The sequence below is a fragment of the Phenylobacterium sp. genome (assembly GCF_035475775.1).
Lineage (GTDB): Bacteria > Pseudomonadota > Alphaproteobacteria > Caulobacterales > Caulobacteraceae > Phenylobacterium.
In genome coordinates this window covers 1-50,575 of the sequence record NZ_DATIMC010000073.1, presented here as the reverse complement: position 1 = coordinate 50,575, position 50,575 = coordinate 1, and the positions used below count along the sequence as shown (strand labels likewise).

The window sequence follows — 50,575 nt, the reverse complement described above, 5'->3', positions numbered from 1 at the left end:
CCTTCTCCCGCAACGGGAGAAGGGTTGGTCGGGAGGGGAGCTAGCGGCGCCCGGCGCCCCCAGGCCCGCGCTCGAAGTATTTGAAGAAGTCGCTGTCGGGGGCGATCACCAGGGTGGTGTCGCCGTTGGCGAGCGAGGCGTCATAGGCCTGCATCGAGCGATAGAAGGCGGCGAAGGCCGGGTCGCGGCCATAGGCCTGGGCGAAGATCCGGGTACGCTGGGCGTCGCCCTGACCGCGGGTGGTCTCGGCCTCCTCGGTCGCCGTGGCCAGCGTGATGGTGACGGTCTTGTCGGCGGTGGCCATGATCTGCCGCTTCTGCTGCTCGCCCATCGCGCGGGTCTGGGCGGCGATCTGCTCGCGGGCGGTGCGCATGCGGCGGAACACCGAGGCCTGGATCTGCGCCGGCAGGTCGGCGCGCTTGATGCGCACGTCGATCACCTGGACGCCGAACCGCGCCGCCTTGGCGCGGCGCTGCATCTCGATGCGGGAGGCCTGCATCAACTCGGCGCGACGGGTGGAGATGATCTCGGTCTGGGTCGTCGAGCCCAGGATGTCGCGCAGGGTGGAGTTGAGCAGCCGGTCGATCCGGTCGGTCGCCGTCCGCTCGTCCCGAAGCGTGCGGTAGAACTGCAGCGGATCGCCGATCCGGTAACGGATGAAGGCGTCCACCACCAGCCGCTGCTGGTCGGAGGAAATGATCTCCTCCTGGTCGACTTCCTGGCCGAGGTTGCGCCGGTCGAGCCGCACCACGTCCTCGACGAACGGTTGCTTCATGTGCAGCCCGGCCTCCGACCGGCCGGGCGCGTTGATCACCCGCTCCGGGTCGCCGAAGCGCACGACGATGGCGCTTTCGCGCTGGTCGACGATGAAGAAGGTGTTGAACACCACGATCAGCAGCCCGACGGCCAGCACGATCCATCCGAGCCAGCGGCGGTTCATTGGCTGGCTCCCGCGCCCGGTTGCGCGCCCGACGAGGACGGTTGGGCCTGGCTCTGCTGGTCCGGGGCGGCCGGGGCGGCCTGGGCCGGGGGCGACCCCGAGGCCGCCGCCGGCGCCCTCGGCTTGAAGACGTCGGGCGGCAGGACGATCGGGGCGTTGGTCCCCTTGCCCGAAACCACGACCTTGTTGGAGTGGTCGAGCACCCGCTCCATGGTCTCGAGGTAGAGCCGCTCCCGGGTGACGCCGGGCGCGCGGCGATATTCGGTCTCGATGGAGTTGAATCGGGCCGCGTCGCCCAGCGCCTCGCGGACCGCCTGCTCACGGTAGGCCTGGGCGCCCTGGACGATGCGCGAGGCGTCGCCCTTGGCCTCGTTCACCACCCGGTTCGAATAGGTGTTGGCCTCGTTGACCGCGGAATCCGCATCCTGCTGGGCGTTGCTCACGTCACGGAAGGCGGCGACCACGTCCGGGGGCGGTCCGGCGGCGCGGATCTGCACGCCCACGACGCTGACGCCGGCGCCCCAGGTGTCCAGCGTGCGCTGCATCAGGTCGGTGGTCTGGGTCTCCACCTTGCCGCGCCCGGTGGTCATGATCTGGTCGAGCGGCGTGGTGCCGATCACCTCGCGCATGGCGCTCTCGGCCACGGCCTTCACCGCTTCTTCCGGGTTGCGCGTGGAGAACAGGTAGCGGGCCGCGTCGTTGATCCGCCAGGTGACGCTGAAGGTCAGGTTGACGATGTTCTCGTCGGCCGTGAGCATCAGGCTTTCCTGCGGCGCCTCGGCGTCGGGCGCGCCGCCGATGTCGATGCGGTTCAGGTTGGTGACCGGCACCTTCTCCGCCCGCTCGATGGGGCCGGGGAGGTGGTAGCGCAGCCCGGGCCCGGCGGAGCGCGAGTAGGCGCCGAAGGTGGTGACCACCGCCTCCTCGTTGGGCTGGACGATGTAGAGCCCCGAAAGCGCCCACAACGCGAAGACGCCGCCGGCGATCGCCGCCACGGCACCCGGCCGCACGCCCTGCCCCGGGCCGCCGCCGAACAGGCCGCCGAGACGCCGCCGAAGCCGCTCGAACAAGGCCTCGAGCTCCGGCCCCTCCGGCCGCCTCGGCCCGCGCGGACCGCCCTGATCCCCGCGGCGCGCGGGCTCGCGCCTATTGTCGTCGGGCGGGGGCGATCCCCATGGGCCCGGATTGGCGTTGTCGTTCCAGGGCATCAGGCGCGAGGCGTCTTGGTCAAACGGGACTCCCGTCGCGGCCGCCCGCGGATGGGCTTGTAAAGCGGCTCCGTCAGCCGGATATGAAACCCCTTCTCGGCCAAAGCAAGACATTGGCGTCCTCGAGGCTTCCATGGGCGATCCCGCCGTTCCCGACCGCGCGCAGGTGCTCGAGGCGCTGGACGCCGTGAAGGACCCGATTTCCGGCCGCGGCCTGGCGGCCGCCGGGCTGGTGCGCGGCCTGATCCTGCGCGCCGGCCGGGCCGCCTTCATGCTGGAGGTGCCGCCGGAGCTGGTCGAGCGCTACCAGCCGGTGCGCGAGGCCGCCGAGCAGGCCCTGGCGCAGGCGCCGAACGTGCACGCCGCCCAGGTGGTGCTGACCGCCGAGGCGCCGGCCGCCGCCAGCTTCAAGACCGCCCCGCGGCGGGCCCGGGTCGCCGAGGACCCGCAGGCCCGGCTCGGCCGCATGCCCGAGGCCGAGAAGCCGGAGCACGTGAAGAAGGTCATCGCCATCGCCAGCGGCAAGGGGGGCGTGGGCAAGTCCACCGTGGCGGTGAACCTGGCGGCGGCGTTCGCCACGCTCGGCCTGCGCGCGGGCCTGCTGGACGCCGACATCTACGGCCCCTCGGCCCCGCTGATGTTCGGCGTCGACGAGGAACCCGGCTTCAGCGCCGACAAGCGGCTGATCCCGCTCGAAGCCTGGGGCGTCAAGGTGATGTCCATCGGCTTCATCGTCGAGCCGGGCTCGGCGGCGATCTGGCGGGGGCCGATGGCCACCTCGGCGCTCCGCACCATGATGGCCAGCGTCTGGGGGACCGAGGCCGAGCCGCTGGACGTGCTGGTGGTCGACCTGCCGCCGGGCACCGGCGACGTGCAGCTCACGCTCGTGCAGCGCATGAAGCTGGACGGCGCGGTGATCGTCTCGACGCCGCAGGAGATCGCGCTGATCGACGCCCGGCGCGCCGGCGCCATGTTCCGCAAGCTGGAGGTTCCGATCCTCGGCGTCGTCGAGAACATGGCCTGGTTCGAGGGCCCGGACGGGGCGCGCATCCCGATCTTCGGCCAGGGCGGGGCGGCGAAGGAGGCGCAGGCGTTGGGCGTGCCGTTGCTGGCGGAGGTGCCGATCGAGGTCGCCCTGCGGGAAGCCTGCGACGCCGGCCGGCCGTTGGTGGCGACCGCGCCGGACAGCGCCGCCGGCCGCGCGTTCCTGCAGATGGCGCGGACGCTCGCCTGACTACTGCGCCGCCGCGATCGTCTCGTTGGGCCCGACCAGGCTTTCCTCGGCTGCCGCCACGTCGGCGGCCGCCAGGCCCTCGAGCTTGGCGCGGATCTCGCTCTGCCGCTGCCTGGTGAGGTTGTAGCCGAAGAACATCGAGCCGCCGACCATCACCAGGATGATGGGCGCGAAGAGGTAGCACATCTCCAGCCCCCAGATGGCGTGCGGCGTGTTGTGCGCCGTCTCCTTGGGGTCGTAGCCCACCGCCTGCAGGATCGGATAGACGATCGAGACGGTGATCGAGGAGCCGAACTTCTGGGTCATGGTGACCAGCGCGAAGAGCACGCCGGCGCGCTCCTGGCCGGTCTCCAGCCGGAGCTGGTCGGCGACGTCGGCCACCATGGCGCGGATCAGGAGCACGAAGGAAGACGCGGTGAAGCCCACGGCGAACATGCCGGCGAAGGTCGGCCAGAACAGCTTTGCCGGGATGACCATCAGCATCGTCTGCATGATGGCGTAGGCGACGCAGCCGATCTGCACCGTGCGGTGCTTGCCGAACTTCTGCGCCACACGGCCCCAGAACGGCGCGCCGATCAGGCCCGCGCCGATATAGGGGATCAGCAGGATCGGCACCTGGGTCTTCAGCGAGAAGCCCTTGGCGTCGTGGAAGAAGAACACGTAGAGCGGCGCCGTCGTGCCAGGCCCGAGCGTCAGGAACAGGTCGGCGAGCACCAGCCGCAGCATCGAGGGCGTGGTGATCACCGCGAGGTAGTCCTTCAGCGTCAGCTTCTCCTTCTTGACCACCGGCGCGATGCGCTCGGGCGCGAGCAGCACGGCGAGCGGGACTGTGATCGCGGTGATCGCGATGATCATCCAGCCGATCAGCGGCAGGCTCTCGGCGCTGGCGGGACTGATCCGGCCGCGGGTCACGACCGGCAGGAGGTTCACCGCCACGCTGCCGAGCACGGCCAGCCCCAGCATCCATCCGAAGATCCGCGAGCGCTCGTTGTAGTCGCCGGTGAGCGTGCCCGCCCAGGCGGCGTGCGAGAGGGCCAGCATCGAATAGGAGGCGTAGAGCACGAAGTACCAGGTCGCCAGATAGCCCACGCCCGCGGCATCGGGCGGATTGAACGCCTTGAAGATCGCGAACGCCATGACCGGCAGGCCCGCGAGGTACCAGGGCCGGAAGCGGCCGAGCGGGGTCTTGGTCTTGTCCATCAGCCAGCCGAGGCCAAGGTCGACGCCCAGGTCGGTCAGGCGGATCACGGCGATGGCGCCGCCGATCACCAGCAGGCTGATGCCCATCTTGGCGGCGTAGAAGCGGGGCAGGTAGACGCCCATCACGCCGAGCAGCATGGCCGAGCCGATGCTTCCGCCGGCGAAGGCGAGAAGGCGCGGGAACGGCAGGCGGCCGCTCGTCGCGGCGCTGGTGGAACTCACGGGCGTCTCCTCAAATCAATGGGTCGCCCTCTGGCGGGGCGCTAATCCTGAAATGAGAGCGCGGCCCCTGGCGGCGCGCAAGCTCTATTCCGCTGCGGTAGGCCACGGGCGCGTGATCGTCCGGGCCTATTCCGCCGCCATCGGGGACTTCTCCGCCGGCTCGCCGGTCAGGCTGACCTCGGCGTCGGCCAGGGAGGCCGCCTCCAGCGCCGCCAGGTCGGCGCGGATCTCGGCGTGGCGCTGCGGCGTCAGCTTGTAGCCGATGAGCAGGAGCCCGCCGACCGCGACCAGGATGATCGGGGCGAACAGATAGCACATCTCGAGGCCATGGATCGCCGCGGGCGTGTTGACCGCCGTCTCCTTGGCGTTGTAGCCGACCACCGCCAGGATCGGGAAGATCACCGACACGGTGATCGACGAGCCGAACTTCTGCATCATGCTCAGGAAGGCGTAGATCACGCCCGACCGCTCCTTGCCGGTCCGCAGGCGCAGCTCGTCGCCGACGTCGGCCGCCATCGCCTGGAGCAGGAACAGGAAGGCCGACGCGCAGAAGCCCACCGCGAACATGCCGACGAAGGTCGGCCAGAACAGCTTGGCCGGGATGGCCATCAGGATCGTCTGGGTGATCGCGTAGCAGACGCAGGCGAGCTGGATCGTGCGCGGCTTGCCGAGCTTCTGGGCGACGCGCGCCCAGACCGGCGCGCCGAGCAGGCCCGCGCTCATGTAGGGGATCAGGAGCAGGTTCACGATCGTGAAGGCGAAGCCCTTCGCGTCATGGAAGAAGAACAGGTAGATCGGCCCGGTCACGCCTGGACCCAGCACCAGGCACAGCTCGGCGATCACCAGACGGTACATGGATGGCGTGGTGATGACCGCCAGGTAGTCCTGGAACGTCGTGCGGTCCTTCTTGATCTCACTGGCCACCGGCTCGTGCGCCGAGATCAGGGCGAGCGGCACGACCACGCAGGCCACGCCGATCAGCACCCAGCCCACCGCGCCCATGGTCGAGGAGACCGCCGGGTTGATCCGCCCGCCGGTGATCAGCGGCAGGGCCAGGATGGAGGAGGTGCCGAGCACCGCCATGCACTGCATCCAGCCGAACAGCCGCGACCGCTCGTGATAGGCGCCCGCGATCCGGGCGGCCCAGGCCGAGTGCGCCAGCGCCAGCATCGAATAGCCGACGTAGACCACGATCAGCCAGGTGAAGAGATAGCCCGTGCCCGCGCCGGGCGGCGGATTGAACAGCTGATAGGCGGCGATGGCGAAGATCGGCAGGCCCGCGGCGTACCAGGGCCGGTAGCGGCCGAAGCGCGTATGGGTCTTGTCCATCATCCAGCCGAGGACGAGGTCGAAGCCGAGGTCGGTCAGGCGTACCGTCGCCATGACGCCGCCCAGCGCCAGCAGGGTCAGCCCGATGTGGCCGGCGTAGAACTTCGGCAGGTAGACGCCCACCAGGATCGCCATGATGTAGACCGGCGTGCTGCCGGTGGAGAAGGCGAGCAGCCGCGGGAACGGCAGGGAACGGCCCCCGGATGCGGCGGAAGTGGCGGTCAAAGGCGTCTCCTCAAAATGTCGATGGTCGCCCTCTTTCGGGGCGCTAATCGGGCGAAGGGAATGCGGACCGCCTCTGGGCGCAAGGCATTTCGCCGCTGCAATGTGGGCTAAGCGCTCGGGGCCGCGATCTCGCCGGGCTCTCCGGTCAGCGATTGCACTCCGGGCGCTTCGGCATAGAGCGCGTCGCGCGCGTCGAGCTGGCGGCGGATGTCGGCGTGCCGGTCGGCGGTCAGCCGGTAGCCCAGGAAGCAGGCCCCGCCGGCCATCACGAAGAAGATCGGCCCCACGATGAAGGCCAGCTCCAGCCCGTGGATCTGGGCCGCGCCGTTGGCCGGCCCCAGCTTGGGGTCGTAGCCGATCATCTGCAGCACCTTGAAGGTGAAGGTGATCGAAAACGCGCCCGCCACCTTGGAGGTGGCGCTGGTCAGGGCATAGAGCAGGCCCATCTGGTGGCTGCCCTTCTCCAGGCGGATCTCGTCGCCCACGTCGGCGGTGATGGCGCGGATCGTGACCACGAAGCCGGCCGCGAACGCGCCCAGGCAGAACATGATCGGCACCGAGGGGATCCACGCTCCCTTGGGGGTCAGCGGGATGATGATCAGGAACAGCGAGTAGAGGGTCGTCGAGACGATCAGCGCCCGGTGCTTGCCGATGCGGTTGGCGAGCCAGGCGGTGGTCGGCGCGCCCACAAGGCCGGCCAGGATGTAGATCACCAGCAGCAGGTTCGCCATGCCGAAGCTGACCCGCCGGGAGGCCTCCCAGTAGAAGATGTAGAGCGCGGCCATCCAGCCCGGCCCGAGGGTGACCGCGAGGTCGGCCGCCAGGATGCGCAGCACGTTCGGCCGCGTCACCAGCCCCACGTAGTCGCGCAGGGTGAAGCGCGGGCCGTGCGCGCCGCCGACGATCTTTTCCGGCGTGCACAGCACCGCGAAGCCGATGGCGAGGGGCGCCAGCCCGGTGAGGAACCAGCCCACGGCGCGGACGCTCTCGGACTCGCCGCCGCCGCTGATCCGGCCGACCATCACCGGGATCAGCATCACCGTGGCCGAGCCGGCCACGCCCAGCGCCGACATGATCCCGAAGATCCGCGAGCGGTCCTGGTAGGTGCTGGCCAGCGAGGAGGCCCAGGAGTTGACGCCCAGCACCAGGATCGAGGTGCCGAGGTACATCACCAGCAGCCAGATCGTCAGAGTCCCGCGGGTCACGCCCACCGGCGCCTGGTAGAGCATGTAGAGCGCCAGCATCAGGATCGGGATGCCGACGACGATCCAGGGCCGATAGCGGCCGAGCGGCGTGCGCGTGCGGTCCATCATCAGCCCCAGGGCGGGATCGATGGGGATGTCGATCAGCCGCACCAGCCCGAACAGGCCGCCGACCGCCAGGCCCACGCCCAGGTCCTTGGAGAAGAACGGCGGCAGCTGCACCGCGATCGAGGTGTTCAGCGCGGCGAACGGCAGGTAGGCGCAGGCGAACGCCAGGGCCGAGAAGACGGACAGACGACCGGCGTCGGTGCGGGGGGCCTTGGGCAAGCAGCGTCTCCTGGGTCTGTCGGGTCTCTGGCGGACCCGATCGGGCCTCAGGTTACGCGCGATCACCTCGGCTCAGGCAAGTGGATTCCGTGTAATCCCGCTATGCGAAATGGACGCCAGGCGGCTCCCAGCGCCGCGTGCAAGCTTTGCTCTATTGGCGCGACGTATCAGGCGCCCTGCATCTTGCGGAAGAACTTCTGGGTCTGCTCGCCGCCCGCGACGTAAGCCTTCTGACCCGCCGCATCGGTGATCTTGGTCAGGCTGTCGCGCACCTCTTCCGCCGACAGGCCGCCTTCGCCCAGGTAGACGCCCTCGGTCTCGACGATGCGGGCGCAGGCGAAGGCGCCGGCGCCGGCGGTCAGGATGGTTCCGGTGGGCGCCTCGTCCGAGCACAGGAACACCACGGCCGGGGTGACGAACTCCGGCTTCAGCCGCGCCAGGATCTCCGGCGGCATCAGGTTCTCGGTCATCCGCGTGGCGGCCACCGGCGAGATGGCGTTGACGTGGATGTTGTTCTTCTGGCCCTCCAGCTTGAGCGTGTTCATCAGGCCGATGACGCCCATCTTGGCCGCGCCGTAGTTCGACTGGCCGAAGTTGCCGTAGAGCCCGGACGAGGAGGTGGTCACCACGATGCGGCCGTAGTTCTGCTCGCGCATGATCTCCCAGACGGCCTTGGCGGGCTTCACGGTGCCCATCAGGTGGACGCCCAGCACGAACTCGAAGTCGGCGATCTCCATCTTGGCGAAGGTCTTGTCGCGCAGCACCCCGGCGTTGGCGACCAGGATGTCGATCCGGCCCCAGGCGTCCATCGCGTCCTTGACCATCCGCTGCACGCCGGCGTCGTCGGTCACCGAGGAGCCGTTGGCGAGCGCCTCGCCGCCCAGCGCCTCGATCTCCTCGACCACCCGGTGGGAGGCCTCCGAGCCGCCGCCCGAGCCGTCGACCGATCCGCCCAGATCGTTGACCACCACCTTCGCGCCGCGGCGGGCGAGCTCCAGGGCATGCTGACGGCCGAGCCCGCCGCCCGCCCCGGTGACGATGGCCACTTTGCCGTCGAAGCGGATGTCCGCCATGAGGATCCCCTGGATTGTCGCGTTGCGCCGCGGCGCGCCTTGTGCGGCGCGGCCGGGGAGGCGTCAAGCGCACTCCCTTGATGGGGAGGGCTATCCCCGCGGGACGGCCCGGGCCTGCGCCTGCTGCTGGTCTCGCATGAACTTCACCAGCACGCGCTGGCCGATCAGGAACGGCGCCTGGTCGGCGGAGACCACCACCTCCACCACCCGCTCGTCCGAGCGGTCGGTGGGATCGTCCGACTGCAGCTTGCGGGCGCCGAACACCGGGGCCTGGCGGATCACGCGGCCGGGATAGGTCTTGGCCGGATCGGACTCCGGCGACATCCGCACGGCCTGCCCCAGCGCCACGTTCGGCAGCGCGCCCTCGGAGATCTCGGCGCGCACGATGCGCGGCGCCTTCGGCTCCAGGTCGAACATGTTGGAGACGTTCAGCGTCGAGGCGCCGGCGCCCGGGTTGGCGTAGCGGCGCACGATCTTGCCGTCGACGGGGGCGCGGATCACCGTGAGCTCCTGGTTGTAGCGGGCCTGGGCGAGCTTGGCCTCGGCGGTCGCGATCTGCGCCGTCTGGGCGTCGATGTTGGCCTGCGCCTGGCGCACCGCGTCGCGCGCGTCGTCGAGCTTCTGGCCGGCGACCCAGTTGCCGAGCGCAAGCTTCTCAAGCCGGCGCTGCTCGCGCTGGGCGGTGGAGAGCTGCACCTTCAGCAGCTCCATCTGGGCGCGCGCCTGGTTGAGCTCGGCCTGGGCGCTCTGGGCCGCGAGGCGGGGCTCGTCGTCTTCCAGCCGGGCCAGCACCTGGCCCTGCTTCACGTCCTGGCCCTCCTGCACCAGCACGTCCTTGACCACGCCCGAGGTGCGGGCCGCGACCTGGATGATGCCGCCTTCGACGTCGGCCTTGCCGTTGGCGACGGCGACGTACGGGCTCCTCTGCGCAGCCGCCGCGCTCTGCCGCGCCTCCAGCGCCTTCCTGGCCTTGGCCTGGGCGGACATCACGCTGAACGCGCCGCCGCCCAGGATGAGCGCGACGAGGGCGATCCAGACGATCGGTTTGCGGAAGAAGGCAAGCATGTCTCTAGGCTCCGACGAGCTCGGGGTGCGGGACGGCCGGGGCGGGGCCGGGCGCCTGGCGCGCGGGCTCGTCGCTCAGGACCTCGCCGTCCTCGATGTGGATGATGCGGTCGGCGTAGGCCTCCAGCCGCGGATCGTGGGTGACGCAGATCACCGCCGCGCCGCGCTCCTTGGCGGCCCGCTGCAGCAGCTTGACGATGACCTGGCCGGTCTCGCCGTCGAGCGCGCTGGTGGGCTCGTCGGCGAACAGGAGCTGCGGGTCCTTGGCGAGCGCCCGGGCGATCGCCACGCGCTGCTTCTCGCCGCCCGACATCTCGGAGGGCCGCTGGCGCAGCCGGTGGGTGAGGCCGACCTCGTCCAGCGCGACCGCCGCGCGCCGGCGCGCCGCGGACCGCGAGAAGCCCTTGTACTTCAGAATCAGCGCCACCTGGTCCAGCGCGTTCAGCGACGAGAACAGGTTGAACCCCTGGAAGATGAAGCCGCAGTGGTCGAGCCGGAAGCGGTCGATCCTGCCGGGCTTCAGCGCCCAGAGGTCCTCGCCCATCGCCGTGACCTGGCCCTCGTCGGGCTTCAGCAGGCCCGAGAGGCAGGCGACCAGCGTCGACTTGCCGGAGCCCGAGGGCCCCATGACCATGGTCACCTCGCCGTGGCGCGCCTCGAAGTCGACGGCCTTCAGCACCTGGATGTGGGTGCGGCCGGTCTTGAAGCGCTTGGAAAGGCCCTTGGCCGAAATCGCGGTCGTGGAGCTCATCTCAGCAGGTCCGCAGGCTGGCTCTTCTTCAGGATGCCCAGGGACAGGAGCCCCGAGGCGACGGAGATGGCGAGCAGCAGCAGCGCGACGGTGACGATCCAGCGGAGCGGGAAGCCCATCGGCACGCCGGCCTTGTCGCCGAGCAGCGACACCAGCCAGGTGAACAGGCCGGTGAAAGCGAGGCCGACGACGCCCACCCACAGCGAGAGCTCCAGCACCAGCTTGCGCAGCGAGCCCATGGAGACGCCCAGCGCCCTCAGGCTCGCCAGCTCCTTGATGTTGGCGAGCAGCGCGCCGCGCAGCGTCTGGGAGGTGATGCCGACCCCGATCAGGAAGCCCAGGAACAGAGAGAAGCCCAGGAACACGCCGATGATCTGCTCCTTCATCAGCGCGCCCCGATTGGCCTTGGAGAGCTCGGCGCGCGTCCAGGCGCGGTAGGCCCCGTGGGAGGCCGCGTTCAGCTGGCTGCGGACCAGCTCGGCCCTGGCCGGATCCTTGATGCGCACCATCAGCGGGCCGAGCCGGGTGTCGTCCTGCTTCAGGCCCAGCATCCGGTAGCTGTCGCGCGACATCACCACGGTCGGCTGGTTGATGCTCGGATAGCCCTGGAGCACGGCGCGGACATGGACCGTGCGGCCGTTGATCACGGCGCTGTCGTCGAGCTTCACCCCGAGCCGCGCCAGGCTGGTCTTATCGATCGCCACCGACAGCGGCTCCATCAGCGCCAGCCGCGTCGCCTCGGAATAGTCGACCGGCAGGGTGACCGCGTCGGGGCGGCTCACGTCGACCGTCCAGATCTGCACGAAGTCGGTCTTGCGCTTGTGGCCCGGCGGCGGGTTGTTCATCCACATCGAGCCGTTGCCCTGCAGGTCCTGCACCTCGACGACCTGGGGGTTGAGGTAGATCAGCGGCATGATCCGCGCCGGCACGCCCGAGCCGGGCCCGGAATCGATCAGCGCCTCGACCTTGGGCCCCATGACGATGATGTCGGCGCGGCTGCGGTCGATGGTGGCGGTGATGCCCTGGACGATGCCGGTGAACATGCCGACCTGGGCGAGGATCAAGAGGCCCGAGAAGGCGAGCGCCACCACCGCGGCGGTGTAGCGGCGCCACTCGTAGATCAGGGTGGACAAGGCCAAAGACATGCGGCGAGACGCCCTTTCGGTGAGCGCGGGGATGTCGCCGCGGCCCGCCCCGAGCCAGTTAAATCGCCGTAAGACGATGGCCGGGTGGGTCGCAGGATGCGCTCGCCTGATAGGAGGCGCCGAGACGAAGACGCGGATGCGGCGCGGGGGATTAAACCTTCGTAATCCGGCTCTTCGGCCGCCCGCTTGCGCGCCGGCGGCTTCTCAGCGCCAATCCCCGGGGGCCTGCGACTCTGCAGGCGCGGGGTGGTTTCGCAGCATGTTCGGTCCGCAGAACGCGCAGAGCCTGGTGGGCGTCGCGGTGATCCTCGGGCTCTGCTGGGCGGCCTCGGAGAACCGGCGGGCCTTCCCGTGGAAGCTCGCGATCGGCGCCATCGCCCTGCAGGCGATCCTGGTCGCTGCGCTGTTCGGCTTTCCGGTGCTGCGGGCGGGGCTCGCCGGCGCCGGGCAGGCGGTCGACGGGCTCTCGGCCAGCACCCAGGCGGGCGTCGCCTTCGTGTTCGGCTTCCTGGCGGGCACGCCCGACCAGCCCTACCCGCTGACCAACCCGGGCGGGCTGTTCGTCTTCGCCTTCCGCGTGCTGCCGGTGATCCTGGTGGTCTGCGCGCTGGCGGCGCTGCTCTGGCACTGGCGGATCCTGAAGTGGATCACCCGCGGCTTCGGAGTGGTGTTCGAGAAGACCATGGGCCTGCGCGGCGCGCCGGCGCTGGCCACCGCCGCCACCATCTTCATGGGCCAGGTGGAGGGCCCGATCTTCATCCGCAGCTATCTCGCGAGCCTGTCGCGCTCGGAGCTGTTCATGCTGCTCACGGTGGGCATGAGCTGCGTCTCCGGCTCGACCATGGTGGCCTATGCGACCATCCTGAAGGGCGTGCTGCCGAACGCGGCGGCCCATGTGCTCACCGCCTCGATCGTCTCGGCGCCGGCCGGCGTGCTCCTGGCCCGCATCCTGGCCCCGCGCGACCCGGCGGCCGAGCAGCCCCAGGCGCTCGGGCCCGAGGCGGAGAAGGTCTACGGCAGCTCGGTCGACGCCCTGATCCGCGGGACCTCCGACGGCCTCGCCATCGTCATGAACGTGGCCGCGACGCTGATCGTCTTCGTGGCGCTGGTGGCGATGGTCAACGGGCTGCTCGGCCTCGCGCCGCGGATGGGCGGGGCGCCGCTTTCGGTGGAGCGCGGCCTGGGCGTGATCTTCGCGCCGCTCGCCTGGAGTCTCGGCGTCGCCTGGAAGGACGCGGGCCTCGCCGGCTCGCTGCTGGGCGCGAAGCTGGTGCTGACCGAGTTCACCGCCTTCATCCGCCTGGCCGCCGTGCCCGTGGGCGCGATCGAGCCGCGCACCCGGGTGATCATGACCTATGCGCTGTGCGGCTTCGCCAACGTCGCCTCGGTGGGCATCAACCTGGCGGGCTATTCCGTGCTCGTGCCGCAGCGCCGCGCCGAGGTGGTGGGCATGGTCTGGAAGGCGATGGCGGCGGGCTTCCTCGCCACCTGCCTGACCGCCTCCATCGTGGGCGCCATGCCTGCGGCGCTGTTCGGCGGCTGAGCTCCCGCGTCATCCCGGACGGCCGACGGGCCGATCCGGGACCCAGGTCCGCCGCATCGGAAACGTTGGGTCCCGGCTCTCCGCTTCGCTACGGCCGGGATGACGGCTAGAAGGAGTGCAGCAAGGAGGCCCCATGAAGCTCTACGACACGCCGCTCGCTCCCAATCCGCGCCGGGTGCGCTGGTTCCTGGCCGAGAAGGGCATCGCCGACCTGCAGGTGGTCACGCTCAACCTGATCGCAGGCGAGCACAAGACGCCGGAGTACCTGGCCAAGGCGGGGCTCGCCAACGTGCCGGCCCTGGAGCTGGACGACGGCACGGTGATCACCGAATCCGTCGCCGTCTGCCGCTATCTCGAGAGCCTCTATCCCGAGCCCAACCTGTTCGGCCGCGATCCGAAGGAGACCGCGCTCATCGAGATGTGGACGCGCCGGGCCGAGCTGCTGGTCGCCACGCCGTTCATGCTGGGCGTACGCCACACCCACCCGGCGCTGGCCGCCCTGGAGACCCAGAACCCGGCGGTCGCCGACTACAACAAGGAGGCTGGGCTCCGCGCCTGCAAGGTGCTGGACCGGCGCCTGGCCGAGAGCGAGTGGCTGGGCGGGGCGCGCTTCACCGTCGCCGACATCATCGCCTACGTCGGCATCGACTTCGGCCGGATGATCAAGCTCGTCCCGCCGGAGGATCTCTCGCACCTCGGCCGCTGGATGGCGCTCATGCGCGCCCGCCCGGCGGCCAGGGCCGGGATGCCGCAGCCCCAGCCGGCGTGACGGGTTGCTCCTCCTGAGGCGGAGGCGCTAGTGCGCCGGCCGCTGCGGCGCTTCGCCTGGGCGCGGCTCCTTCCAGGCGTGCGCCTCGCCGGAGGGCATGGGCGTCTGGATTTCCCGCAGCTCGCCGGCCAGGCGCGCGGCGGTCTCGGCCACCAGCCGGCCCTGGAAATAGGCGCCGGCGAGCTCGTTGTCGCTCGGCCTGCGCTGGCCCTGGCTGCCGGCGATGGTCGTGGCGCCGTAGGGCGCACAGCCGGTGATCTCGTCCAGCGTCATCTGCCCGGCGAAGGAATAAGGCAGGCCCACGGCGATCATCCCGAAGTGCATGAGGTTGGTCAGGATCGAGAACAGCGTCGTCTCCTGGCCGCCGTGCTGGGTCGCGGTGGAGGTGAAGGCCGCGCCGACCTTGCCGTTCAGCGCGCCCCTGGCCCAAAGCCCGCCGGCCTGGTCGAGGAAGCTCGCCATCTGCGAGGCCATGCGGCCGAATCGCGTGCCGCAGCCCACGATCACGGCGTCGTAGGCGACCAGGTCGTCGATCCGGGCGATCGGCGCCGGCTGGTCGAGCTTGTAGCCGGACTTGCGCGCCAGATCCTCGGGCACCAGCTCGGGCACGCGCTTGATGTCGACCTCGGTTCCGGCGATCGAGCGGGCGCCGTCGGCCTCCGCCTGCGCCATGGCTTCGATGTGCCCGTAGGTCGAGTGGTAGAGGACGAGGACCTTGCTCATGCGGGACTCCTGGGTTGCGGCCACAACCCCGGTCCGGGCCTCCGTGTTTCCTAATCCGGCTTCAGCAGCTCCAGCGAGTGGATGCGGGCCTCGAGCGAGGGGCCGCTCGCCATGATGAACAGCTCGTCGGCCTGGCTGGTGCGGGTCTTCTCGGCCAGCCGGCCCAGCACCGTCATCTGGTCGCTCGCGATGGTGCGGGCCTCCACCATCTGCAGCACCGGCGAGGCGCTGCGGTCGGCGAGGTAGGCCATCGCCTCGGCCACGTCGGGAAACCGCTGGCGCGCGCCCTCCAGCATGGCGACGCTCGCCGCCCGGCGCGGCGCGTCCAGCCGCCAGGCGGCCTCCGCGTCATCGGCGGCGAAGGCGATCAGCGCGATCCCCGCCCAGGGCGTCTCGCGAAAGGCCGACGGCTGGAAGGCCTGGCGGTAGGCCGCGACCGCCTGATCGCCATCGGCGCGGGCGATGAACTCGGCGAACACCATGCCGATGCCGGCCTGGCCGGCGAACACCGCGCTCTCGGCCGAGGAGCAGAGCATGAACAACTCCGGGTGCGACGGCCCGGCGGGGCTCGCGTGGATGCCGTGCAGCGGGTGCTCGTCGCCGATCGGCTCCTGGCCGGCGGCGTCCAGCAGCCAGGCCGAGAGCAGGGCGAGGTAGCGCGGGAAGGCCTCCGAGCCCACCGAGCGCAGCGCGCCGCCGGTGCGCGCATCGGCGCCCAGCGCGCGGCCCAGCCCCAGGTCGATGCGGCCGGGCGCCAGCGCCTCCAGCTCCATGAAGGTCTCGGCGACCTTCAGCGGCGAATAGTTGACCAGCATCACCCCGCCGGAGCCCAGCCGGATGCGGCGGGTGACCTGGCTGAGCGCGGCGATCAGGATCTCCGGGTTGGGCGAGCCAAGGCCGCGGATGTTGTGGTGCTCGGCCACCCAGAAGCGGTGGAAGCCCAGCCGCTCGGCGGCCTTCGCCACCTCCAGCGTTTCGCGCACCGCCTGGGCCTGGGTGGCCCCGGCGGACACCGGCGACAGGTCGAGAACCGAGAGCAGGGGCATGGAGCCTCTCTAGGACGGATCGACCTCGCAGGCGACGGGCTGCGTGCGGCGCGGCAGATACGTCGTCCCTCGTCCTCGATGGAGGAGGGAAGGGGTGGGGGTGAGGCCGCTGAGCTGACGCAGGGAACGCGGGTGGCGCCTGCGTCTCTCGGGAATTCGCGGCGCGGTCCTGCCTTCACCGCCATCCCCGGCCCCTTCTCCATCGAGGAGGAAGGGGGGCGGACTACTGGCCACCCCGAGCTGGCGCTACGGTCGGAGGTTCAATCCATGTATTCCCAGGTGTTCGCGCCGTCGAAGTGGCGGATGCGGATCTTGTCCCAGTCCAACCCGTCGACGTTGCGGGCGTTGATCGCCATGCGCTTCTGGGCTCCGTCCAGGCTCTGCCAGTGGGTGGTCACGCCGCAGGTCTTGCAGCGGTGGAACGCCAGCATCCGGTCGCCCCAGACGTAGGGCTGGGTCGAGCCGGCCTTGGAGAGCTTCACCTGCGCCGGCGAATAGTAGGCCCACCGCGCGCCGAGCCGCCGGCAGATCGAGCAGTTGCACTCGGTCACTTCCGTCGGCGCGGTCTCGACGGTGAGCTTCACCGCCCCGCAGTGGCAGGCCGCCTCGATCATCGCGCGCTCCTCCCGAAGAGCGTTGTCGCAATCAGAAGGTCATATGGGGGCCGAAGTCCAGCTTAGCCGCGGCGGGGCGGGGTCTTCTTGATCACCGAGGAGAAGCTGGCGACCGGCTCGCCGCCCGCCGAGGCGTTGGCGATGAGGCCGCGCACGAACACCATCGAGCGGCCGGCCTTCACCACCTCGCCGCGGCATTCCACGAGCTCGCCCTCGCGCGCCGTGCCGACCAGCTCGCAGTTGAAGGTGGCGGTCACCGTCGGGACGCCCTGGATCGCGTCGCGGGCGATCACGAACAGCGCGAAGTCGGCGAAGCTCATGACGCAGCCGCCGTGCAGGAAGCCGCCGCCGTTCATGTGCTTGCGCTCGGCCCGGAACGCGCAGACCGGAACACCGTCTGCGCGCTTTTTCCAGTAGAACGGCCCGGCCAGGTCCTCGAACGGATCGCCGCCCGGGTAGTGCGACCAGCCCGCCCACTCGCCCGCGGCGACTTGCGTGAGCTTCGAGCCGTAGTTGGTATCCAGCTGCTCTGCGCCGCCGTCCATTGCCCCTCGCAGGTTCGAACTCTAGTTTGACGGCCGCTTCCGAACCGTCCGAGGGCCCCATGCGACGCGCCGCCATCGTCTCCCCCATCCGCACCGCCGTTGGCAAGTACCTGGGCTCGCTTTCCGAGCTGACCGCCGGCGAGCTCGGCGCGGTCATCCTGAAGGCGCTGGTCGAGCGCACCGGGATCGACCCCGAGGCGATCGACGACGTGATCTTCGCCCAGGGCTATGGCTCGGGCGAGGCGCCGTGCATCGCCCGCTGGTCGGCGCTGGCCGCCGGCCTGCCGATCGAGATCCCCGGCTACCAGCTCGACCGCCGCTGCGGCTCGGGCCTGCAGGCGGTGATCGATGCGGCGATGATGGTCCAGACCGGGGTCGCCGACGTGGTGATCGCCGGCGGCGTCGAGAGCATGAGCAACGTCGAGTACTACACGACGGACATGCGCAAGGGCGCGCGCGCCGGCTCGGTCACCCTGTACGACCGCCTGGCCCGGGGCCGGGTGATGAGCCAGCCGATCGACCGGTTCGGGGTGATCTCCGGGATGATCGAGACCGCCGACAACCTCGCCCGCGACTACCAGATCAGCCGCGAGGCCTCCGACGAATACGCCGCCATGAGCCACCAGCGCGCCGCCAGGGCCTGGGCCGAGGGCAAGTTCGACGACGAGGTGGTCGCGGTCTCCGTGCCGCAGAAGAAGGGCGATCCGATCGTCTTCGCGCGTGACGAGGGCGTCCGCGCCGACGCCACGCCCGAGGGGCTCGCCAAGCTGAAGCCGATCGAGAAGGACGGCGTCGTCACGGCCGGCAACGCCAGCCAGCAGAACGACGCCGCTGCCGCCTGCCTGGTGGTCGCCGAAGACAAGCTCGCCGAGCTCGGACTGGAGCCGATGGGCTGGTTCGTGAGCTGGGCCGCCGCCGGCTGCGATCCCTCGCGCATGGGCATCGGCCCGGTGCCCGCGGTGAAGCGGCTGTTCGAGCGCACCGGGCTTTCCTGGGACGACATCGACCTCGTCGAGCTCAACGAGGCCTTCGCGCCGCAGGTGCTGGCGGTGCTCAAGGGCTGGGGCTGGGACGAGCGCGACCGGCTGAACGTCAACGGCTCGGGGATCTCGCTCGGGCATCCGATCGGCGCCACCGGCGGGCGCATCCTCGCCAACCTGCTGCGCGAGCTGCAGCGCCGCGACGGCAAGTATGGGCTTGAGACCATGTGCATCGGCGGCGGCCAGGGCATCGCCGCGGTCTTCGAACGCGCCTGAGCCGAACCGGGGAGTCCGCCATGCCGCTCGACATGGACATCCGCGAGCAGCTGATCGACACGGTCCGCCGCTTCGTCGCCGAGCGCCTGCGCCCGCTGGAGGCCAAGGTCGCCGAGGACGACGCCATGCCGCCCGAGGTGGTCGAGGAGATGAAGCAGCTCGGCCTGTTCGGCCTCTCGATCCCGGCCGAGTACGGCGGGCTCGACCTCTCGATGGAGGACGAGTGCCTGGTGGCCATCGAGCTCGGCCGCACGAGCCCGGCGTTCCGCTCCACCTTCGGCACCAATGTCGGCATCGGCAGCCAGGGGCTGGTGATGTTCGGCGCCCCCGAGCAGAAGCAGAAGTACCTGCCCGGCATCGCGTCGGGCGAGATCATCACCTCCTTCGCGCTCACCGAGCCGGAGGCGGGCTCCGACAGCGCCAATGTGCAGACCCGCGCGATCCGCGATGGCGACTGCTACGTCCTGAACGGCTCCAAGCGCTTCATCACCAACGCCAACAAGGCCGACCTCTTCACCGTCATGGCGCGCTCCGATCCGGAGAAGCCCGGGGCCGGCGGCGTCTCGGCGTTCCTGGTGGAGCGGAACCTCCCGGGCCTCTCGGTCGGCAAGCCCGAGAAGAAGATGGGCCAGCAGGGCGCCCACATCTGCGACGTGATCTTCGACAACGTCCGCGTGCCGGTGGAGAACCGGCTGGGCCGCGAGGGCGAGGGCTTCAAGGTCGCCATGCAGGTGCTGGACCGCGGCCGCCTGCACATCTCGGCGGTCTGCGTCGGCGTCGCCGAGCGGCTGATCGCCGACTGCGTGGGCTACATGGGCGAGCGCAGGCAGTTCGGCCAGGCGCTGAGCAATTTCCAGCTGCTGCAGGGCATGATCGCCGACTCCAAGACCGAGTCCATGGCCGCCAGGGCGCTGACCCTGGAGACCGCCCGCAAGCGCGACGCCGGCCAGGGCGTCACCCTGGAGGCGGCGGCGGCCAAGTACTTCGCCTCCGAGATGGTGGGCCGCGTCGCCGACCGGGCGGTGCAGATCTTCGGCGGCTCCGGCTACGTGGCCGACTACGGCATCGAGCGCTTCTACCGCGATGTGCGGATCTTCCGGATCTACGAGGGCACCAGCCAGATCCAGCAGGTGGTCATCGCCCGCGAGACCCTGAAGCGCGGCGGCTGAGCTTGCGAAATCAAGTTAGCTAAGCTAAGTTAGCTAATCATGGTCGTCTCGAACATCCACCAGGCCAAGACCAACCTCTCCAAGCTCATCGAGAAGGCGGAAGCCGGCGAGGAGGTGGTGATCGCGCGCAACGGCAAGCCGGCGGTGCGGCTCGTGCCGGTGGAGAAGCCGGCCGAGCTGCCGCGCCGGCCGGACGGCCTGCCGGGGTGGATGGGATCACTGAAGGGGCAGATCTGGATCGCGCCCGACTTCGACGAGCCCGACGAAGAGCTGATCCGCGCATTCGAGGAAGGCGAGATGTTCCCTCCCGACGACGATGAGCACGAGTGAGGGTCCTTCTCGACACGCACGTCGCCCTATGGACGTTCTTCGACCCGGCGCTGATCGGACGAGAGGCGACTGAACTGCTGCGGGACCCGGAGACGGAGATCGTGGCAAGCGTCGTCAACGTCTGGGAAATCTCGATCAAGCGAGCCACCGGCAAGTTACGGACGCCAGACGATTTTCCCGCTCGGCTGCGACGATGGACGCAGGAGATGCTTGCTGTGAACGAGGCGCACGCCTGGCGAGTTGGCGAACTGCCCCGGCATCATCTGGATCCCTTCGACCGCCTGCTGGTGGCTCAGGCTCAGATCGAGAACCTGCCCTTGATCACCCACGATCGGCAGCTCGCGCGCTACGACATAAGGATCGTCCGCGCATGAGCGCTGCGATCGAGGCCGCGATCTTTCAGCTGCTGAGCGCCGGAGCAAAGTCGATTTCGCCGGAGGAGGTCGCGCGCGCAGTTGATCCCGACGGCTGGCGCAGGCAATTGTCGCATGTGCGGGGCGCGGCTGCAGCCCTGGCGCGGCAGCGACGGCTGGTCATCCTGCGCCACGGCAAGCCGGCCGATCCGGACGATTTCAAGGGCGTCTGGCGGATGCGTCTGCCGGAGACCTGATGATGGAGGTTCGCTGATGATCATCTATGGCAACTCGCTCTCCCCGTTCGTGCGCAAGACGATGGTGTTCGCCACCGAGAAGGGCGTCGAGTTCGAGCTCGTCGCGCCACAGGCCGGCGGCGAGGCGTTCAAGCAGGCGAGTCCGTTCGGCAAGATGCCGGGCTTCAAGGACGGCGACTTCCTGATTTCGGATTCCACCGCGATCATCACCTATCTCGAGGCCATCAAGCCCGAGCCGAACCTGATCCCGACCGATCCGAAGGCGCGGGCGCGGACCATTTGGTACGAGGAGTACGGCGACACGATCGTGGCGGCCTGCAGCGGCACGATGTTCTTCAACCGCATCGTCTCGCCGCGGTTCTTCGGCCGGCCCGGCGACCTCGCCGCCGCCGACGAGGCGCAGAAGACCGCCTTCCCCAAGGCCGCCGACTACCTCGAAAGCGTCGCGCCGGCCTCCGGCTATCTGGTCGAGGACCGCTTCACCCTGGCCGACATCGCCGTCGCGAGCCCCTTCGCCACCGCCAGCCACGCCGGCTGCCCGCTGGAGGCGAAGAGCCATCCGAAGGCGGCGGCCTACGTCGCCCGCATCCTCGAGCGGCCCTCCTTCGCCAAGCTGATCGCCCAGGAAACCCAGGCGCTCGCCGCCACCGCCCAGCACGAACCTGCGTGATTTCGCGCGCCTCTCCCCCTTGCGGGGAGAGGGTAGGGTGCGGGGGTGTCGGCGCTCCCAGGGGCGGCGACTATCCGCCGCCCCGGCGCTGCGCCGAGCTCTGGCGGGCCCGCCTGCTGGCGGCGCTGCCGAGCGTCCAGTTGACCCTGCTGATCGGCGGCTACGCCCAGGCCTGGACGCTCGGCGCCCGCAGGTCGCTCGGCGAGACCGTGCGAAACTGGCGCGCGCACCTTCCCGGGCGGGGGGTCCTGCCGCACCCCTCCTGGCGCAACACCGCGTGGCTCGAGCGAAACCCCTGGTTCGAGGCCGAAGTTACGCCCTATCTCCGCCAAAGGGTCCGCGAAATCCTCAGCCGATAGTCCCGACGAGTCATGCCGCGTCTGCTCATCGTCCTAGCCGCGCTCGCGCTTTCCGCCTGCACGCCCCTGCTGGTGCAGCATCCGCTGAGCCCGCCCACCGCCTTCTCCGGCCCGCGCCTCGAGGACGACGCGGTGGTGAGCTTCGACGGCGCGCGGCTCGGCCTGAAGCACTGGGATCCGGTCGGCGAGCCGTGGGCGGTGATCGTCGGCGTCCACGGCATGAACGACTACTCCAACGCCTTCCACCTGGCGGCGCCGTGGTGGGCGAGCCAGGGCGTCGCCACCTACGCCTATGACCAGCGGGGCTTCGGCCGATCCCCGGAGCGCGGCGTCTGGGCCGGCGAGGGTCTGATGACCGAGGACCTGCGCACCGTCACGGCCCTGGTCCGCCGCAAGTTCCCGCACGCCATCATCGCCGTCGCCGGCGAGAGCATGGGCGGCGCGGTGGCCGCGGTCGCCTTCGCCTCCGACCGGCCGCCCGCCGCCGACCGGCTGATCCTCATGTCGCCGGCCGTCTGGGGCTGGAAGGAGCAGCCGCTGCCGAACAAGACGCTGCTGTGGTTCGCCGCCAATTTCACCGCCGGCAAGGTCTATGAGCCGCCGCGCTGGCTCACCTCCAAGATCAAGCCCACCGACAATCGCGAGGAGCTGATCGCCATGGGCCGCGACCCGCAGATGATCTGGGGCGCGCGCTCCGACGCCCTCTACGGCCTCGTCTCGCTGATGAGCGACGCCTCCGACGCGGTGGGCCGCGCCTCCGTGCCGACCTTCTACCTGCACGGCGCGCACGATCAGATCATCCCGAAGGCCGCCGCCTACCGGGCGGCCGCGCACCTGAAGCCCGCCGACCGCTCGGCCAACTACGCCAAGGGCTACCACCTCTTGATGCGCGACCACGAGGGCCCGATCGTCTGGGCCGACGTGCTGGCCTTCATCCGCGACCCGCAGGGGCCGCTGCCCTCCGGCGCGCCCGCCATCCCGCATTCGCCGGCGCAAGGCGCCGAAATTGCACGCGCCTCGGGAGCCTTGTGAGCGCGCTGGCATGGGCGTAGAGCGCTCGCGAAACCATTTTGCCCAGTAGGCGCTGCGCTTAGCATGACCTTGTTCGATTCACCGGACTTTGAGGGACACGAAGGCGTCCACGCCTTCTTTGACGAAAGATCCGGCCTGAAGTGCGTGATCGCCGTGCACTCGACGGCGCGGGGCCCGGCGGCGGGCGGCTGCCGCATGTGGCCCTACGCCAGCGCCGAGGCGGCGCAGAACGATGCGCTCAGGCTCTCACGCGCCATGTCCTTCAAGAACGCCATGGCCGACCTCGATCTCGGCGGCGGCAAGGCGGTGATCCTGGGGGATAGCCGCACCGAGAAGACGCCGGCCCTGTTCGAGGCGTTCGGCCGTGCGGTGGAGGCGCTGGGCGGCCGCTACTGGACCGCCGAGGATGTCGGCGTCTCCCCCGCCGACCTGGTCCACGCCCGCAAGGCGACGCGCCACGTGGCGGGCCTGGAGGGCCATCCCGCCGCCTCCGGCGATCCCAGCCCGGTCACCGCCGAGGGCGTGTTCCGGGGCCTGCGCCTCTGCGTGCGCCGCGCGCTCGGTCGCGACCTGGATAATGTGACCGTGGCCATGCAGGGCGTCGGCCACGTGGGCGGCCACCTCGCCGACAAGCTCGCCGCGGCCGGGGCCAGGCTGGTCATCACCGACGTCAACCCCGAGGTCCTGCACGCCGTGGCGGCGCGCACCGGGGCCCGGATCGTGCCGCCGGCCGCCATCTTCGACGCCGAGGCAGAGGTCTTCGCCCCCTGCGCGCTCGGCGGGTCCATCAACGCCGACACCTTGCCGCGGCTGAGGGCGCGGGTGATCGCCGGCGCCGCCAACAACCAGCTGGCCGATGCGGCCACGGGCCAGGCGGTGTTCGCGCGCGGCATCCTCTACGCGCCGGACTACGTCCTGAACGGCGGCGGGATCATCAACGTCGCCGGGGAGATCCGCGCCCTCGAGTGCGGCGAGGCTTTCGATCCCGCGTGGGTCGAGGCCAAGCTCGACCGCCTCGCCCGGACCCTGGAGGAGGTCCTCGACCGCGCCAAGGCCGAGCACCGTCCCACGAGCGACGTGGCGAACGAGATCGCCCGTAGCCGCATCAGCCTCGCGGCGGAGGCGAAGCGGCAGGCCGCCTAACGATATCCGCTCACCCCGGCGAAAGCCGGGGCCCAAGCCGGGTTCGGGCTTGGAACTCCATGCTGCGGCGAAGTCAGCCTGGATCGCGGCCTTCGCCGGGACGAGCGGACGAAGCGTATTTGCGCCTGGCCAGCCAATCCTCGCGCGTCAGCAGCCAGGTCTCGCGCATCAGCTCACCGCAGACATAGGCGTGCGGCTTCACCCCGATGAGCGTCGCGCCTTGCTTCTCCTTGATGCGGTGCGAGCGGACGTTGTCGACGGCGTTGTTGAGGTAAAGGAAGGGCCACCCGAGCTCCTGGAAGGCGAAGCTGGTCACGGCGTCGGCCGCTTCGGTCATCAGCCCCTGACCCCAGTGCGACCGTGCCAGCCAGAAGCCGCGCATGTCCTGGTTCGCCAAGTCAGGCTTCAGCTCGATGCGCCCGATGCAGGCATTGTCGCCGTGCTTCACCGTGATGGTCCAGCAGCAGGCCTCGCCTCGTTCCAGCCGCGCCAGGCACTCGCGCATGTTGGTCTCGGCCCCGTCCGCCGGATAGGGCCAAGGGATGCCGGCGTGGAGGTGCTTGACCAGCTCCCAATCCGGGAAGTCGCGCTGGATCGCGGGCACGTCCTGCATCCGGGGCGGCCGCAGGACCAGCCGCGGGGTCTCGAGCACGGGAGTGGGCGGAAGCGGACATTGGAACGCCATGAGAGGGTCTCCGAGTAGGGCCGGAGGCCGGGCGCTGCGCGTCGCTTCAGGAGAAGGATGAGCCCCGGCCGGACCGGCGGGGCTGGTGAGGGATGGCTAGGCGATACGCGCGCAGCCGGCCTCACGCCCCGCAGGGGTGGCGTTGGTACCGCACGGCTGGTTGGCGAAACGGGCCATGGCGCGCGCCTCTATCACACGCCTTCGCCGCTGGCGAGCCTCAGACCGCGAGGCGGGCGGTGCGGGGCTCCTTCACGATCGCGATCAGGATCATGAGAGCGACGGCCAGGAAGCCCAGCGATATCCCGAAGACCGCATCGTATCCCACGAGATCGGCGAGCCCGCCGCCGACCAGCGGGCCGATGGTGGCGGTGATGCTCTCGGCCGTGGCCGAGACCGCGATGCGCATGGGCAGGTCGTCGCGCGAGCCGAACTCGAGGATCATCGTCTGGGCCGACATGTTGTAGCCGGCCTGCGCCGCGCCCAGGCCGAAGAAGGCCGCCGCGATCAGCCAGCTCACCTGGACGTTCATCAGCAGCACGGTCGCCACGACCCACGCGATCAGCGAGAGCAGCAGCACGAGCCGGAAGCCGGTCCGGTCGCCGACATGTCCCCAGACGAGGTTGGAGAGCATGTCGCCCAACATGAAAGCCGTGGAGAGCAGGCCGAGCGTCGCGCCCATCTGGACGGCGCCGTGCAGGTGCAGCTTCTGGCCGACATAGAGGATGTAGAAGGGGGTCGCGATCCGTGCGGAGACCGCGGTCATCTGCACCAGCAGGAAGAAGGCGTAGGAGCGGTCCTGGCCGATCAGCCTGGGCAGGTCGCGGAAGCGCTCGCGGAAGCCGCTGCGGGCGCGCGTGGTGGGCGGCTGCGGCTCCTTCACCAGGAACTGGATGCACCAGAGCCCCATGCTGGTCAGGACGAAGGCGACGGTGAAGCTCGTGGAGTAGCCGTTGCCGAACAGGTTGTGGCCGATGAAGTACTTGCCCGCGAAATAGGCGAGCACGGCGGCGATGGCGCTGCCGGTGGTGTTGCGCCAGGCCTGCAGGCGGCCTCTTCGACTGATCGGGATCACCTTGGCGATCAGCAGCGAGAAGACCACCCGCTGGGCGCCCATGAAGAGCCCGAACAGCAGCATCATCAGAAGCAGGGCGCCGACCAGGGCCGAACCTTTCAGCATCCAGCCGGCGATGGCCATGCCCAGCACCGCAAGACGCGCCAGGCTGCCCATCCAGATTGCGGCCGGCATGACCCGGGTGCGGTGCTCGACCTTGGTGGCGCCGAAGATCGGCGAGATGATCCCGCCCACCTGCTGCAGCGCCAGGCCCAGGCCGACGATGGCGTTCGAGCCGGAGACCTGGTGCAGGTAGGTGGGCAGGAAGGTGGGCGTATTGACCAGCCGAAAGCCGGTCATCCCCAGCATGCCGTGCAGGTAGTTGCCGAGGTAGTTCCGCTTCAGGTTGTCCCAGACGAACTTCTCGTACGCCGCTTCGCGCTCAGCGAGATCGTCGGCCTCCGGGGCGACGTCGGCGGTGTCGAGCTTGGCGTCCAAAATGTCTTCGCCGCGCGAGGCTGGGGGCAGCCGGGCGGAGCGCCCTCAACTGGAATTGGGATGATGGCGCCGTCCTAGCAGAGTCCGGGCCGGCGACGGAAGGCCGATCAAACGCTTGTTTGCCGGCCCGCCGTCGCGGGCGCCTCAGGGCCGGTGCGCAGTGACGATCCAGACCGCGCCCGGCATCCAGACCTGACCGTCCTTCAGGTTCGCCGCCAGCACCTCGCGCACGCTCTCCCGCACCCGCGGCGCGAGCTCGGGGTTCTCGCGCAGCCGCGCGCCCAGCGGGCCGACCCTGAGCGCGAGGGTGAGCGCATCCTGCAGGCTCACGCCGCCCAATTGGAGATCCAGCTTCTCAAGGGCCACGGGCTCGAACCCGGCGCCTTGCAGGATGCCGCGCACGCGCTCGGCGTCGGCGAAGGCGAAGGGACCCGGCGCGGTCGGGTCCGGAGGCGGACCGGCCGGCGCAGGCAGGAGCGCGCTCGCGGCCATCGCCGGCCCGGTCATGAACGGATTCTCGCCGGGCGTGCGCCAGCAGGCGAACACCAGTCTGCCGCCGGCCCGCAGCGCGCGGCGCAGGTTCGCGAAGGCCGCCGTCGGATCGGCGAAGAACATCACCCCGAACCGCGAGAAGATCGCGTCGAACGCGCCCTCGCCGAAGTCGCGCACCTGGGCGTCCGCCTCGACGAACCGCACGTTCGGCAGCCGCTCCGCCCGCTTGCGGGCGAGCTCCAGCATCGGCCGCGAGATATCGACGCCCGTGACCGCTCCGCTGGCGCCGACGCGGGCCGCCAGTGCGACGGTGGTCTGTCCGCCGCCGCAGCCCACGTCGAGGAGCCGCTCGCCCGCGGCCGGCGCGAGCGCTTCGATCGCCTGCATCCCCACGCCATGGATTTCCCGGTCGAGCAGGTCGTTCAGTTCCGCCCAGGTCTTCCCGCCCTGCTCGTTCCAGTAGGCGATCTGGCTGGCGTTGGGGCTCGAGGCTTCGCTCATGGTCAGGCTCCTGGCTGGGCGAGCCCCGGAACCCGGGCTCACAGGCTAAGGTTTGACCGCCATGGTCCGACCGCAAGAGCCAGGCCCCGTGGAAGCGCGCGATCCTCGCCGCCAGGACGCGCCGCCGGCGTCGGTCCAGGGGGTCTGGGCCGGTGTCGAGGCGTGCCGTCGGTGCGACCTCTGGCGCTGCGGGAACGGCGTGGCGGGCGAGGGGCCGGCGCACGCCAAGCTGATGTTCGTGGGCGAGCAGCCCGGCGACCAGGAAGAGCAGGCGAGGCGGCCCTTCGTCGGCCCCGCCGGAAGGATCCTCGACAAGGCGCTGGCGGAGGCCGCCGTGCCGCGTGCGGAGACCTTCGTCACCAACGCCGTCAAGCATTTCAAGCACGTTCCGCGCGGCAAGCGGCGGCTGCACAAGACGCCCGACGCCGGCGAGGTGATCGCCTGCCGCTGGTGGCTGGAGGCGGAGCGGCGGATCGTCCGCCCGCGGGTGATCGTGGCGCTGGGCGCAACGGCGGCGCTCGCGGTGTTCGGCAAGGCCACCCCGATCGGCAAGTTCCGCCAGACGGCGATCCAGCTTCCGGACCAGGCGCAGGGCGTGGTGACCTATCATCCCTCCTACCTGCTGCGCGTGCCGGACGCGGAGGCCAAGCGGAAGGCCTACGGCATGTTCGTCGACGACCTGGCGTTCGCCTGGAAGCTCGCGGCCTGAGCTATCCGCGCATTCCCGCGAAGGCGGGAATCCAAGCGGCGGCCCATCCGCATCTTCGACTCAGCTTGGGTCCCCGCCTGCGCGGGGACGAGCGGAGGGTAGGGGAACTGACCGCTCCCGCGCCTGTTGCCTTGCCCATGGAACAGACGCCGCGCCCCAGCCACCTCGACCAGCGCGATCCGGCCAAGGCCGATGTGCGCAACGTCCGCGAGGAGGTCGATCGCGAGATCGACGCCTATGGCCGCGACCTGCACGACCTCGTGCTCCTGGTCCCGGAGGACCGCTGGGCGGAGTTCATGCTGCTGACCGGCGGCCCCGGCGACCGCGGCGAGACGCAGTACCGCGGCGTGACCCTCCGCAAGGCCGCCGTCACTGCGGTCGTGGCGCAGGAAGGCTTCTAGGCCGCATTGAAGCCGGCCTCGGCGAAGTCGAGCATGCGGTTCAGCAGCGCGTTGACGTCGCCCTCGCGCGTCAGGCCGCCCGAGAGGTGATGCAGCCGGTCGAACTCGGCGAAGCGATTGTTGTGGACCATGCCCAGGCAGAAGTGCAGCCGCCAGTAGACGGTCTCGCGCGGCAGGTCGGGGCGGGCGGCGATCAGCGCATTGGCGAACCGCTCCAGGTGGCTGACGTCGTTCTGGATGGCGTCGCGCATCTCGGCGGTGCCTTCCGAGCGGGCGCGGATAATGAACTGGATCGAGATCCGCCGCGCGTTGGCCGGGTCGCTCCAGCGCAGCGGCGGGGCGAAATAGGCCTCCAGGATGTCGCGGACCGGCGGGCGGCCGCCGTGGCGCTCGTTCGCCTCGTGCAGCATGCGCGCCCGCTCGCGATTGAGCTCGGCCGTGCGTTTGCCGAAGATCGCGAACAGCAGGGCGTCCTTGGAGCCGAAGTGATAGTTGACGCTCGCCAGATTGACGCCCGCCGCGGCGGTGATGTCGCGCACCGAGACGTTCTGGAAGCCGTTCAGCGCAAACAGCCGCTCGGCGGCCGTGAACACCGCGGCCTTGGTGGCGGCCTGGGCCTCCTCGGTCTCCAGGGCCTCGGGCGTCAGGGGATCGTTCATGCGAGTCCGATCGCGAGCTCGTCCGAGCATAGGCGGTTGAATTCTGCCCGCAATCCGTGCGCCCCCGCGAAAATCGTCCGCCTAGCGGGAGAGCTCGCGCATGGCCTTGTCAAGGCCGTCGAGGGTGAGCGGGAACATGCGGTCGCCGACCAGCTGCTTGAGGACGCCGATCGAGGGCGTGTAGTCCCAGTGCCGCTCGGCGGTGGGGTTCAGCCAGACCATGTGCTCGTAGATCTGCGCCACACGGTCCATCCAGATGGCGCCGGCCTCCTCGTTCCAGTGCTCCACCGAACCGCCCGGATAGGTGACCTCGTAGGGGCTCATGGTGGCGTCGCCGACGAAGATGACTTTGTAGTCGTGCGGAAACTTGTGGAGGATGTCCCAGGTCGGGATCTTCTCGGCGTGGCGTCGCCGGTTGTCCTTCCAGACTGTCTCGTAGAGGCAGTTGTGGAAGTAGTAGAACTCCATGGTCTTGAACTCGGAGCGCGCCGCCGAGAACAGCTCCTCGCAGACCTTGATGTGGCTGTCCATCGAGCCGCCGACGTCGAGGAACAGCAGCACCGAGATCTTGTTGCGCCGCTCGGGCCGCAGGTTGATGTCGAGATAGCCCTTCTCGGCCGTGCCCTTGATGGTGGCCGGCATGTCGATCTCGTCGGGCGTGCCCTCGCGCACCCACTTCCGGAGCCGGCGCAGCGCCACCTTGATGTTGCGGGTGCCGAGCTCGACATGGTCGTCGAGATTCTTGAACTCGCGCTTGTCCCAGACCTTGATCGCCCGGCCGTGGCGGCCCTTGTCCTGGCCGATGCGGATGCCTTCGGGATGATAGCCGTCGGCGCCGAAGGGCGAGGTCCCGCCCTGGCCGATCGCCTTGTCGCCCTTCTCGTGGCGCTCCTTCTGCTCCTTGATGCGCTGGGCCAGCGCCTCCATCAGCTTGTCGAAGCCGCCCATGGCTTCGATCTGCGCCTTCTCCTCCTCGGTCAGGAACTTCTCGGAGATCTTCTTCAGCCATTCCGACGGGATGTCGGCCGTGACGCCGTCGTGCAGCTTCTCCATGCCCTTGAACACGTGGGCGAACACCTGGTCGAAGCGGTCGAGGTTCTTCTCGTCCTTCACCAGGGCGGTGCGCGACAGGTAGTAGAAATCGTCCACCGAACGGTCGATGACCTGCTTGTCGAGCCCCTCCATCAGCATGAGGTACTCTCTCAGGGTCACCGGCACCTTGGCTTCGCGAAGCTCGGTGAAGAAGCGCATGAACATCTGGAATCACCCCTCCTGACGGGGCGGCGGCGAACGGTTGTTTGAAAGAGGATGGGGCCGAGAGGTTCCATTGTCCAGTGGCCGGTCAGGCGCGCGCGGCCTCGCTGCGGGCGCGCGGGGCCGCCTCGGCGAAGCTTGCGGCGCGGCGGCGCAGGATGAATTCGTGGTCCACCGTGCGCCCGACCCGGAAGCCGTATTCGCCGACCTTTTCGAACCCGTGCCGGCAATAGAACCGTTGCGCGCCGAAGTTCTCGCTCCACACCCCGATCCACACGTCGCGCGGCCCGGAGCGCTGCAGCCAGGCCATCGCCTGGGCGAACAGCCGCCCGCCGAGCCCGCGGTTCTGCCAGGCCTTGCGGAAGTAGAGGCGCCTGAGCTCGCCGCAGCCGGCGGTCACCTCCGGATGCGGCAGCCCGCAGGGGCCGACCTGGGCGTAGCCGATCGCCTCGCCGTCGGCCTCCGCCAGCCAGGCGGCGCCCAGCGGGTCCGCCAGCTCGGCGCGCAGGCGCTCGGCGTCGTAGGCTTCCGCGAGGAAGGCGGCCAGGTCCTGCGGCGGATAGAGATGGCCGAAGGTCTCGACGAAGGTCTCGGCCGCCACCCCGGCCAGGGCTTCGGCCTCGCCGGGGCTTGCGCGGCGGATCGCGGGCTCGGACATCGGGGACGGAGTTCCTGGGTTAGGATGCAGCCATGACCGTCGCGCTCTACACCCATCTCGACATGCTCGACCACCGCCCCGGCGAGCGCCATCCCGAGCGGCCCGAGCGGCTGCGCGCCGTTGTGGAGGCGTTGCAGGACGCCTCGGACCTGGACCTCGCGGTGCGCGACGCGCCGCTCGTGGAGGAAGCCGACCTCGCCCGCGTGCACCCGGCGCGCTACCTGCAGGCGATCGCCGTCGCCGCGCCCAAGACAGGAATCCGCAAGCTCGATCCCGACACCTTCCTCTCGCCGGGCAGCCTGAACGCCGCGCGGCGCGCCGCCGGCGCGGCGGTGGCGGCGGTGCGCGAGGTGGCGGCGGGCCGGGCCGAGCGGGCGTTCTGCGCCGTGCGCCCGCCGGGCCACCACGCCGAGGCCGAGAAGCCGATGGGCTTCTGCGTCTTCTCCAACGTGGCGATCGCCGCCAAGGCGGCCCAGGCGGCGGGGCTGAAGAAGGTCGCGGTCGTGGATTTCGACATCCACCACGGCAACGGCACCCAGGCCGCCTTCGACGGCGAGGAGGGCCTCTACTTCGCCTCGATCCAGCAGTGGCCCATGTGGCCCGGCAGCGGCCATCCGGACCAGCCGGCCGGCGCCAACATCGCCAACGCCGTGGTTCCTCCGGGCGCGCCGCGCGAGGCCTGGCGCAAGGCCTTCGAGACGCTGATGCCCAAGCTCGACGCCTTCGCGCCCGATCTGCTCATCGTCTCGGCGGGTTTCGACGCCCACGTGCGCGATCCGATCGGCGACGCGGGCCAGAGCCTGGAGGCCGAGGATTTCGCCTGGGCGACGCGCGCCATCACGGGGATTGCCCGCGCCCACGCCAAGGGCCGGGTTGTGTCCTCGCTTGAGGGCGGCTACGACCTTGAAGCTCTGGGCTCCTCGGCGGTTGCGCACGTGCGGGCCCTTTCCGAGGGCTAGGGACGGGGTCGGCTGGTGCGCGGCGACGGCGAGGCCGCCCGGATGGAATGGCGAACCCTTTGACCGCCGAAGCGCCCGACCGGTCCGCCGCCCTGCGTCCCGGCGCGATCGTGCTCGCCCGCCATGGCGAGCCGGCGCTGTCGCGGCGGGTGAAGCTCTCCGCGCAGCAGTACCGCGACTTCTGGGCCAGCTACGAGGTGCTGGGGATCGCGCCGGGCCAGACGCCGCCGGAGGCCCTCAAGCGGATCGTCGACAAGGCCGGCGCCCTGCTCGCCTCCACGCGCCTGCGCTCGGTGGAGAGCGCCGCCATCCTGGCCGCCGGCCGCAAGGTCGTGCAGCACGACCTGCTGGTCGAGGCGCCGCTGCCGCCGCCCGCCTGGCCGGCCTGGATCAGGCTGTCGCCGAGGACCTGGGGCTTCCTCGCCCGCGTCTGGTGGTGGTTCTTCAACCACCACGAGGGGCAGGAGACGCGCGCCGCGGCCGAACAGCGCGCCGACGAGGCCGCCGCCCTGCTCATCGGCCATGCCGAGACCGGCGAGGACGTGCTGGTGCTCGCCCACGGATTCTTCAACTTCATGATCGGCCGGGCGCTGCGCCGCCGCGGCTGGCGGCTGGCGGCGAGCGAAGGCTACAAATACTGGTCGACGCGCCGCTTCGAGCGGCTCTAGGTTCGGCCGCTGCAGGCCGCCACAGAGGGACCCATGTCCGAGCCCGCCGAGATCGCGAGCTTGAGCTTCGAGCAGGCGCTCGCCGAGCTGGAGCAGATCGTCGCGCGCCTGGAGTCCGGACAGGCGCCGCTGGAGGACTCCATCCAGCTCTACGAGCGGGGGGCGGCGCTGAAGAGCCATTGCGAGCAGCGGCTGGAGGCGGCGCGCCTGCGCGTGGAGAAGATCGTCGTGGGCGCCGGCGGCGCGCCCGGGGTCGAGCCCGCCGAGTTCAACTGATGCAGGCCCTGGCCCAGCGCGTGGCCGAGGCCGCCGACCTCGTCACCGTGGCCCTCGACGAGCTGCTGCCGCGGGCGGAGGGGCCGGAATCGCGCCTGACCGAGGCCATGCGCTACGCCGCGCTCGGGCCCGGCAAGCGGCTGCGCACCTTCTTCGCCCTGGAGACCGGGCGGATGTTCGAGCTGTCCGACCGCTCGGTGCTGCGCGCCGCCTGCGCGCTCGAGTGCGTGCAGGCCTACAGCCTGGTGCACGACGACCTGCCCTGCATGGACGACGACGACCTGCGGCGCGGGCGGCCGACCGTGCACAGGGCCTATGACCAGGCGACGGCCGTCCTGGCCGGCGACGCCCTGCAGACCGCCGCCTTCGAGATCCTCGCCCATCCGGACACCCACGCCGACGGCGCGATCCGCGCCGAGCTGGTGAGCAAGCTCGCCCAGGCGATCGGCGCGAAGGGCATGGCCGGGGGCCAGATGATCGACATCCTGGGCGTGCGCGAGGACCTGGGCGGCGTCGCGCGCATGCAGCGGCTGAAGACCGGCGCGCTGATCGCCTGCGCCTTCGAGCTGCCGATCGTCATGGCCCGCGCCAAGGAGGCCGAGCGGCATGCGCTGCTGGCCTTCGCCCACGATCTCGGCCTCGCCTACCAGATCGTCGACGACCTGCTGGACGCCCAGGGCGACGCCGCGCGGATGGGCAAGGCGGCCCGCAAGGACGCCCAGAAGGGCAAGGCCAATTTCGTCACCTTGCTGGGCGTCGCGGCCGCCCGCGAGCGCCTGCAGGTGCTGGCCAAGCAGACGAAATCCCACCTCGAGCCGTTCGGCAAAAGGGCTGAATTCTTACGGGCGAGCGTCGATTTCGTGCTAGAGCGCCCGAGCTAGCCGCCCGAGTACGCTTAAGGTCCTTCATGGCGCCGGTCACTCCGCTTCTCGACACCGTCTCCTCGCCCGCCGACGTGCGGAAGCTCCCGGTCAGCCAGTTGCGGCAGCTCGCCGACGAGTTGCGCGCCGAGACCATCGACGCGGTCTCCCAGACGGGCGGCCACCTGGGCGCGGGCCTGGGCGTGGTCGAGCTGACGGTGGCGTTGCATCACGTCTACGACACGCCCCGCGACGTGCTGATCTGGGACGTGGGCCACCAGGCCTATCCGCACAAGATCCTGACCGGCCGGCGCGATCGCATCCGCACCCTGCGCCAGGGCGGCGGCCTCTCGGGCTTCACCAAGCGCGCCGAGAGCGAATACGACCCGTTCGGCGCGGCGCACGCGGCGACCTCGATCTCGGCGGCGCTCGGCTTCTGCGCCGCACGCGACCGCGACGGGCGCGACAACAAGGTGGTGGCGGTGATCGGCGACGGCGCGATGAGCGCCGGCATGGCCTATGAGGCGATGAACAAGGCCTGCGAGACCACCAAGCAGCTGACCGTCATCCTCAACGACAACGACATGTCGATCGCCCCGCCGGTCGGCGGGATGAGCGCCTACCTGGCGCGCATGGTCTCGGGCGGCGGCTATCGTTCGTTCCGCAACCTCGGCAAGGCGATGACCAGGGTCTTCCCGCGGCCCATGCAGGAGGCGGCGCGCAAGGCCGAGGAGTTCGCCCGCGGCCTGGTCACCGGCGGCACCTTCTTCGAGGAGCTGGGCTTCTACTACGTCGGCCCGATCGACGGTCACGACATGGATGCGCTCGTCCACGTGCTGCAGAACGTGCGCGGGATCACCGATCGCCCGGTGCTGGTCCACGTGGTGACCCAGAAGGGCAAGGGCTACGCCCCGGCCGAGAACGCCGCCGACAAGTACCATGGGGTCGTGAAGTTCGACGTGGTCACCGGCCAGCAGGCCAAGCCCGCCCAGACCCACGCCCCGCAGTACACCAAGGTGTTCGCCGCCGAGCTGATCAAGCAGGCCGAGCGCGACCCGAAGATCGTGGCGATCACCGCGGCCATGCCCTCCGGCACCGGCCTCGACGCGTTCGGCGAACGCTTCCCCGAGCGCATGTTCGACGTGGGCATCGCCGAGCAGCACGCGGTGACCTTCGCCGCGGGCCTGGCGGCCGACGGCATGAAGCCGTTCGCGGCGATCTATTCCACCTTCCTGCAGCGCGGCTACGACCAGGTGGTCCACGATGTCGCCATCCAGCGGCTGCCGGTCCGCTTCGCGATCGACCGGGCGGGGCTGGTGGGCGCCGACGGGGCGACCCACGCGGGGGCCTTCGACGTCGGCTACCTGGGCGCGCTGCCGGGCATGGTGGTGATGGCCGCCGCCGACGAGGCCGAGCTCGCGCGCATGGTGGCCACCGCCGTGGCCGTCGACGACCGCCCCTCGGCCTTCCGCTATCCCCGCGGCGAGGGCGTGGGCGTGGAGATCCCCGAGCTGGCCGAGCCGCTGGAGATCGGCAAGGGGCGGATCGTGCGCGAAGGGACCGCCGTGGCGATCGTCTCGCTCGGCACGCGGCTCTCGGAGTCGCTGAAGGCCGCCGACCTGCTCGCCGCGCGCGGACTCTCGGCGACCGTCGCGGATGCGCGCTTCGCCAAGCCGCTGGACCTCGACCTCATCCTGCGCCTGGCCCGCGGCCACGAGGCGCTGATCACCGTGGAGGAGGGGGCGATCGGCGGCTTCGGCGGCTTTGTGCTGCAGGCCCTCGCCGCGCAGGGCGCGCTCGACCGCGGCCTGAAGGTCCGCACCCTCACCCTGCCCGACATCTTCCAGGACCAGGACAAGCCCGAGGCCATGTACGCCCAGGCCGGCCTGGACGCCGAAGGGATCGTGCGCGCCGCGCTGCAGGCCCTGGGCGTCTCCAACGCCGCCGCCGCGGGCCGCCGGGCGTGAGGCTGGACCGCCGGAGCTCCCTGGCGCTCGGGCTCGCCGCCGTCGCGTCCCCGGCCCTCGCGCGGACCTCGGCCGAGGCGCAGCTTGCCGATCTCGAGCGCAGGCGCGGCGGCCGGATCGGCGTCGCCGTCCTCGATACCGGCAGCGGCCGCCGCATCGCCCATCGCGCGGACGAGCGCTTCGCCATGTGCTCGACCTTCAAGACCCTCGCGGTCGCCGCCGTGCTGCGCCGGGTGGACGCCGGCCGCGAGGACCTCGCCCGTCCGGTGCTCGTCGACAGGGCGGCGGTGATGGGCTGGGCGCCGGTGACCGAGAAGCGCATCGGCCAGAAGGTGTCCCTGTCCGGGCTGTGCGAAGCGGCCATGGAGTTCAGCGACAACGGCGCGGCGAACCTGATCCTGGCGGCGATCGGCGGCCCGCCGGCCGTCACCGCCTACGCCCGCGCGATCGGCGATCCGACGACGCGGCTCGACCGGCCCGAACTGGCGCTGAACCAGAACCTGCCCGGCGACCCGCGGGACACGACCACGCCCCAGGCCATGCTGGAGGACCTGCGGCGGCTGATCCTGGGAGACGCCCTGTCGGGCCCGTCGCGCCGGCGGCTCACCGACTGGATGCTGGCCTGCAAGACCGGCGACGAGCGCCTTCGGGCCGGGCTGCCGAAGAGCTGGCGCGTCGCCGACAAGACCGGGTCGGGCAGCCGCGGCGCGGCGAACGACATCGCGGTCTGCTGGCCGCCGGGGCGCGCGCCGGTGCTGATCTGCGCCTACACCAGCGGCGGCGCGGGCGACGACGCCCGCCGCAATGCGACGCTGGCCGAAATCGGCCGCCTGGTGGCTCAGTCCTCGTCCGGCGGCGGATAGTAGCCGTAGCCGGGCGCGCGCCGCGCATAGGGATCGCGATAGCCGTAGGATTCCTCGCGGGCGCGTTCGGCCTGCGCGGCGGCGCGCTGGCGCTCGGCGTCCGCCTGCGCCTGCTGCTGGCGGATGCGATCGGCCTCGGCGGTCTCCCGCCGCTTGGTGGCTTCCGCCGCCTCCCGCGCCGCCTTGGCCGCGGCGAGCTGCTCCTCCGTCACCGCCTTGGACCGGGCTTCGGCTTCCTCTCGCGCCTTGGCCTCCTCGCGCGCGGCGACTTCGGCCTTGTGCTGGGCGGCGACCTGCGCGCCGCAGGTGGCGAGGTCGGCGATGCCCTGCTCGGAGCCGCCGAGCGGCGCGCTCACCGGCTCCTCGGCCAGCCAGGCGATCTGCAGCGTCTTGCCCTTGCGCAGCGCCGCCAGGGTCTCCTCGCTCAGCACCATCGACCCGCGCTTGGGGTTCTCCATGCGCAGCATCAGGTTGGCGAACGGCTTCTGGTCGATCCTGAGCGGCAGGAACGCGCGCTGCGGGAGATCGTCCTTGGTGAAGCGCAGCTCCACGAACTGGCCATCGGAGATCAGCGAGATCTGGGCGGCCTGCCCCGAGCGGCCCAGCAGGTCGATATCCGTCCGGCAGCTGTCCTCCGTCGGGGTGATGACCCAGATTTGCGACGGCGGCTGCGCGGGCGCCGCCACGGCCCCGCCGGCGAACAGCGCAGCGCTCGCCGCGCCAAACACGATACTTCTGAACACGACCGGATCCCCAGGGCGCCCTCGATCGACAAGCTACGCCCGGTTGCGCAAGGCGCCTAGAGCACAGGCGGTCGCGGGCTCGCGCGCCCGGCCGCGGCGGCCAGGCCGCGGCCGATGCCGGATCCGGATCAGAACGGCCAGAACTTTTCGGCGAGCGCCTGGCCGGCGGGGGTCTTCTGCACGCGGGCGAGATCGCCGCGGCCGCCATAATAGATCCGCGCCTCGGCGATCTGGGTGTGGTTGATGGTGTTGGCCGAGGAGATGTCCTCCGGCCGCACGATCCCGGCGACGGTCAGCTGCCGCAGGTCGTTGTTGGTGCGCACCTCCTGGGTGCCCTGGATCACCAGGTTGCCGTTCGGCAGCACGGCCGAGACCACCGCGGCGATGGTCAGGTTGATCTTCTCTGCCCGGGTGATCGCGCCCGACCCGCTCTGGTCGGTCTTGCTGTTCGTGCCGAGCGCATTGGCCGGGTCGAACGCCTTGGGCAGGATCTTGCCGAGGCTCGATTCCAGCCCCAGCAGATGCGGCACGCCGGCGGTGATGTCGCTCTGCCGCGAGGTCGTGGTCTGGTTCGTGGTCTTGGCGCTGTCGTCGATGGTGATCAGCACGGTCAGGATGTCGCCCACCTTGCTCGCCCGCTGGTCGGCGAAGAACTCGCGCGCGCCGGTGCGCCACAGGGAGTTGGCGCTGGCCGGTCCAGGCTCGGCGCCGCGGCTGGGGGCCATCGGCAGGATGGTCTGCTCGCGCGGCACGAGCGCCGCCGGATAGCCCACAGGGGCGAGCTGCGGCCCCTTGACGGCCTCGGCGATGCTGGAGCAGGCGCCGAGCGGCAGGAGCAGGGTGGCGAGGGCGAGCGGACCGAGACGCATGACGAACGACTTCCTCTCAGCGGAGCGCGATGCGGGTTGAGCGGGACCTGAGCTCGTCGGCCACCGGGCCGACGGCGGCTTCGCCCGGGCCGGCGACCACCGCCTGGATGATCTTCTTGGAGGCCGGGTTCTCGACGTTCAGCGTCTCGCCGACCCCGGCGGCGGAGAGCGCCTTGCCCTGCAGCGACAGCGAGATCCCGTCGGCCTCGTAGGTCACGTTGAGCATCTCGCCGGCCTTGACCACGATGGGGGTGGCGATGTCGTGGGCGGCGACGCTCGCGCCGGCGCGGAGCGGGCGGCGGGCGGCCTTGCCGATCACCGCATCGGGATCGCGCGGGGCGTCGAACGGGGCGGCGGCGGCCCTGGCCCAGACGATGTCGGTCGGCCCGACCACCTCGCCGGCGGCGATGTCGCGGGCGTAGGTCAGCACCTCGACGTTGCCGCGGGCCGGACCGGCTGCGGCCGAGGACGAGCCGGCGCCGGCGTGCACCACGATGGTCTTCAGCCCCTCGGCGTTGGCCCAGTCGAGGCCGGCGCGGCGGGCGGCGGCCTGCACGGCCGCGGCGCTCAGCACCACGCTGTCGGCGGTGCGGCGGGCGACCGGCACGCGCGCGGCGGCGCCGGCCCCGTCGAACAGGTCGCCCAGGGTGACGATCCCGTCGGCGTCGGCGGTGTCGGCCCTGAGCGTCACGGCCTGGCCGGCGAGCGCAGGTCCGCAGACGGCGAGCGCGAGAAACGCGACCAGCAGCGGCTTCATCTTACGATTTCACCTGGTTGGCGATGCCCAGCATGTTGTCGGCGGTGGAGATGACCTTGGAGTTCATCTCGTAGGCCCGCTGGGCGACGATGAGCGCGGTGATCTCCGAGACCGGGTCGACGTTCGAGGCCTCGGTGTAGCCCTGGTCCAGCACCCCCAGCCCGTTGTTGCCGGGGGTGTCGAGCGTCGGCGCGCCCGAAGCCGCGGTTTCCTTGAACAGGTTCGAACCCTGGGCCGAGAGGCCGCCCTCGTTCATGAAGGTGGCGAGCGTCAGCTGGCCGACGACGGTGGGCGCGGGGTTGCCCGGCTGGATCACCTGCACCTGGCCGGTCTTGGAGATGGTCACGTCGGTGGCGGTCTGCGGGATGGTGATCGCCGGCTGGATCAGGTAGCCGTCCTGCGTCACCAGCTGTCCCTGGTCGTTGACCGAGAAGTTGCCGGCCCGGGTGTAGGCGGTCTCTCCGGTCGGCAGCAGCACCTGGAAATAGCCGCGGCCGTCGATCGCCAGGTCGAACTTGTTGCCGGTGGCGGTCAGCGAGCCCTGGGTCGAGATCCGGTAGACCGAGCCCGCCTTGACGCCGGCGCCGATCTGCACGCCCGTGGGCACGATGGTGCCCTGGTCCGAGGACTGGGCGCCCGGCTGCTCGAGCGTCTGGTAGAGCAGGTCCTGGAACTCTGCGCGCTGCTTCTTGAACGCCACCGTGTTCATGTTGGCGATGTTGTTGGAGATCACCTCGACGTTCAGCTGCTGGGCGGCCATGCCCGTCGCGGCCGTGCGGAGAGCCTGCATCGCTTAGCTCCTATTGAACCTTGCCAAGGCTATCGACGGCCCGGGCGGAGAGGTCCGCCTGGGTGTCCATCATCTTGGCCATTTGCTCGTAGGCCCTGGAGACCTCGATCATGCGGGTCATCTCCAGGATCGGATTGACGTTGGAGGCCTCCAGCATGCCCTGGCGGACGTGCGGCGCCTCGGCCGGCGTCGGCGCCACGTTGGAGGTGTTGCGGAACAGGTTGTCGCCGGCCTTCTCCAGCCCCGACAAGTTCGAGAAGGTCGCGACCCCGATCTTGGCCACCCGCAGGATGTCCTTGCCGGTCCCCTGGCTGACGGTGCCGTCCTCGCCGATGGTCACCGGGCCCTTCTGCGGATCGAGCACGATCTCGCCGCCGCCGTCATCGAGCACGGGCTGGCCGGCCTGGGTGGCGAGCCGGCCGGTGTCGTCCAGCCGGAAGCGGCCGTCGCGGGTGTAGCGCTCGCCGCCGGCCGCCTGCACCCGGAAGAAGCCCGGCCCGTCGAGCGCCAGGTCGAACGGCGAATCGGTGCGCCGCAGCGCCCCTTGCCCGAAATCGCGCAGCACGCCGTTGGAGGCCACGAACTTCACCGGCGCCGGTCCGCCCAGGGTGAACGCCGGCCGCTCGGGATCCTCGGCGGTCTGCAGCGCCTCCACCTTGAATCCCGAGGTGTCGGCGTTGGCGATGTTGTTGGCGACGATGTCCATCTGCTGCTGCAGGACGATCTCGCGGGAGAGTCCGACGTAGAGAGAATTGTCCATTAATCGGCGGGCCTTGCGGGCGGTGGCTGTCCGCGACTTCCGCTGCAAGCCTCGGGCCAGACGAAAACCCAAGGAATTTCAGCGGATAAGAAGGTTAACGCCGGCCTCCCGGCAAAAACCGCCGGGCAGGCTTGGTCCTCGTTAACGCCGGTTAAAAACCGGTTCTTAACCAAAGCGGGGCCATGCCGGAGCGACAAGGATTCTAAGGAACGCGCGCGTGTCCGAAGCTGCCGTCCAGGAAGCGCCCGAGGAAGAGGTCGCCGAAGGCGAGGAGGCCGAGGCCGAGGCGCCGAAGAAGAAGCTTCCGCTCAAGCTCATGATCATCGCCGGCGCGGCGGCCGTGCTGGTGCTGGGCGGCGGGGGCGGCGCGGCGGTCTTCCTGCTCAAGCCCAAGCCGGACGCGGCCCACGCCAAGAAGCATCCGGCCAAGGCCAAGGACGCGAAGGGCGGCAAGGACGCCAAGGGCGGCGGCCAGGTCAGCGAGGGCCCCGACGGGGTGCTGTTCTACACCTTGCCCGACATCGTGGTGAACATGCAGACGGCCGACGGCCGGCCGACCTTCCTGAAGCTGAAGCTCACCCTCGAGATGCCCGATCAGGACGCGGTCGATGCGCTCGATCCGAACATGCCCAGGCTGCAGGACATGTTCCAGACCTTCCTGCGCGAGCTTCGCCCCGAGGACCTGCAGGGCAGCCAGGGGTCCTACCAGCTCCGCATGGAGCTCCTGCGCCGCGTCAACCTGGTGATCGCGCCCTCCAAGGCGAACGCCGTCCTGATCGAGGAGATGCTGATCAACTAGCGTCCCCCCAGGGCCGCCAGTCGCGTCGCGCAACGCCCATGGCCGAAGAGACCGAGACCCAGACCGAAGCCGAGACCCAGGCCGGGGCGGAGACCGCCGCCGGAGCCGTGGACGAGAACATCGCCGCGCCGCACCCCGGCGAGGGGCTGATGGGCTCGGAGCGCATCCTCAACCAGGAGGAGATCGACAGCCTCCTGGGGTTCGACCTGTCGGACGAGGAGATCGCCGAGCGCACCGGCATCCGGGCGATCATCAATTCCGCGCTCGTCTCCTACGAGCGGCTGCCGATGCTGGAGATCGTCTTCGACCGGCTCGTCCGGTACATGACGACCTCGCTCAGGAATTTCACCTCGGACAATGTCGAGGTCTCGCTCGACAATATCTCCTCGATCCGCTTCGGCGACTACCTCAACTCCATCCCGCTGCCGGCGATCCTGGCGGTGTTCCGCGCCGAGGAGCTCGACAACTACGGCCTGCTGACCGTCGATTCCAACCTGATCTATTCGATCGTCGACGTGCTCCTGGGCGGCCGGCGCGGCACCGCGGCCATGCGCATCGAGGGCCGCCCCTACACCACCATCGAGCGGGTGCTCGTCGAGCAGATGGTGCAGGTGGTGCTCACCGACGCCAAGCTGGCGTTCGAGCCGCTGACCCCGGTCTCCTTCACCCTCGACCGCCTGGAGACCAACCCGCGCTTCGCCGCCATCGCCAGGCCCGCCAACGCCGCCATCCTGGTGAAGCTGCGCGTCGACATGGAGGACCGCGGCGGACGCATCGAGCTGCTGCTGCCCTATGCGACGCTCGAGCCGATCCGCAAGATGCTGCTGCAGCAGTTCATGGGCGAGAAGTTCGGCCGCGACAACATCTGGGAAAGCCATCTGGCCAGCGAGCTGTGGACCACCACCATGGATGTCCGCGCCGTGCTCGACGAGCAGCACGTGCCGCTGAAGCAGGTGCTCGAGCTCAAGGTCGGCGACACCATCATGCTGAACGCCACGCCCGACAGCCTGGTCGAGCTGCGCGCCGGCTCGATCCCGCTCACCCGCGGCCGCATGGGCCGCCGCAACTCCCACATCGCCGTCCGCGTGGAGGCGCCCTTGCCGCCGCTCGCCCGGCAAGCCGTCCAGAGGTCCTCATGAGCCTGGTCGCCCTCACCATGAACCTGCTGCTCGCCAGCCTGCTCGCCGCCGCGCTGGCGCTGGGCTGGCGGCTCAACCGGCGCCTGAAGGGGCTGCGCGACAGCCACGACAGCTTCGCCGTCGCGGTGCGCGAGCTGAACGCCGCCGCGCAGCGCGCCGAGCAGGGGCTGGCCGATCTCAGGGCCGCCACCGACGAGGCGGTCGACACCCTCGCCGACCGCATCGAGAAGGGCCGGGCGCTGGCCGCCAAGCTGGAGCGGCTGATCGCCCACGCGCCGGCGCAGGGCCGCGAGGCCGTCCAGCCGCAGGTCGATCCGGCCCAGGAGCGCAAGCTCGGGGCCCTGCTGGCCGCCGCCCGCGAAGGGCGCGGAACCCCGGCCCGCCCCGTGGCGAGCCCTGAGCCTCTCGTCCTGCGCCCGCCGCCCCGCAGCCTCGAGGACGATCTGTTCGAGGAGCCGCCGCTTCGGCTGCAGCAGGGGGGCGGCCGATGAAATCCGCGCCGCGCATCCTGCCGCTGGTCGGCGTGGCCATCGGCGGCGTGCTCGCCATCAATGCGCTGGCCGGCGCGCGCGATCTGCCGGGCCTGGTCTCCAGCGCCAAGGCCTATGCCGAAGACGCCGCCAAGGGCGGCAAGGCCGGCAAGCCGGAGAAAGCTGGGAAGGCCGGAGTGGCCGGCGCGGGCGCGGCGAAGGACGCCCCGGCCCTGCCGCCCGGCCCGCTGCCGCCGCCGAGCATCAAGCCGCAGCCGGTCTGCGCGCCGACCGCCGCTGAGCTCGCCAAGGAGGCCGGCCTGTCGCCGGCCGAGCTGCAGGTCCTGCAGAACCTCGGCGCCCGCCGCGGCGAGTTGGACAAGCGCGAGACCGATCTCGACACCCAGCTCGCCCTGCTGGCCGCGGCCGAGGCCAAGCTCGACGCCAAGGCCAAGGCGCTGGAGGGCCTGAAGTCCGACGTCCAGGGCCTGCTCAACCAGGCCGACGGCCGCGAGTCCGCCGAGATCGACCGCCTGGTCAAGGTCTTCGAGGGCATGAAGGCCAGGGACGCGGCGCCGCGCATGGTGCTGCTGGACGATTCCGTCCGCATCCCGATCGCCGCCAAGATGAAGGAACGCGCGCTGGCGGCGATCATCGCCCAGATGCCGCCCGCCGAGGCCAAGAAGCTCACCGAAGCGCTCGCCAGGCGCTTCGCCGCCGCCCAGACGCTGGCGGCGAACGCCAACGCCAGGGCCGAGCAGGCCGCCGCCCAGGCCGGCTCGCCGCAACCCGCCGCGGCTCCGGCGAAGCCCGCCGCCAGGCCGGTGCGTCATGCCCGCAAGGCTCAGCCGCGCAAGCACGCGCCCGCCGCCGAGACCGCTTCGGCCGCGCCGGCCAAGCCGGCCGCAGCGCCCGCGCAGGCCCCCGCCGCACCGGCCGCCGCCCCCGCCGCCGCGCCGCCGGCCGCGAGCGCGCCCAAGGCCGGCTGATCCATGGACCTGCGCCAGACCCTGCGCGCGAGCGTCGCGGCGGTCTGCGTCGCCGGCCTGGCCGCCCCTGCGGGCGCCGTGGCGCCGCGCGGCGGCCTGGAGGTCCACGTCGCGCAGGCCGCCGACTTCTCGCGGCTGGAGTTCCACGGCGCCGGGGCGATGCGCGCGCGCCGCGACGGCGCCAAGCTGATCCTCGACTTCGCCCGCGACGGCGATCCGGACATCGCGCGCCTGCACACCGATCCGCCGCGCTGGATCAAGACCGCCGAGAAGCGCCACGTGGGCGGCCGGCTCGAGCTGGTCGTCACCCTGGCCGACGACGCCGACTTCAAGGCGGGCGCGGCCGACGGCGACGCCTTCGTCAACGTGTTCGCCAAGCCGCCCCCCGATCCGGCCGCCGCCAAGCCCTCCGCGCCCGCCCGGCCCAACCCGATCCCGGCCGGCGGCGTGGTCCACATGCAGCCGAAGATCGCGGGCGGGCAGGTGCTCTTGAGCTTCGCCTGGGCCAATCCGGCCGGCGCGGCGGTGTTCCGGCGCGGCGATGCGGTCTGGGTGGTGTTCGACGCCCCGGCGGCGATCGACGTCTCCAGGGCGCCCAAGGGCCTCAAGCAGTTCGAGAGCCTGGCGGTGTTCCGCGGCAAGGACTACGTCGCGCTGCGCATCAAGGCCGCCCACCAGATCCCGGTGTTCGCCACCGCGCTCGGCCCCGCCTGGACGATCGCGCTCGGGCCCGGCAATCAGGGCCAGCCCTCGCTGGTCCACGTCACCCGCGACGAGGCGCTCGGGCCCGCCACCCTCAAGGCGCCGGTCGCCGGCGTCACCGGCGTGCTGCAGGTGGCCGATCCGGTGGTCGGCGACACCCTGGAGGTGGTCACCGCGCTCGGACCCTCCAAGGGCCTGCCGTCGCGGCGGGAATACGTCCAGATGGCCCTGCTGCCGTCGGTCCAGGGCCTGGCCGTCGAGAGCTACATCGACGACCTGGCGGTCAGCCACGACGGCGACATCGTCCACATCGGCCGCCCGGCCGGCCTGGCGCTCTCACCGGCCTGGGCCACCCGCAACCAGGAGCAGGCGCTGCTCGGCGCGCCGCGCGCCGCGGCCCTGCCGGCGCTGATCGATGTCGACAATTGGCCCAGGACCGGCTCGGGCGGATTCCTCGCCCGCTACAACGCCCTGCTCTCGGAGGCCGCCGCCGAGGAGGCCAAGACCGGGCCGGCCGCGCCCACCGCCGCCCACATGGCGCTGGCCCGTTTCCTGGTCGGCTCGGAGCTCTCCTTCGAGGCGATCGGCGTGCTGAACCAGGCCGCCCACATGCAGCCCAAGCTGCTCGACACGCCCGAGTTCCGCGGCCTGCGCGGCATCGCCCGGGTGATGGCCCGCCGCTACAAGGAGGCCGACGCCGACCTCACCGCGCCGGCCCTGGCGGAGGACCCCTCCGCGGCGCTCTGGCGGGCCTATGTGGCCTCCCAGCTCGCCCAGTGGAGCGAGGCCCACGCCCAGTTCGCCAGGGGCGCCCAGGCCTACGAGATGTTCCCTCCGGTCTGGCGGGCCCGCTTCGCCCGGGCCGACGCCAAGGCCTCGCTGGCGCAGGGCGACCTGAACGCCGCGGATTCCCGGATCCGCCTGGCGCTGATGGAGAAGACCGACGTCTACGAGGAGCTGGCGAGCCGGCTGCTGCAGGCGCGGATCATCGAGGCCCAGGGCCACCAGGACCGGGCGCTGCGCATGTATCAGGCGATCGCCCGCGCGCCGGCCGAATACCTCTCCGCGCCGGCGCTGCTGCACGCCACCCAGATCCAGCTCGCGACCGGCAAGGTGACGCCGGTGCAGGCGGCCGGCGTGTTCGACGCCATCCGCTACCGCTGGCGCGGCGACGCCACCGAGCTCGACGCGATCCGCGCGCTCGGCCAGCTCTACCTCGGCCAGGGCCGCTACCGCGAAGCCCTGGAGGCGCTGCGCTCGGCGCCGCGCCTGACGACGGATTCGCCCGAGGCGCTGCAGCTCCAGGCCGACCTGAACGCCGCCTTCCGCGCGCTGTTCCTCGACGGCCTGGCCGACGGCCTGGAGCCGGTGCAGGCGCTGGCGCTGTTCTACGACTTCAAGGAGCTGACCCCGATCGGCGCCGACGGCGACGCCATGGTGCGCAAGCTGGTCCGCCGGCTGGTCGACGTCGACCTGCTGGACCAGGCGGCCGAGCTGCTGAAGTACCAGGCCGACAACCGGCTCGACGGCGTGCCCAAGGCGCAGGTCGCCACCGACCTCGCCCTGATCTACCTGATGGACAAGAAGCCGGAGCAGGCGATCGAGGCGATCAACGGCTCGCGCACCACCGTGCTGCCGGCCGCGCTCAACGCCCAGCGGCGGCTCATCGAGGCGCGCGCCTGGACCGGCCTCGGCAAGTTCGACACCGCCCTCGAGATCCTCGAGAAGGACAATTCGCCCGACGCCCGCGACCTGCGCGCGGAGATCACCTGGAAGCAGCGGAATTGGGCCGGCGCGGGCGCGCTCTATGAGAAGAGCCTCGGCGAGCGCTACAAGACCGCGACCCCGCTCAGCGCCGAGGAGGAGGGCCGGCTGCTGCGCGCCGGCGTCGCCTTCAGCCTGGCCGGGGACGATGCGGCGCTGACCAGGCTTCGCCAGCAGTACCAGGGCTTCGTCGACGGCGCGCACAAGCCCGACGCGCTGAAGATCGCGCTGGCCGGCATCGCGGCGGGACGGCTCAACGTCGCGGATTTCGGCCGCATCAGCGCCGACGACGAGATCTTCGAGGGCTGGGTTGCGAAGATGAAGGTCCGCTTCCGCGACCCCTATCCGCCGGTCCCGGCGGCGAGGCCCGGCGCCTCGCCGGCGCCCGCCAGGCGCGCGGCGGCCGCGCCTACGGCGGCCAGGGGATGATCCGGCCGGCGAGCGCCGCCGACGCGGCCGCGGTCGCCGCGATCTACGCGCCGATCGTCGAGGCCACGATCATCTCGTTCGAGACCGTCGCGCCCGGCCCTGCGGAGATGGCGCGGCGGATCGAGGCCACCCTGGAGACGCACCCCTGGCTGGTGTTCGAGGACGACGGCGGGGTGGCCGGCTACGCCTACGCCGGCGCGCACGCCGCGCGCGACGCCTACCGCTGGAGCGTCAACGTCAGCGTCTACAATGCGGAGCGAGCCCGCCGGCGCGGCGTCGGGCGGGCGCTCTACCACGCGCTGTTCGAGATCCTGCGCCGCCAGGGGTTCCACATGGCCTTCGCCGGCATCACCCTGCCGAACGAAGCCAGCGTCGGCCTGCACGAGGCCATGGGGTTCCGGCCGGTCGGCGTCTATCCCGAGGTGGGCTGGAAGCTCGGCGCCTGGCGCGAGGTCGGCTACTGGGGCCTCGAGCTTCAGCCGATGGGCCCGCCCGCCGAGCCGATCCCCTTCCCGGACCTGCCGCCCGCCTAGGGCCTGCACCCGCAAGTCGACGCGGCGGAGTCATCGGCCGGCCAGCGGACGCCTTGGGCTTCCCGAGAAAGCAATGGTCAGCGGGCCTCAGGCATCGGCGGTTTCCCTGGCGCCATGCCGTCGAGCACGGCCGTGAGCAGATCGCCCAACTCTCGCACCTTGCGTGTCTGGAATTCGCTTGGCGGCCTGACCAGGTAGATTCCTGCGGAAGGGGGCGAGAAGGCGTCGAGCACGGTCACCAGCTCTCCGGAGGCCAGCGCATCCAGCACGAGGAGGTCCGGGAGGCGCGCGATCCCGAGTCCCCTGACGGCGGCGGCGGCCAGGGCGACGCCGTTGTCGGCTTTGAACCGGCCTCGAGGACGGACGGAAACGGTCTGGCCGTCCCGGACGAAACGCCAGGCTTCCACGCCCTGCATCAGACACTCGTGTTCGGCCAGCGCCTCTGGGCTTGCGCCCGCAGGGCGCGCAGATCCGGGACCCACTCCGCAGCCTCGCCGCGGCGGGCTACGACCGCTGCATCCACGACAAAGAGCCTTCGGGCGCGGCGAACCGGTCCTCGGCCAAGTCTCGCCACTGCGGGTTGTCGGTTCTCGCCCTGCGGGCCGCAAGCGGACCCGGGCCACGCCGGTCAGGCGCGCCCGAGCTAGCCTCCCGGGCCGTGCTGGAAGCTCTGCACCAGGCTGCCCGCCACCAGCCGCCAGCCATCGACCAGCACGAAGAAGATCAGCTTGAACGGCAGCGAGACCACCACCGGCGGCAGCATCATCATGCCCATGCTCATCAAGACGCTCGCCACCACCAAGTCGATCACCAGGAACGGCACGAACAGCAGGAAGCCGATCTCGAAGGCGCGCTTCAGCTCGCTGATCATGAACGCCGGCGTCACCACCCGGATCGGCGTGTCGGCGAGCGTCGCCGGGCGCGGGATCTTGGAGAGCCGCACGAACAGCGCGAGGTCGCCGCGGTCCACCTGGCTCAGCATGAAGGCCTTGACCGGCGCGCCGGCCGCGTCGAACGCCTGCGGCAGCTCGACCTGGTGATCCAGCAGCGGCTTGATGCCGTCCTGGTAGGACTTCTCGAAGGTCGGGCCCATGACGATCGCGGTCAGGAACAGCGACAGCGAGATGATCACCGCATTGGGCGGGCTCTGCTGCAGGCCCATCGCCGTGCGCAGCAGGCTCAGCACCACCACGATCCGCACGAACGAGGTGGTCATGATCACGATCGAGGGGGCGAGCGACAGCACGGTCAAAAGGCCGATCAGCTGCACGACCCGGTCGGTGAGCCCGGCGCCGGTCCCCAGGTTGATGTTCACCGCCTGCGCCGCCGCGGCGGCCGGGAACACCAGGCAAAGAAGGGTGGTCAGCGCCGCCAGGCCCGCGGCCCTGCGCCACTCGGCGCCCGGCAGCGCGCGGACCGCCTTGAGGAGCTCGCGCATCAGCCGCGGCCCTTCGGCGCCGCCGCCGGCCCGACGACGCGGCCCTCGCCCAGCAGGATGAGCTGCTCCTGGCCGTCGCAGGCCACCAGCACCAGCCGCCGCGAAGGATCGAGCACCAGGGTCTCCACCACCGCCAGCCGGCGCTCGCGCTTCATCGGCGCGCCGAAGCGGGCGAGCGCCTCCGGTCCCAAGCGGCGCAGCGCCACGGCCGCCAACCCGATCAGCCCAAGAGTCAGGGCGAGGGCGAAGACGGTTCTTAGGATGTCCATGAGGCCGCGGCTCGGAGACGAACTGGGCCGCAGTCAGGGCCGAATCCCTTAATCGCCGATTAACCCTGTTTCTTCACCTTTCGACCCATGGACACGGCCGACATCCCGCTGCTCGCCATGCTCCGCGGGCGGCTGAATTACCTGAGCCAGCGCCAGCAGGTGATCGCCGAGAACGTCGCCAACGCCGATACGCCCGGCTTCGCCCCGCGCGAGCTGAAGCCGTTCGAGTTCCAGGTGCAGGCCGCCCAGGTGGCCGGCCCACAGGCGATGGCGGCGACCGAGCCCGGGCACATGGCGCCGCCGCACGCCGGCCGCGCCCCGGCGGCCCAGGCCGTGACCACGCGCGACTCCGAGACCACGCTCGACGGCAACTCCGTGGTCCTGGAGGAGGAGATGATGAAGATGGGGCAGGCGCGCATGGACTACGACGCGGCCATCACCTTCTACCAGAAGGCGCTCAGCCTGATCCGGCTCGCCGCACGCGCGCCCGGACACAGCTAGGCCCTAGGAGCCCGCCATGGCCGACATCGCCACCCCCGCCGCCACCGCCCAGGCGATCGCCGCCTCGGCGCTCCGCGCCCAGCAGGGGCGCATGCGGATCATCGCCGAGAACCTGGCCAATGCGGACTCCACCGCCAAGACCAGGGGCGGCAAGCCCTACCAGCGCCAGGAGCCGATCTTCGAGCCGACCCCGGTGGCGGGGGGCACGGGGGTGCGCATGGCCCGCGTGCGGCCCGACCCGCGGCCGTTCAAGACCGCCTACGATCCCGGCAATCCGGCCGCGGACGCCAAGGGCGAGGTGAAGCTGCCGAACGTCGATCCGCTGATCGAGGCGCTCGACATGCGCGAGGCGCAGCGGGCCTATGACGCCAACCTCAACGTCATCGACACCGCGCGCGCCATGGATGCGCGCACCCTCGATCTTCTGAAGAAGTAGCCGGAGCCTAGGCCATGATGACCGCGCTCGCCGCCGCCAAGGCCTACGCCGCCGCCCAGAGCAACCTGGCGACCGACATCGCCGGCGCGGCCGGCGACGCCCCCAAGGCGCACGGCTTCGGCGACATCCTGAAGTCGGTGATGGGCGACGCCGTGAACGCCTCCAAGACCGCCGAGACCCAGATGGCCAACCAGGTGCAGGGCAAGGCCCAGCTCGTCGACGTGGTGACCGCCGTGGCCAACGCCGAGACCAGCCTGGAGACGGTCATGGCGATCCGCGACCAGGTGATCGGCGCCTACCAGGAGATCATGCGGATGCCGATCTGAGGCTGGGCCTCCGCCCGCTCTAGCTCGACGGGAAGTCCTGCCGAGGGGTCAGCACCGTGCCGTCCGGGAATTCGGCCCACTCGGCCTTGCTCTCGCACCAGAATGCGGCCTGCGGGGCGGGGAAGCGAGGGTCGGCGAAACAGCCGACGGGCACGCCCACGAAATCCGGCAGCGCCTGAAGCTCGGTCAGCACCGTCGATCCGCAATGGGGGCAGAAATGCAGGACGGCCGAGCCCCCCGACGCACCCGTCCGCTCATACCGGACGCGCTCGCCGGCCACGCTGACGAGTTGCTCTCGCCGCCACCTCGCCGAGACGCTGAAGGGCGCGCCCGAGCGCCGCTGGCAGAGCGTGCGGTTGCAGGCCGTGACGAAGGCCGGTTCGCCCGCCACGGCGACCGCCAGCTTCCCGCATTGGCATGAGGCGGCGCGAATCACGGGAGCCCCAGCTCCATCAGCTCGCACAGCCTCGTCCAGGCGGCGGCGCCCAACTCGCGATCCGCCGCGGGCGAGCCGCCCCAGGCGCGGTCCGCCGGTTCCGGATGTTCAGCCTCCCCGGGCAGGATCGTCCGGTGGCCGGCGCTCGGATGCGCCACGAGATCGCATCTGCGCCCGTGCGCGGCCAGTCTGCG

General features: G+C 70.8%; 57 protein-coding genes and 1 pseudogene. 29 read left to right on the top strand and 29 right to left on the bottom strand.

The annotated features are described in order from the left end of the window. Positions 1-40: 40 nt before the first annotated feature. A complete protein-coding gene (gene hflC, locus VLI41_RS09750; RefSeq protein ID WP_325267880.1) occupies positions 41-940 on the bottom strand; it encodes a protease modulator HflC in 900 nt (299 codons plus the stop codon). Next, positions 937-2,148 carry an FtsH protease activity modulator HflK gene (gene hflK / locus VLI41_RS09745; RefSeq protein ID WP_325267879.1) on the bottom strand — a complete coding sequence of 404 codons (1,212 nt, stop codon included), beginning with the start codon at positions 2,146-2,148 and terminating at the stop codon, positions 937-939. Before hflK ends, hflC begins: the two co-directional genes overlap by 4 nt. A gap of 133 nt (positions 2,149-2,281) precedes the next feature. Here hflK and VLI41_RS09740 point away from each other — a divergent pair, with 133 nt between their 5' ends. Continuing rightward, positions 2,282-3,382 (top strand): Mrp/NBP35 family ATP-binding protein, encoded by a 1,101-nt coding sequence (locus VLI41_RS09740; RefSeq protein ID WP_325267878.1) that lies wholly within the window; start codon positions 2,282-2,284, stop codon positions 3,380-3,382. Here VLI41_RS09740 and VLI41_RS09735 read toward each other — a convergent pair whose 3' ends face one another. The 7 genes from VLI41_RS09735 to VLI41_RS09705 all read right to left on the bottom strand — a co-directional run bounded on the left by VLI41_RS09735 (position 3,383) and on the right by VLI41_RS09705 (position 11,921). Then, positions 3,383-4,804, bottom strand: coding sequence for an MFS transporter (locus VLI41_RS09735; RefSeq protein WP_325267877.1), 1,422 nt, complete (start codon positions 4,802-4,804; stop codon positions 3,383-3,385). A gap of 126 nt (positions 4,805-4,930) precedes the next feature. After that, positions 4,931-6,358, bottom strand: coding sequence for an MFS transporter (locus VLI41_RS09730; RefSeq protein ID WP_325267876.1), 1,428 nt, complete (start codon positions 6,356-6,358; stop codon positions 4,931-4,933). A 107-nt stretch (positions 6,359-6,465) separates the two neighbouring features. Further along, positions 6,466-7,887 carry an MFS transporter gene (locus VLI41_RS09725; RefSeq protein ID WP_325267875.1) on the bottom strand — a complete coding sequence of 474 codons (1,422 nt, stop codon included), beginning with the start codon at positions 7,885-7,887 and terminating at the stop codon, positions 6,466-6,468. Positions 7,888-8,054: 167 nt separating this feature from the next. Further along, positions 8,055-8,960 carry an SDR family NAD(P)-dependent oxidoreductase gene (locus VLI41_RS09720; RefSeq protein WP_325267874.1) on the bottom strand — a complete coding sequence of 302 codons (906 nt, stop codon included), beginning with the start codon at positions 8,958-8,960 and terminating at the stop codon, positions 8,055-8,057. 90 nt (positions 8,961-9,050) lie between these two features. Beyond that, complete coding sequence (locus VLI41_RS09715; RefSeq protein ID WP_325267873.1) at positions 9,051-10,025, bottom strand: efflux RND transporter periplasmic adaptor subunit; 975 nt, start codon at positions 10,023-10,025, stop codon at positions 9,051-9,053. A gap of 4 nt (positions 10,026-10,029) precedes the next feature. Continuing rightward, positions 10,030-10,776, bottom strand: a complete 747-nt coding sequence (locus VLI41_RS09710) for an ABC transporter ATP-binding protein (protein WP_325267872.1) — start codon at positions 10,774-10,776, stop codon at positions 10,030-10,032. Beyond that, positions 10,773-11,921 (bottom strand): ABC transporter permease, encoded by a 1,149-nt coding sequence (locus VLI41_RS09705; RefSeq protein ID WP_325267871.1) that lies wholly within the window; start codon positions 11,919-11,921, stop codon positions 10,773-10,775. The genes VLI41_RS09710 and VLI41_RS09705 overlap by 4 nt, the downstream gene beginning before the upstream one ends. 259 nt (positions 11,922-12,180) lie before the next feature. Here VLI41_RS09705 and VLI41_RS09700 point away from each other — a divergent pair, with 259 nt between their 5' ends. Continuing rightward, positions 12,181-13,464 (top strand): NupC/NupG family nucleoside CNT transporter, encoded by a 1,284-nt coding sequence (locus tag VLI41_RS09700; protein WP_325267870.1) that lies wholly within the window; start codon positions 12,181-12,183, stop codon positions 13,462-13,464. A 133-nt stretch (positions 13,465-13,597) separates the two neighbouring features. Further along, the gene (locus tag VLI41_RS09695) at positions 13,598-14,233 is read left to right on the top strand and encodes a glutathione S-transferase (RefSeq protein WP_325267869.1); all 636 of its coding nucleotides are present in this window, start codon (positions 13,598-13,600) and stop codon (positions 14,231-14,233) included. Between the two features lie 27 nt (positions 14,234-14,260). Here VLI41_RS09695 and wrbA read toward each other — a convergent pair whose 3' ends face one another. The 4 genes from wrbA to VLI41_RS09675 all read right to left on the bottom strand — a co-directional run bounded on the left by wrbA (position 14,261) and on the right by VLI41_RS09675 (position 17,161). Continuing rightward, a complete protein-coding gene (gene wrbA / locus VLI41_RS09690) occupies positions 14,261-14,956 on the bottom strand; it encodes an NAD(P)H:quinone oxidoreductase (protein ID WP_325267868.1) in 696 nt (231 codons plus the stop codon). 50 nt (positions 14,957-15,006) lie between these two features. Further along, positions 15,007-16,002, bottom strand: a complete 996-nt coding sequence (locus VLI41_RS09685; RefSeq protein WP_325267867.1) for an MsnO8 family LLM class oxidoreductase — start codon at positions 16,000-16,002, stop codon at positions 15,007-15,009. A gap of 260 nt (positions 16,003-16,262) precedes the next feature. After that, the gene (locus VLI41_RS09680) at positions 16,263-16,616 is read right to left on the bottom strand and encodes a GFA family protein (protein WP_325267866.1); all 354 of its coding nucleotides are present in this window, start codon (positions 16,614-16,616) and stop codon (positions 16,263-16,265) included. 62 nt (positions 16,617-16,678) lie between these two features. Further along, complete coding sequence (locus tag VLI41_RS09675; RefSeq protein WP_325267865.1) at positions 16,679-17,161, bottom strand: PaaI family thioesterase; 483 nt, start codon at positions 17,159-17,161, stop codon at positions 16,679-16,681. Between the two features lie 59 nt (positions 17,162-17,220). On the opposite strand from VLI41_RS09675, the gene VLI41_RS09670 reads away from it, so the two are divergent. The 9 genes and pseudogenes from VLI41_RS09670 to VLI41_RS09630 all read left to right on the top strand — a co-directional run bounded on the left by VLI41_RS09670 (position 17,221) and on the right by VLI41_RS09630 (position 23,730). Next, positions 17,221-18,417: an acetyl-CoA C-acetyltransferase gene (locus VLI41_RS09670; RefSeq protein ID WP_325267864.1), complete on the top strand. Its 1,197-nt coding sequence runs from the start codon at positions 17,221-17,223 to the stop codon at positions 18,415-18,417. 20 nt (positions 18,418-18,437) lie between these two features. Beyond that, positions 18,438-19,586 (top strand): acyl-CoA dehydrogenase family protein, encoded by a 1,149-nt coding sequence (locus tag VLI41_RS09665; protein ID WP_325267863.1) that lies wholly within the window; start codon positions 18,438-18,440, stop codon positions 19,584-19,586. 39 nt (positions 19,587-19,625) lie between these two features. Next, positions 19,626-19,916 (top strand): type II toxin-antitoxin system prevent-host-death family antitoxin, encoded by a 291-nt coding sequence (locus VLI41_RS09660; protein WP_325267862.1) that lies wholly within the window; start codon positions 19,626-19,628, stop codon positions 19,914-19,916. Beyond that, a complete protein-coding gene (locus VLI41_RS09655; RefSeq protein WP_325267861.1) occupies positions 19,913-20,290 on the top strand; it encodes a type II toxin-antitoxin system VapC family toxin in 378 nt (125 codons plus the stop codon). The genes VLI41_RS09660 and VLI41_RS09655 overlap by 4 nt, the downstream gene beginning before the upstream one ends. Next, the gene (locus VLI41_RS09650; protein WP_325267860.1) at positions 20,287-20,526 is read left to right on the top strand and encodes a DUF3253 domain-containing protein; all 240 of its coding nucleotides are present in this window, start codon (positions 20,287-20,289) and stop codon (positions 20,524-20,526) included. Before VLI41_RS09655 ends, VLI41_RS09650 begins: the two co-directional genes overlap by 4 nt. Positions 20,527-20,542: 16 nt before the next feature. Beyond that, complete coding sequence (locus VLI41_RS09645; RefSeq protein WP_325267859.1) at positions 20,543-21,196, top strand: glutathione S-transferase family protein; 654 nt, start codon at positions 20,543-20,545, stop codon at positions 21,194-21,196. Positions 21,197-21,252: 56 nt separating this feature from the next. After that, positions 21,253-21,555: pseudogene (locus tag VLI41_RS09640) on the top strand (uracil-DNA glycosylase family protein); the annotation flags it as partial. Positions 21,556-21,567: 12 nt separating this feature from the next. Then, positions 21,568-22,587 carry an alpha/beta fold hydrolase gene (locus VLI41_RS09635; RefSeq protein WP_325267858.1) on the top strand — a complete coding sequence of 340 codons (1,020 nt, stop codon included), beginning with the start codon at positions 21,568-21,570 and terminating at the stop codon, positions 22,585-22,587. A gap of 63 nt (positions 22,588-22,650) precedes the next feature. Next, positions 22,651-23,730, top strand: coding sequence for a Glu/Leu/Phe/Val dehydrogenase dimerization domain-containing protein (locus VLI41_RS09630; RefSeq protein WP_325267857.1), 1,080 nt, complete (start codon positions 22,651-22,653; stop codon positions 23,728-23,730). A 73-nt stretch (positions 23,731-23,803) separates the two neighbouring features. On the opposite strand, the gene VLI41_RS09625 is transcribed toward VLI41_RS09630, so the two are convergent. From VLI41_RS09625 to VLI41_RS09615, 3 genes are all read right to left on the bottom strand, one after another. Further along, positions 23,804-24,415: a GNAT family N-acetyltransferase gene (locus tag VLI41_RS09625; protein WP_325267856.1), complete on the bottom strand. Its 612-nt coding sequence runs from the start codon at positions 24,413-24,415 to the stop codon at positions 23,804-23,806. A gap of 217 nt (positions 24,416-24,632) precedes the next feature. Next, the gene (locus VLI41_RS09620; RefSeq protein WP_325267855.1) at positions 24,633-25,964 is read right to left on the bottom strand and encodes an MFS transporter; all 1,332 of its coding nucleotides are present in this window, start codon (positions 25,962-25,964) and stop codon (positions 24,633-24,635) included. A gap of 144 nt (positions 25,965-26,108) precedes the next feature. After that, positions 26,109-26,957, bottom strand: a complete 849-nt coding sequence (locus VLI41_RS09615) for a class I SAM-dependent methyltransferase (protein WP_325267854.1) — start codon at positions 26,955-26,957, stop codon at positions 26,109-26,111. 88 nt (positions 26,958-27,045) lie between these two features. On the opposite strand from VLI41_RS09615, the gene VLI41_RS09610 reads away from it, so the two are divergent. Together VLI41_RS09610 and VLI41_RS09605 are read left to right on the top strand one after the other, a co-directional pair. After that, positions 27,046-27,666: a UdgX family uracil-DNA binding protein gene (locus VLI41_RS09610; RefSeq protein ID WP_325267853.1), complete on the top strand. Its 621-nt coding sequence runs from the start codon at positions 27,046-27,048 to the stop codon at positions 27,664-27,666. Positions 27,667-27,803: 137 nt separating this feature from the next. Then, entirely contained in the window at positions 27,804-28,067 is a 264-nt protein-coding gene (locus VLI41_RS09605) for a hypothetical protein (protein ID WP_325267852.1), read from the top strand. On the opposite strand, the gene VLI41_RS09600 is transcribed toward VLI41_RS09605, so the two are convergent. The 3 genes from VLI41_RS09600 to VLI41_RS09590 all read right to left on the bottom strand — a co-directional run bounded on the left by VLI41_RS09600 (position 28,064) and on the right by VLI41_RS09590 (position 30,638). Next, positions 28,064-28,726: a TetR/AcrR family transcriptional regulator gene (locus VLI41_RS09600; protein ID WP_325267851.1), complete on the bottom strand. Its 663-nt coding sequence runs from the start codon at positions 28,724-28,726 to the stop codon at positions 28,064-28,066. The two genes, VLI41_RS09605 and VLI41_RS09600, sit on opposite strands and share 4 nt — an antisense overlap. 81 nt (positions 28,727-28,807) lie before the next feature. Next, positions 28,808-29,983: a VWA domain-containing protein gene (locus VLI41_RS09595; RefSeq protein WP_325267850.1), complete on the bottom strand. Its 1,176-nt coding sequence runs from the start codon at positions 29,981-29,983 to the stop codon at positions 28,808-28,810. Positions 29,984-30,068: 85 nt separating this feature from the next. Then, a complete protein-coding gene (locus VLI41_RS09590; protein WP_325267849.1) occupies positions 30,069-30,638 on the bottom strand; it encodes a GNAT family N-acetyltransferase in 570 nt (189 codons plus the stop codon). 32 nt (positions 30,639-30,670) lie between these two features. Between VLI41_RS09590 and VLI41_RS09585 the strand changes: the two genes are divergently transcribed. The 6 genes from VLI41_RS09585 to bla are packed head-to-tail and all read left to right on the top strand — an operon-like array spanning position 30,671 to position 36,231. Next, complete coding sequence (locus VLI41_RS09585) at positions 30,671-31,597, top strand: histone deacetylase family protein (protein ID WP_325267848.1); 927 nt, start codon at positions 30,671-30,673, stop codon at positions 31,595-31,597. 59 nt (positions 31,598-31,656) lie between these two features. After that, on the top strand, positions 31,657-32,265 hold the full coding sequence (locus tag VLI41_RS09580; protein ID WP_325267847.1) for a histidine phosphatase family protein: 609 nt from the start codon (positions 31,657-31,659) through the stop codon (positions 32,263-32,265). A gap of 33 nt (positions 32,266-32,298) precedes the next feature. Continuing rightward, entirely contained in the window at positions 32,299-32,541 is a 243-nt protein-coding gene (locus VLI41_RS09575) for an exodeoxyribonuclease VII small subunit (protein WP_325267846.1), read from the top strand. Then, complete coding sequence (locus VLI41_RS09570; protein WP_325267845.1) at positions 32,541-33,422, top strand: farnesyl diphosphate synthase; 882 nt, start codon at positions 32,541-32,543, stop codon at positions 33,420-33,422. The genes VLI41_RS09575 and VLI41_RS09570 overlap by 1 nt, the downstream gene beginning before the upstream one ends. Before the next feature lie 26 nt (positions 33,423-33,448). Beyond that, positions 33,449-35,368 (top strand): 1-deoxy-D-xylulose-5-phosphate synthase, encoded by a 1,920-nt coding sequence (gene dxs / locus VLI41_RS09565; protein WP_325267844.1) that lies wholly within the window; start codon positions 33,449-33,451, stop codon positions 35,366-35,368. Continuing rightward, entirely contained in the window at positions 35,365-36,231 is an 867-nt protein-coding gene (bla, locus tag VLI41_RS09560; RefSeq protein ID WP_325267843.1) for a class A beta-lactamase, read from the top strand. The genes dxs and bla overlap by 4 nt, the downstream gene beginning before the upstream one ends. Here the strand turns inward: bla and VLI41_RS09555 are convergent. The 5 genes from VLI41_RS09555 to flgF all read right to left on the bottom strand — a co-directional run bounded on the left by VLI41_RS09555 (position 36,207) and on the right by flgF (position 40,150). After that, positions 36,207-36,974 (bottom strand): hypothetical protein, encoded by a 768-nt coding sequence (locus tag VLI41_RS09555; protein WP_325267842.1) that lies wholly within the window; start codon positions 36,972-36,974, stop codon positions 36,207-36,209. The two genes, bla and VLI41_RS09555, sit on opposite strands and share 25 nt — an antisense overlap. A 128-nt stretch (positions 36,975-37,102) precedes the next feature. Then, a complete protein-coding gene (gene flgH, locus VLI41_RS09550) occupies positions 37,103-37,843 on the bottom strand; it encodes a flagellar basal body L-ring protein FlgH (protein WP_325267841.1) in 741 nt (246 codons plus the stop codon). A gap of 16 nt (positions 37,844-37,859) precedes the next feature. Further along, positions 37,860-38,600 carry a flagellar basal body P-ring formation chaperone FlgA gene (flgA, locus tag VLI41_RS09545; RefSeq protein ID WP_325267840.1) on the bottom strand — a complete coding sequence of 247 codons (741 nt, stop codon included), beginning with the start codon at positions 38,598-38,600 and terminating at the stop codon, positions 37,860-37,862. 1 nt (position 38,601) lies between these two features. Then, positions 38,602-39,390 (bottom strand): flagellar basal-body rod protein FlgG, encoded by a 789-nt coding sequence (flgG, locus tag VLI41_RS09540; protein ID WP_325267839.1) that lies wholly within the window; start codon positions 39,388-39,390, stop codon positions 38,602-38,604. Positions 39,391-39,400: 10 nt separating this feature from the next. Beyond that, positions 39,401-40,150: a flagellar basal-body rod protein FlgF gene (gene flgF / locus VLI41_RS09535; protein WP_325267838.1), complete on the bottom strand. Its 750-nt coding sequence runs from the start codon at positions 40,148-40,150 to the stop codon at positions 39,401-39,403. A gap of 217 nt (positions 40,151-40,367) precedes the next feature. Between flgF and VLI41_RS09530 the strand changes: the two genes are divergently transcribed. From VLI41_RS09530 to VLI41_RS09505, 6 genes are all read left to right on the top strand, one after another. Beyond that, positions 40,368-40,949, top strand: coding sequence for a flagellar basal body-associated FliL family protein (locus tag VLI41_RS09530; RefSeq protein ID WP_325267837.1), 582 nt, complete (start codon positions 40,368-40,370; stop codon positions 40,947-40,949). 149 nt (positions 40,950-41,098) lie between these two features. Further along, positions 41,099-42,088: a flagellar motor switch protein FliM gene (fliM, locus tag VLI41_RS09525; protein WP_325267882.1), complete on the top strand. Its 990-nt coding sequence runs from the start codon at positions 41,099-41,101 to the stop codon at positions 42,086-42,088. Next, positions 42,085-42,579 (top strand): DUF6468 domain-containing protein, encoded by a 495-nt coding sequence (locus tag VLI41_RS09520; RefSeq protein ID WP_325267836.1) that lies wholly within the window; start codon positions 42,085-42,087, stop codon positions 42,577-42,579. The genes fliM and VLI41_RS09520 overlap by 4 nt, the downstream gene beginning before the upstream one ends. Continuing rightward, positions 42,576-43,547 carry a hypothetical protein gene (locus VLI41_RS09515; protein ID WP_325267835.1) on the top strand — a complete coding sequence of 324 codons (972 nt, stop codon included), beginning with the start codon at positions 42,576-42,578 and terminating at the stop codon, positions 43,545-43,547. The genes VLI41_RS09520 and VLI41_RS09515 overlap by 4 nt, the downstream gene beginning before the upstream one ends. Before the next feature lie 3 nt (positions 43,548-43,550). Next, the gene (locus VLI41_RS09510) at positions 43,551-46,442 is read left to right on the top strand and encodes an endoglucanase (RefSeq protein WP_325267834.1); all 2,892 of its coding nucleotides are present in this window, start codon (positions 43,551-43,553) and stop codon (positions 46,440-46,442) included. After that, a complete protein-coding gene (locus VLI41_RS09505) occupies positions 46,439-46,975 on the top strand; it encodes an arsinothricin resistance N-acetyltransferase ArsN1 family B (protein WP_325267833.1) in 537 nt (178 codons plus the stop codon). Before VLI41_RS09510 ends, VLI41_RS09505 begins: the two co-directional genes overlap by 4 nt. Positions 46,976-47,052: 77 nt before the next feature. On the opposite strand, the gene VLI41_RS09500 is transcribed toward VLI41_RS09505, so the two are convergent. The 3 genes from VLI41_RS09500 to VLI41_RS09490 all read right to left on the bottom strand — a co-directional run bounded on the left by VLI41_RS09500 (position 47,053) and on the right by VLI41_RS09490 (position 48,682). After that, positions 47,053-47,457 (bottom strand): LysR substrate-binding domain-containing protein, encoded by a 405-nt coding sequence (locus tag VLI41_RS09500; RefSeq protein ID WP_325267832.1) that lies wholly within the window; start codon positions 47,455-47,457, stop codon positions 47,053-47,055. Between the two features lie 161 nt (positions 47,458-47,618). Next, positions 47,619-48,416, bottom strand: coding sequence for a flagellar type III secretion system pore protein FliP (gene fliP / locus VLI41_RS09495; RefSeq protein WP_325267881.1), 798 nt, complete (start codon positions 48,414-48,416; stop codon positions 47,619-47,621). Beyond that, positions 48,413-48,682, bottom strand: a complete 270-nt coding sequence (locus tag VLI41_RS09490) for a flagellar biosynthetic protein FliO (protein ID WP_325267831.1) — start codon at positions 48,680-48,682, stop codon at positions 48,413-48,415. Before VLI41_RS09490 ends, fliP begins: the two co-directional genes overlap by 4 nt. 87 nt (positions 48,683-48,769) lie before the next feature. Between VLI41_RS09490 and flgB the strand changes: the two genes are divergently transcribed. The 3 genes from flgB to VLI41_RS09475 are packed head-to-tail and all read left to right on the top strand — an operon-like array spanning position 48,770 to position 49,945. Beyond that, a complete protein-coding gene (gene flgB / locus VLI41_RS09485; protein ID WP_325267830.1) occupies positions 48,770-49,183 on the top strand; it encodes a flagellar basal body rod protein FlgB in 414 nt (137 codons plus the stop codon). Positions 49,184-49,199: 16 nt separating this feature from the next. Beyond that, a complete protein-coding gene (flgC, locus tag VLI41_RS09480; RefSeq protein WP_325267829.1) occupies positions 49,200-49,619 on the top strand; it encodes a flagellar basal body rod protein FlgC in 420 nt (139 codons plus the stop codon). Positions 49,620-49,633: 14 nt separating this feature from the next. Then, complete coding sequence (locus VLI41_RS09475; protein ID WP_325267828.1) at positions 49,634-49,945, top strand: flagellar hook-basal body complex protein FliE; 312 nt, start codon at positions 49,634-49,636, stop codon at positions 49,943-49,945. A gap of 19 nt (positions 49,946-49,964) precedes the next feature. Here VLI41_RS09475 and VLI41_RS09470 read toward each other — a convergent pair whose 3' ends face one another. Both VLI41_RS09470 and VLI41_RS09465 read right to left on the bottom strand, forming a co-directional pair. Next, positions 49,965-50,336 carry a GFA family protein gene (locus VLI41_RS09470; RefSeq protein WP_325267827.1) on the bottom strand — a complete coding sequence of 124 codons (372 nt, stop codon included), beginning with the start codon at positions 50,334-50,336 and terminating at the stop codon, positions 49,965-49,967. Between the two features lie 41 nt (positions 50,337-50,377). Beyond that, positions 50,378-50,575 (bottom strand): hypothetical protein (locus VLI41_RS09465; protein ID WP_325267826.1); only part of this gene is annotated, 198 nt, incomplete at its 5' end.

What these genes read in the sequence shown, in the direction of transcription:
- hflC (WP_325267880.1), bottom strand. Translation starts at nt 940, where the DNA reads ATGAACCGCCGCTGGCTCGGATGGATCGTGCTGGCCGTCGGGCTGCTG.
- hflK (WP_325267879.1), bottom strand. Translation starts at nt 2,148, where the DNA reads ATGCCCTGGAACGACAACGCCAATCCGGGCCCATGGGGATCGCCCCCG.
- VLI41_RS09740 (WP_325267878.1), top strand. Translation starts at nt 2,282, where the DNA reads ATGGGCGATCCCGCCGTTCCCGACCGCGCGCAGGTGCTCGAGGCGCTG.
- VLI41_RS09720 (WP_325267874.1), bottom strand. Translation starts at nt 8,960, where the DNA reads ATGGCGGACATCCGCTTCGACGGCAAAGTGGCCATCGTCACCGGGGCG.
- VLI41_RS09715 (WP_325267873.1), bottom strand. Translation starts at nt 10,025, where the DNA reads ATGCTTGCCTTCTTCCGCAAACCGATCGTCTGGATCGCCCTCGTCGCG.
- VLI41_RS09710 (WP_325267872.1), bottom strand. Translation starts at nt 10,776, where the DNA reads ATGAGCTCCACGACCGCGATTTCGGCCAAGGGCCTTTCCAAGCGCTTC.
- VLI41_RS09705 (WP_325267871.1), bottom strand. Translation starts at nt 11,921, where the DNA reads ATGTCTTTGGCCTTGTCCACCCTGATCTACGAGTGGCGCCGCTACACC.
- VLI41_RS09700 (WP_325267870.1), top strand. Translation starts at nt 12,181, where the DNA reads ATGTTCGGTCCGCAGAACGCGCAGAGCCTGGTGGGCGTCGCGGTGATC.
- VLI41_RS09695 (WP_325267869.1), top strand. Translation starts at nt 13,598, where the DNA reads ATGAAGCTCTACGACACGCCGCTCGCTCCCAATCCGCGCCGGGTGCGC.
- wrbA (WP_325267868.1), bottom strand. Translation starts at nt 14,956, where the DNA reads ATGAGCAAGGTCCTCGTCCTCTACCACTCGACCTACGGGCACATCGAA.
- VLI41_RS09685 (WP_325267867.1), bottom strand. Translation starts at nt 16,002, where the DNA reads ATGCCCCTGCTCTCGGTTCTCGACCTGTCGCCGGTGTCCGCCGGGGCC.
- VLI41_RS09680 (WP_325267866.1), bottom strand. Translation starts at nt 16,616, where the DNA reads ATGATCGAGGCGGCCTGCCACTGCGGGGCGGTGAAGCTCACCGTCGAG.
- VLI41_RS09675 (WP_325267865.1), bottom strand. Translation starts at nt 17,161, where the DNA reads ATGGACGGCGGCGCAGAGCAGCTGGATACCAACTACGGCTCGAAGCTC.
- VLI41_RS09670 (WP_325267864.1), top strand. Translation starts at nt 17,221, where the DNA reads ATGCGACGCGCCGCCATCGTCTCCCCCATCCGCACCGCCGTTGGCAAG.
- VLI41_RS09665 (WP_325267863.1), top strand. Translation starts at nt 18,438, where the DNA reads ATGCCGCTCGACATGGACATCCGCGAGCAGCTGATCGACACGGTCCGC.
- VLI41_RS09660 (WP_325267862.1), top strand. Translation starts at nt 19,626, where the DNA reads ATGGTCGTCTCGAACATCCACCAGGCCAAGACCAACCTCTCCAAGCTC.
- VLI41_RS09650 (WP_325267860.1), top strand. Translation starts at nt 20,287, where the DNA reads ATGAGCGCTGCGATCGAGGCCGCGATCTTTCAGCTGCTGAGCGCCGGA.
- VLI41_RS09645 (WP_325267859.1), top strand. Translation starts at nt 20,543, where the DNA reads ATGATCATCTATGGCAACTCGCTCTCCCCGTTCGTGCGCAAGACGATG.
- VLI41_RS09635 (WP_325267858.1), top strand. Translation starts at nt 21,568, where the DNA reads ATGCCGCGTCTGCTCATCGTCCTAGCCGCGCTCGCGCTTTCCGCCTGC.
- VLI41_RS09630 (WP_325267857.1), top strand. Translation starts at nt 22,651, where the DNA reads ATGACCTTGTTCGATTCACCGGACTTTGAGGGACACGAAGGCGTCCAC.
- VLI41_RS09625 (WP_325267856.1), bottom strand. Translation starts at nt 24,415, where the DNA reads ATGGCGTTCCAATGTCCGCTTCCGCCCACTCCCGTGCTCGAGACCCCG.
- VLI41_RS09615 (WP_325267854.1), bottom strand. Translation starts at nt 26,957, where the DNA reads ATGAGCGAAGCCTCGAGCCCCAACGCCAGCCAGATCGCCTACTGGAAC.
- VLI41_RS09605 (WP_325267852.1), top strand. Translation starts at nt 27,804, where the DNA reads ATGGAACAGACGCCGCGCCCCAGCCACCTCGACCAGCGCGATCCGGCC.
- VLI41_RS09600 (WP_325267851.1), bottom strand. Translation starts at nt 28,726, where the DNA reads ATGAACGATCCCCTGACGCCCGAGGCCCTGGAGACCGAGGAGGCCCAG.
- VLI41_RS09595 (WP_325267850.1), bottom strand. Translation starts at nt 29,983, where the DNA reads ATGTTCATGCGCTTCTTCACCGAGCTTCGCGAAGCCAAGGTGCCGGTG.
- VLI41_RS09590 (WP_325267849.1), bottom strand. Translation starts at nt 30,638, where the DNA reads ATGTCCGAGCCCGCGATCCGCCGCGCAAGCCCCGGCGAGGCCGAAGCC.
- VLI41_RS09585 (WP_325267848.1), top strand. Translation starts at nt 30,671, where the DNA reads ATGACCGTCGCGCTCTACACCCATCTCGACATGCTCGACCACCGCCCC.
- VLI41_RS09575 (WP_325267846.1), top strand. Translation starts at nt 32,299, where the DNA reads ATGTCCGAGCCCGCCGAGATCGCGAGCTTGAGCTTCGAGCAGGCGCTC.
- VLI41_RS09570 (WP_325267845.1), top strand. Translation starts at nt 32,541, where the DNA reads ATGCAGGCCCTGGCCCAGCGCGTGGCCGAGGCCGCCGACCTCGTCACC.
- dxs (WP_325267844.1), top strand. Translation starts at nt 33,449, where the DNA reads ATGGCGCCGGTCACTCCGCTTCTCGACACCGTCTCCTCGCCCGCCGAC.
- flgH (WP_325267841.1), bottom strand. Translation starts at nt 37,843, where the DNA reads ATGCGTCTCGGTCCGCTCGCCCTCGCCACCCTGCTCCTGCCGCTCGGC.
- flgA (WP_325267840.1), bottom strand. Translation starts at nt 38,600, where the DNA reads ATGAAGCCGCTGCTGGTCGCGTTTCTCGCGCTCGCCGTCTGCGGACCT.
- flgG (WP_325267839.1), bottom strand. Translation starts at nt 39,390, where the DNA reads ATGCAGGCTCTCCGCACGGCCGCGACGGGCATGGCCGCCCAGCAGCTG.
- flgF (WP_325267838.1), bottom strand. Translation starts at nt 40,150, where the DNA reads ATGGACAATTCTCTCTACGTCGGACTCTCCCGCGAGATCGTCCTGCAG.
- fliM (WP_325267882.1), top strand. Translation starts at nt 41,099, where the DNA reads ATGGGCTCGGAGCGCATCCTCAACCAGGAGGAGATCGACAGCCTCCTG.
- VLI41_RS09520 (WP_325267836.1), top strand. Translation starts at nt 42,085, where the DNA reads ATGAGCCTGGTCGCCCTCACCATGAACCTGCTGCTCGCCAGCCTGCTC.
- VLI41_RS09515 (WP_325267835.1), top strand. Translation starts at nt 42,576, where the DNA reads ATGAAATCCGCGCCGCGCATCCTGCCGCTGGTCGGCGTGGCCATCGGC.
- VLI41_RS09510 (WP_325267834.1), top strand. Translation starts at nt 43,551, where the DNA reads ATGGACCTGCGCCAGACCCTGCGCGCGAGCGTCGCGGCGGTCTGCGTC.
- VLI41_RS09505 (WP_325267833.1), top strand. Translation starts at nt 46,439, where the DNA reads ATGATCCGGCCGGCGAGCGCCGCCGACGCGGCCGCGGTCGCCGCGATC.
- VLI41_RS09490 (WP_325267831.1), bottom strand. Translation starts at nt 48,682, where the DNA reads ATGGACATCCTAAGAACCGTCTTCGCCCTCGCCCTGACTCTTGGGCTG.
- flgB (WP_325267830.1), top strand. Translation starts at nt 48,770, where the DNA reads ATGGACACGGCCGACATCCCGCTGCTCGCCATGCTCCGCGGGCGGCTG.
- flgC (WP_325267829.1), top strand. Translation starts at nt 49,200, where the DNA reads ATGGCCGACATCGCCACCCCCGCCGCCACCGCCCAGGCGATCGCCGCC.
- VLI41_RS09475 (WP_325267828.1), top strand. Translation starts at nt 49,634, where the DNA reads ATGATGACCGCGCTCGCCGCCGCCAAGGCCTACGCCGCCGCCCAGAGC.